58 protein-coding genes (2 of these 58 cut by a window edge) are annotated in these 54177 nt (G+C 63.0%); 24 read left to right on the top strand and 34 right to left on the bottom strand.

Annotated elements, in window-relative coordinates; genetic code table 11:
- The 4 genes in view from ureE to ureG are tightly spaced (at most 18 nt apart) and all read left to right on the top strand, a layout consistent with a single transcriptional unit that may run on beyond the window.
- Positions 1-117: the end of an urease accessory protein UreE gene (ureE, locus tag ACNQP3_RS15370; RefSeq protein WP_012272561.1), read on the top strand. Its footprint begins 381 nt before the window's first position; only the last 117 of its 498 coding nucleotides appear in the window; the start codon falls outside the window, past its left edge; its stop codon occupies positions 115-117.
- Between the two features lie 18 nt (positions 118-135).
- Positions 136-681, top strand: coding sequence for a HupE/UreJ family protein (locus ACNQP3_RS15365; protein ID WP_012272560.1), 546 nt, complete (start codon positions 136-138; stop codon positions 679-681).
- Complete coding sequence (locus ACNQP3_RS15360) at positions 681-1355, top strand: urease accessory protein UreF (protein ID WP_012272559.1); 675 nt, start codon at positions 681-683, stop codon at positions 1353-1355. Before ACNQP3_RS15365 ends, ACNQP3_RS15360 begins: the two co-directional genes overlap by 1 nt.
- A gap of 11 nt (positions 1356-1366) precedes the next feature.
- Positions 1367-1990: an urease accessory protein UreG gene (gene ureG, locus ACNQP3_RS15355; protein WP_264316149.1), complete on the top strand. Its 624-nt coding sequence runs from the start codon at positions 1367-1369 to the stop codon at positions 1988-1990.
- Between the two features lie 18 nt (positions 1991-2008).
- Here the strand turns inward: ureG and ACNQP3_RS15350 are convergent, their stop codons facing one another.
- The 11 genes from ACNQP3_RS15350 to mcpP all read right to left on the bottom strand — a co-directional run bounded on the left by ACNQP3_RS15350 (position 2009) and on the right by mcpP (position 13818).
- Entirely contained in the window at positions 2009-2737 is a 729-nt protein-coding gene (locus ACNQP3_RS15350; RefSeq protein ID WP_012272558.1) for a DUF899 domain-containing protein, read from the bottom strand.
- Positions 2738-2831: 94 nt separating this feature from the next.
- The gene (locus ACNQP3_RS15345; RefSeq protein WP_012272557.1) at positions 2832-5033 is read right to left on the bottom strand and encodes an LTA synthase family protein; all 2202 of its coding nucleotides are present in this window, start codon (positions 5031-5033) and stop codon (positions 2832-2834) included.
- 136 nt (positions 5034-5169) lie between these two features.
- On the bottom strand, positions 5170-6450 hold the full coding sequence (locus tag ACNQP3_RS15340) for a hypothetical protein (protein ID WP_012272556.1): 1281 nt from the start codon (positions 6448-6450) through the stop codon (positions 5170-5172).
- A gap of 46 nt (positions 6451-6496) precedes the next feature.
- Positions 6497-7249 (bottom strand): hypothetical protein, encoded by a 753-nt coding sequence (locus ACNQP3_RS15335; protein WP_012272555.1) that lies wholly within the window; start codon positions 7247-7249, stop codon positions 6497-6499.
- Between the two features lie 45 nt (positions 7250-7294).
- Entirely contained in the window at positions 7295-7975 is a 681-nt protein-coding gene (locus ACNQP3_RS15330) for a C39 family peptidase (RefSeq protein ID WP_012272554.1), read from the bottom strand.
- A gap of 62 nt (positions 7976-8037) precedes the next feature.
- Positions 8038-9489, bottom strand: a complete 1452-nt coding sequence (locus tag ACNQP3_RS15325) for a hypothetical protein (RefSeq protein ID WP_060514103.1) — start codon at positions 9487-9489, stop codon at positions 8038-8040.
- A 49-nt stretch (positions 9490-9538) separates the two neighbouring features.
- On the bottom strand, positions 9539-10117 hold the full coding sequence (locus ACNQP3_RS15320) for a hypothetical protein (RefSeq protein ID WP_012272552.1): 579 nt from the start codon (positions 10115-10117) through the stop codon (positions 9539-9541).
- Between the two features lies 1 nt (position 10118).
- Positions 10119-10559 (bottom strand): hypothetical protein, encoded by a 441-nt coding sequence (locus ACNQP3_RS15315; RefSeq protein ID WP_012272551.1) that lies wholly within the window; start codon positions 10557-10559, stop codon positions 10119-10121.
- Positions 10560-10856: 297 nt separating this feature from the next.
- Positions 10857-11426 carry an AAA family ATPase gene (locus tag ACNQP3_RS15310; RefSeq protein WP_264316148.1) on the bottom strand — a complete coding sequence of 190 codons (570 nt, stop codon included), beginning with the start codon at positions 11424-11426 and terminating at the stop codon, positions 10857-10859.
- Entirely contained in the window at positions 11423-11989 is a 567-nt protein-coding gene (gene pnuC / locus ACNQP3_RS15305) for a nicotinamide riboside transporter PnuC (RefSeq protein ID WP_012272549.1), read from the bottom strand. The genes ACNQP3_RS15310 and pnuC overlap by 4 nt, the downstream gene beginning before the upstream one ends.
- Before the next feature lie 194 nt (positions 11990-12183).
- Positions 12184-13818 (bottom strand): methyl-accepting chemotaxis protein McpP, encoded by a 1635-nt coding sequence (gene mcpP, locus ACNQP3_RS15300; RefSeq protein WP_060493131.1) that lies wholly within the window; start codon positions 13816-13818, stop codon positions 12184-12186.
- A gap of 299 nt (positions 13819-14117) precedes the next feature.
- Between mcpP and ACNQP3_RS15295 the strand changes: the two genes are divergently transcribed.
- Both ACNQP3_RS15295 and ACNQP3_RS15290 read left to right on the top strand, forming a co-directional pair.
- Positions 14118-14948, top strand: a complete 831-nt coding sequence (locus tag ACNQP3_RS15295) for an undecaprenyl-diphosphate phosphatase (protein WP_012272547.1) — start codon at positions 14118-14120, stop codon at positions 14946-14948.
- The gene (locus tag ACNQP3_RS15290) at positions 14941-15354 is read left to right on the top strand and encodes a DUF1294 domain-containing protein (RefSeq protein WP_069942478.1); all 414 of its coding nucleotides are present in this window, start codon (positions 14941-14943) and stop codon (positions 15352-15354) included. The genes ACNQP3_RS15295 and ACNQP3_RS15290 overlap by 8 nt, the downstream gene beginning before the upstream one ends.
- Positions 15355-15392: 38 nt before the next feature.
- Here the strand turns inward: ACNQP3_RS15290 and ACNQP3_RS15285 are convergent, their stop codons facing one another.
- Both ACNQP3_RS15285 and ACNQP3_RS15280 read right to left on the bottom strand, forming a co-directional pair.
- Positions 15393-15752, bottom strand: coding sequence for an MmcQ/YjbR family DNA-binding protein (locus ACNQP3_RS15285; protein WP_012272545.1), 360 nt, complete (start codon positions 15750-15752; stop codon positions 15393-15395).
- Positions 15745-16647 carry a LysR substrate-binding domain-containing protein gene (locus tag ACNQP3_RS15280; RefSeq protein WP_012272544.1) on the bottom strand — a complete coding sequence of 301 codons (903 nt, stop codon included), beginning with the start codon at positions 16645-16647 and terminating at the stop codon, positions 15745-15747. The genes ACNQP3_RS15285 and ACNQP3_RS15280 overlap by 8 nt, the downstream gene beginning before the upstream one ends.
- Positions 16648-16780: 133 nt before the next feature.
- On the opposite strand from ACNQP3_RS15280, the gene ACNQP3_RS15275 reads away from it, so the two are divergent.
- On the top strand, positions 16781-17392 hold the full coding sequence (locus ACNQP3_RS15275; protein WP_012272543.1) for an FMN-dependent NADH-azoreductase: 612 nt from the start codon (positions 16781-16783) through the stop codon (positions 17390-17392).
- A gap of 62 nt (positions 17393-17454) precedes the next feature.
- Here ACNQP3_RS15275 and ACNQP3_RS15270 read toward each other — a convergent pair whose 3' ends face one another.
- From ACNQP3_RS15270 to ACNQP3_RS15260, 3 genes are all read right to left on the bottom strand, one after another.
- Positions 17455-18657, bottom strand: coding sequence for an NAD(P)/FAD-dependent oxidoreductase (locus tag ACNQP3_RS15270; RefSeq protein WP_264316147.1), 1203 nt, complete (start codon positions 18655-18657; stop codon positions 17455-17457).
- A gap of 80 nt (positions 18658-18737) precedes the next feature.
- Positions 18738-19337, bottom strand: coding sequence for a helix-turn-helix domain-containing protein (locus ACNQP3_RS15265; protein WP_012272541.1), 600 nt, complete (start codon positions 19335-19337; stop codon positions 18738-18740).
- Between the two features lie 39 nt (positions 19338-19376).
- Complete coding sequence (locus tag ACNQP3_RS15260) at positions 19377-21329, bottom strand: FAD-dependent oxidoreductase (protein ID WP_264316146.1); 1953 nt, start codon at positions 21327-21329, stop codon at positions 19377-19379.
- 177 nt (positions 21330-21506) lie between these two features.
- Here ACNQP3_RS15260 and ACNQP3_RS15255 point away from each other — a divergent pair, with 177 nt between their 5' ends.
- The 5 genes from ACNQP3_RS15255 to ACNQP3_RS15235 all read left to right on the top strand — a co-directional run bounded on the left by ACNQP3_RS15255 (position 21507) and on the right by ACNQP3_RS15235 (position 24845).
- Positions 21507-22550: an ABC transporter substrate-binding protein gene (locus ACNQP3_RS15255; RefSeq protein WP_012272539.1), complete on the top strand. Its 1044-nt coding sequence runs from the start codon at positions 21507-21509 to the stop codon at positions 22548-22550.
- Between the two features lie 240 nt (positions 22551-22790).
- Positions 22791-23675, top strand: coding sequence for an O-acetylserine/cysteine exporter (locus ACNQP3_RS15250; RefSeq protein WP_012272538.1), 885 nt, complete (start codon positions 22791-22793; stop codon positions 23673-23675).
- 70 nt (positions 23676-23745) lie between these two features.
- Positions 23746-24066 (top strand): YbjQ family protein, encoded by a 321-nt coding sequence (locus tag ACNQP3_RS15245; RefSeq protein WP_012272537.1) that lies wholly within the window; start codon positions 23746-23748, stop codon positions 24064-24066.
- A 138-nt stretch (positions 24067-24204) separates the two neighbouring features.
- A complete protein-coding gene (locus ACNQP3_RS15240) occupies positions 24205-24393 on the top strand; it encodes a hypothetical protein (protein WP_003253897.1) in 189 nt (62 codons plus the stop codon).
- Between the two features lie 140 nt (positions 24394-24533).
- A complete protein-coding gene (locus ACNQP3_RS15235) occupies positions 24534-24845 on the top strand; it encodes a hypothetical protein (protein ID WP_012272536.1) in 312 nt (103 codons plus the stop codon).
- A gap of 46 nt (positions 24846-24891) precedes the next feature.
- Here the strand turns inward: ACNQP3_RS15235 and ACNQP3_RS15230 are convergent, their stop codons facing one another.
- Together ACNQP3_RS15230 and ampC are read right to left on the bottom strand one after the other, a co-directional pair.
- The gene (locus ACNQP3_RS15230) at positions 24892-25224 is read right to left on the bottom strand and encodes a hypothetical protein (RefSeq protein ID WP_012272535.1); all 333 of its coding nucleotides are present in this window, start codon (positions 25222-25224) and stop codon (positions 24892-24894) included.
- Positions 25225-25525: 301 nt separating this feature from the next.
- Complete coding sequence (gene ampC, locus ACNQP3_RS15225) at positions 25526-26668, bottom strand: class C beta-lactamase (protein ID WP_012272534.1); 1143 nt, start codon at positions 26666-26668, stop codon at positions 25526-25528.
- A gap of 118 nt (positions 26669-26786) precedes the next feature.
- On the opposite strand from ampC, the gene ACNQP3_RS15220 reads away from it, so the two are divergent.
- On the top strand, positions 26787-27779 hold the full coding sequence (locus ACNQP3_RS15220) for a bile acid:sodium symporter family protein (protein WP_223296380.1): 993 nt from the start codon (positions 26787-26789) through the stop codon (positions 27777-27779).
- A 46-nt stretch (positions 27780-27825) separates the two neighbouring features.
- Here the strand turns inward: ACNQP3_RS15220 and ACNQP3_RS15215 are convergent, their stop codons facing one another.
- Both ACNQP3_RS15215 and ACNQP3_RS15210 read right to left on the bottom strand, forming a co-directional pair.
- Positions 27826-28419 (bottom strand): DUF4157 domain-containing protein, encoded by a 594-nt coding sequence (locus ACNQP3_RS15215; protein WP_012272532.1) that lies wholly within the window; start codon positions 28417-28419, stop codon positions 27826-27828.
- Positions 28406-28969: a TetR/AcrR family transcriptional regulator gene (locus tag ACNQP3_RS15210; protein ID WP_012272531.1), complete on the bottom strand. Its 564-nt coding sequence runs from the start codon at positions 28967-28969 to the stop codon at positions 28406-28408. The genes ACNQP3_RS15215 and ACNQP3_RS15210 overlap by 14 nt, the downstream gene beginning before the upstream one ends.
- Before the next feature lie 89 nt (positions 28970-29058).
- On the opposite strand from ACNQP3_RS15210, the gene ACNQP3_RS15205 reads away from it, so the two are divergent.
- Both ACNQP3_RS15205 and ACNQP3_RS15200 read left to right on the top strand, forming a co-directional pair.
- Entirely contained in the window at positions 29059-29790 is a 732-nt protein-coding gene (locus ACNQP3_RS15205) for an SDR family oxidoreductase (RefSeq protein WP_264316145.1), read from the top strand.
- Positions 29791-29819: 29 nt separating this feature from the next.
- Complete coding sequence (locus ACNQP3_RS15200) at positions 29820-30434, top strand: 2-hydroxychromene-2-carboxylate isomerase (protein WP_012272529.1); 615 nt, start codon at positions 29820-29822, stop codon at positions 30432-30434.
- On the opposite strand, the gene ACNQP3_RS15195 is transcribed toward ACNQP3_RS15200, so the two are convergent.
- From ACNQP3_RS15195 to ACNQP3_RS15175, 5 genes are all read right to left on the bottom strand, one after another.
- Positions 30407-30706 carry a DUF7693 family protein gene (locus ACNQP3_RS15195; RefSeq protein WP_012272528.1) on the bottom strand — a complete coding sequence of 100 codons (300 nt, stop codon included), beginning with the start codon at positions 30704-30706 and terminating at the stop codon, positions 30407-30409. The two genes, ACNQP3_RS15200 and ACNQP3_RS15195, sit on opposite strands and share 28 nt — an antisense overlap.
- A gap of 2 nt (positions 30707-30708) precedes the next feature.
- Positions 30709-31254, bottom strand: a complete 546-nt coding sequence (locus ACNQP3_RS15190; RefSeq protein WP_003248033.1) for a cupin domain-containing protein — start codon at positions 31252-31254, stop codon at positions 30709-30711.
- Between the two features lie 81 nt (positions 31255-31335).
- The gene (locus ACNQP3_RS15185) at positions 31336-32541 is read right to left on the bottom strand and encodes an MFS transporter (RefSeq protein WP_012272527.1); all 1206 of its coding nucleotides are present in this window, start codon (positions 32539-32541) and stop codon (positions 31336-31338) included.
- Between the two features lie 86 nt (positions 32542-32627).
- A complete protein-coding gene (locus ACNQP3_RS15180; RefSeq protein WP_012272526.1) occupies positions 32628-33161 on the bottom strand; it encodes a cytochrome b in 534 nt (177 codons plus the stop codon).
- Entirely contained in the window at positions 33158-34210 is a 1053-nt protein-coding gene (locus ACNQP3_RS15175) for a catalase family peroxidase (protein ID WP_060493134.1), read from the bottom strand. Before ACNQP3_RS15175 ends, ACNQP3_RS15180 begins: the two co-directional genes overlap by 4 nt.
- 124 nt (positions 34211-34334) lie before the next feature.
- Here ACNQP3_RS15175 and ACNQP3_RS15170 point away from each other — a divergent pair, with 124 nt between their 5' ends.
- Positions 34335-34856 (top strand): sigma-70 family RNA polymerase sigma factor, encoded by a 522-nt coding sequence (locus ACNQP3_RS15170; RefSeq protein ID WP_012272524.1) that lies wholly within the window; start codon positions 34335-34337, stop codon positions 34854-34856.
- Positions 34853-35605, top strand: coding sequence for an anti-sigma factor family protein (locus ACNQP3_RS15165; RefSeq protein WP_060493135.1), 753 nt, complete (start codon positions 34853-34855; stop codon positions 35603-35605). The genes ACNQP3_RS15170 and ACNQP3_RS15165 overlap by 4 nt, the downstream gene beginning before the upstream one ends.
- 39 nt (positions 35606-35644) lie before the next feature.
- Here ACNQP3_RS15165 and xthA read toward each other — a convergent pair whose 3' ends face one another.
- The gene (gene xthA / locus ACNQP3_RS15160) at positions 35645-36457 is read right to left on the bottom strand and encodes an exodeoxyribonuclease III (protein ID WP_012272522.1); all 813 of its coding nucleotides are present in this window, start codon (positions 36455-36457) and stop codon (positions 35645-35647) included.
- Between the two features lie 162 nt (positions 36458-36619).
- On the opposite strand from xthA, the gene ACNQP3_RS15155 reads away from it, so the two are divergent.
- From ACNQP3_RS15155 to ACNQP3_RS15145, 3 genes are read left to right on the top strand one after another with little or no spacing between them, the layout of a single operon-like run.
- Positions 36620-37270, top strand: coding sequence for a GNAT family N-acetyltransferase (locus ACNQP3_RS15155; protein ID WP_012272521.1), 651 nt, complete (start codon positions 36620-36622; stop codon positions 37268-37270).
- Between the two features lie 52 nt (positions 37271-37322).
- The gene (locus ACNQP3_RS15150) at positions 37323-39065 is read left to right on the top strand and encodes an autotransporter assembly complex protein TamA (protein WP_012272520.1); all 1743 of its coding nucleotides are present in this window, start codon (positions 37323-37325) and stop codon (positions 39063-39065) included.
- Positions 39062-42736, top strand: a complete 3675-nt coding sequence (locus ACNQP3_RS15145; protein WP_264316144.1) for a translocation/assembly module TamB domain-containing protein — start codon at positions 39062-39064, stop codon at positions 42734-42736. Before ACNQP3_RS15150 ends, ACNQP3_RS15145 begins: the two co-directional genes overlap by 4 nt.
- A gap of 19 nt (positions 42737-42755) precedes the next feature.
- Here ACNQP3_RS15145 and ACNQP3_RS15140 read toward each other — a convergent pair whose 3' ends face one another.
- The 4 genes from ACNQP3_RS15140 to ACNQP3_RS15125 all read right to left on the bottom strand — a co-directional run bounded on the left by ACNQP3_RS15140 (position 42756) and on the right by ACNQP3_RS15125 (position 45182).
- Positions 42756-43310 carry a DUF2589 domain-containing protein gene (locus tag ACNQP3_RS15140; RefSeq protein ID WP_012272518.1) on the bottom strand — a complete coding sequence of 185 codons (555 nt, stop codon included), beginning with the start codon at positions 43308-43310 and terminating at the stop codon, positions 42756-42758.
- A gap of 74 nt (positions 43311-43384) precedes the next feature.
- Positions 43385-44029 (bottom strand): DUF2589 domain-containing protein, encoded by a 645-nt coding sequence (locus ACNQP3_RS15135; RefSeq protein WP_012272517.1) that lies wholly within the window; start codon positions 44027-44029, stop codon positions 43385-43387.
- 64 nt (positions 44030-44093) lie between these two features.
- Positions 44094-44474: a Mor transcription activator family protein gene (locus tag ACNQP3_RS15130; RefSeq protein WP_264316143.1), complete on the bottom strand. Its 381-nt coding sequence runs from the start codon at positions 44472-44474 to the stop codon at positions 44094-44096.
- Between the two features lie 249 nt (positions 44475-44723).
- On the bottom strand, positions 44724-45182 hold the full coding sequence (locus ACNQP3_RS15125) for a hypothetical protein (protein ID WP_012272515.1): 459 nt from the start codon (positions 45180-45182) through the stop codon (positions 44724-44726).
- Positions 45183-45333: 151 nt separating this feature from the next.
- Between ACNQP3_RS15125 and ACNQP3_RS15120 the strand changes: the two genes are divergently transcribed.
- A complete protein-coding gene (locus ACNQP3_RS15120; protein WP_003248064.1) occupies positions 45334-45522 on the top strand; it encodes a hypothetical protein in 189 nt (62 codons plus the stop codon).
- Positions 45523-45558: 36 nt separating this feature from the next.
- On the opposite strand, the gene ACNQP3_RS15115 is transcribed toward ACNQP3_RS15120, so the two are convergent.
- Positions 45559-45933 (bottom strand): hypothetical protein, encoded by a 375-nt coding sequence (locus ACNQP3_RS15115; RefSeq protein WP_012272514.1) that lies wholly within the window; start codon positions 45931-45933, stop codon positions 45559-45561.
- A 196-nt stretch (positions 45934-46129) separates the two neighbouring features.
- Between ACNQP3_RS15115 and ACNQP3_RS15110 the strand changes: the two genes are divergently transcribed.
- The gene (locus ACNQP3_RS15110) at positions 46130-48439 is read left to right on the top strand and encodes an acylase (RefSeq protein WP_319026124.1); all 2310 of its coding nucleotides are present in this window, start codon (positions 46130-46132) and stop codon (positions 48437-48439) included.
- Between the two features lie 66 nt (positions 48440-48505).
- Here ACNQP3_RS15110 and ACNQP3_RS15105 read toward each other — a convergent pair whose 3' ends face one another.
- Together ACNQP3_RS15105 and ACNQP3_RS15100 are read right to left on the bottom strand one after the other, a co-directional pair.
- Positions 48506-49228 carry a UDP-2,3-diacylglucosamine diphosphatase gene (locus ACNQP3_RS15105; protein ID WP_012272512.1) on the bottom strand — a complete coding sequence of 241 codons (723 nt, stop codon included), beginning with the start codon at positions 49226-49228 and terminating at the stop codon, positions 48506-48508.
- Positions 49225-49725, bottom strand: coding sequence for a peptidylprolyl isomerase (locus ACNQP3_RS15100; protein ID WP_264316142.1), 501 nt, complete (start codon positions 49723-49725; stop codon positions 49225-49227). Before ACNQP3_RS15100 ends, ACNQP3_RS15105 begins: the two co-directional genes overlap by 4 nt.
- A 248-nt stretch (positions 49726-49973) precedes the next feature.
- Between ACNQP3_RS15100 and ACNQP3_RS15095 the strand changes: the two genes are divergently transcribed.
- Together ACNQP3_RS15095 and cysS are read left to right on the top strand one after the other, a co-directional pair.
- Positions 49974-51677: a glutamine--tRNA ligase/YqeY domain fusion protein gene (locus ACNQP3_RS15095; protein ID WP_264316141.1), complete on the top strand. Its 1704-nt coding sequence runs from the start codon at positions 49974-49976 to the stop codon at positions 51675-51677.
- A 9-nt stretch (positions 51678-51686) separates the two neighbouring features.
- Positions 51687-53069: a cysteine--tRNA ligase gene (gene cysS / locus ACNQP3_RS15090; RefSeq protein WP_060514113.1), complete on the top strand. Its 1383-nt coding sequence runs from the start codon at positions 51687-51689 to the stop codon at positions 53067-53069.
- A 33-nt stretch (positions 53070-53102) separates the two neighbouring features.
- On the opposite strand, the gene ACNQP3_RS15085 is transcribed toward cysS, so the two are convergent.
- A protein-coding gene (locus tag ACNQP3_RS15085) for a sensor histidine kinase (RefSeq protein ID WP_012272508.1) crosses the window boundary here: on the bottom strand, positions 53103-54177 show its 3' portion. Its footprint extends 317 nt past the window's final position; only the last 1075 of its 1392 coding nucleotides appear in the window; its start codon lies beyond the right edge, outside the window; the stop codon is at positions 53103-53105.

The raw sequence follows: 54177 nt of genomic DNA, 5'->3' as shown, positions 1-54177 counted from the left end.
GAGGCCGAACAGGCCCCGTTCGAGCCGGAAGCGGGCGCTTACCAAAGTGCACCCCATGGCCACAGCCATGCTCATGGCCACGATCACCCGTTCGTACGCCTGCCTGCCCATTCCTGAACTGCCCTGGAGCAACCGATGAAAAAGACTTTCGCCCTGTTTCTGCTGATGCTGGCGCTGCCAGCCTTTGCCCACCCTGGTCATGACAGCAACCCGCTGCAGGACGGCCTGTTGCACCCGCTTACCGGGCTCGATCACTTGCTGATGCTGCTGGGCACTGGGGTGCTTGCCGCGTTGACTCGGCGCAGCCTGACGTTGCCCCTGGCTACGCTGGCTGCAATGTTCGCAGGCGCTGTGTGCGGGCACCTGTTCGGCGATGTGCTGGGCATGGAAGCCCTGATTGCCGCGTCGCTGCTGGTGGCTGCCGGGGCGGTGCTGCTGCCGAGCCGCCAGTTGCTGCTGGCAATGGCCATGCCGGTGTTTGCCTTGTTCCATGGCTGGGCCCACGGTGTAGAAGCCACGCCAAGCGCGTTCTGGCAGTTCAGTGCTGGCTTCGTCACCGTCAGCGGTCTGCTGCTGGCGGCCGGCTTCGCGGTTGGTTGCCTGCTGCGCCGCCACAGCGGCCTGCAAAAGGCTTTTGGCGGTGGCCTGCTGGCCGGCGCCGCGTTGGTACTGGCCGGTTGATGAACAGCGACCTGGCGTTGCTGCGCCTGCTGCAGCTGGCCAGCCCCGGCTTGCCGGTGGGCGGCTTCACCTACTCGCAAGGCCTGGAGTGGGCGGTCGAGGCCGGCTGGGTGCGTGGCGTGGACGGCTTCGTTGCCTGGCAACGCGAGCAGGTTCATGACACCCTGGCTTGCCTCGACTGGCCGGTTCTGGCGCGCTTGTACCACGCATGCCAGGCCGAAGATGCCGCAGCGTTCGGCCATTGGAGCCGGTTCTTGCTGGCCAACCGTGAAACGGCCGAGCTGCGGCTGGAAGAACAGCAGCGCGGTGCGGCATTGGCGCGGTTGCTCGACGGCTGGCAATTGGGCCAGGCACCGGCCTGGCGCGCCAGCCTTGAGTTAAGCCAGCTGGGCGGCATGGCCTGGCTGGCCGCGCACTGGGCCATCCCGCTGCGCCAATTGGCATTGGGCCATGGTTTTGCCTGGCTGGAGGGCGCGGTCATGGCCGGGGTCAAGCTGGTGCCGTTCGGCCAGCAGGCTGCCCAGACCTTGCTGCGCGACCTCGGCAACGAATTGCCCGCTGCGCTCGACCAGGCACTGGGCCTGGGCGACGACCAGCTCGGCGGTGGCCTGCCACTGCTGGCCATTGCTTCATCGCGTCACGAAACCCAATACACCCGTTTGTTCCGTTCCTGAGGACTGCCTGCATGCAAAGCTATAAACAACCCCTGCGCGTCGGTGTCGGCGGCCCGGTCGGCTCTGGCAAGACCGCGCTGCTGGAAGCGCTGTGCAAGGCCATGCGTGATCACTACCAGATTGCCGTGGTGACCAACGATATCTACACCAAGGAAGACCAGCGCATCCTCACCGAGGCCGGCGCCCTGGAGCCTGAGCGCATCGTTGGCGTGGAAACCGGCGGCTGCCCACATACGGCTATTCGGGAAGACGCTTCGATGAACCTGGCGGCGGTCGAAGCGCTGGCACGCAAGTTCGGTAACCTCGAAGTCATCTTCGTGGAAAGCGGCGGTGACAACCTCAGCGCTACGTTCAGCCCGGAGCTGGCTGACTTGACCATCTACGTGATCGACGTGGCCGAGGGCGAAAAGATCCCCCGCAAGGGCGGGCCGGGCATTACCAAGTCGGACTTCCTGGTGATCAACAAGACCGACTTGGCGCCTTATGTAGGGGCTTCATTGGAAGTGATGGAGCGCGACACCCAGCGCATGCGGCCGCAGCGGCCCTGGACCTTCAGCAACCTGAAGAAGGGCGAAGGGCTGCAGGCGGTGATCGACTTCATCGTCGAGCGCGGGATGCTGGGTGTGCGTGGCTGACATCGTGCGGCCCCTGTATCAGTTGTGACAGCAGTGTGCCTTGTCTGGCTGCCCTTCATAGCGGTCATGGTGCCGCACCCAGTCCATGGTCCCGCCTTCATTGCGTCCCAGTGGCGCAATGTCGAGGAAGTTGTAGGTATTGACCAGGATGTCCAGCCCGCGGGCGTAGGTTGAGTAGGTGTGGTACACGCTGCCGTCCGCTTCGCGGTAGAACGCACTCAAGCCAGGCAGCTCGCTTTCACTGCCGTTATACGGCTCATAGTTGTACTGCCGTTCACCCTCGTTGCCGACACTTACGCCAAAGTCTTCGTTGAAACCGCTGCCGTGTGACGAGTACCACGGGAACTGCCAGCCCATGCGCCGACGGAACGCCTGGAACTCGGCATACGGTGCCCGCGATACCGCAACCAGGGACACGTCGTGGTGTGCAAGGTGCAAGTTGGCACCGTCAAAATGGTCAGCCAGGAACGAGCAACCGGGGCAGCCCTCGCTCCAGCCCTCGGCGAACATGAAATGGTAAAGCAGCAATTGGCTGCGACCCGCGAACAGGTCGGCCAGGCTCAATTCGCCGTCCGGCCCGTTGAAACGATAGTCGTGTTCGACTTTGACCCAAGGTAGGGCGCGACGGGCTGCGGCCAGTGCGTCGCGGTGGTGGGTAAAGGCTTTTTCGTGCAGCCAGAGTTGCCGGCGAGCTGCCAGCCACTGGCTGCGAGAAACCACCGGGTGCCTGCTGTCGCTAGTGCTCATGGTGCTGTCTCCACGCTGGGGATTCACACCTTAGTCGAGCACGCCCAGGTCGAATCGACAGGCACCGGTGGCCGGGCGATGAGCGGTACCTTGCTCAGCCCGAGTGGGCGATATGCCCCTCGGCAAGCTCATCGGCGCCGTCATCCTCGCCAGGCAGGGCGGTGATCACGCTGAAATCGCTGACTTCCACCTTGCCGCCGCCATAGCCCAGCAAATGGAAGGAAAACGCCTTGCGCTCGGTCGGGTTGTCGAAGCTGAACTCCATCTCCAGCGGCTCGTCGGCGGTGACCTTTACCTCTTGTGGCAGGCCCAAGGGTACGTCCTGCTCCAACTGCTTGGCCTTGAGCTGGATATAGGCCGCACGTTTAGGGTCCAGCGAGCGTACCTTGACCCGCACACGGGTGTGCGAGCCTTCCGGCATTTCCAGGTACTGTGCGCCAATCAGGTTGTCGGCCCAGTCATCGTGGATGCGCTTGCGCAACTTGATCGGCGAAGGGCCGCCGAATTGGTAGCGCAGGTTGAGCGGGGTTTGCAGCAGGGATTGGTCGAGCACCCCGGCCAGGGCGCCGATCTGCTGGCCCAGCAGGCTGTCGCCTGGCCCAAGATAGCGGGCCTGGTCGGCGATGAAGCCCTCGCTGGCATAACGCCGGCAGCGCTGCTGGAAGTCACATTCGGTGAACACGCCCTGGCCGTTGTGGTAGCGCAGCATGCCGTTGGTGTAGGAGATCATCTCGCGGCCGGTGTCGTAGTCACGGTACAGCGAGCGACCGCCAAGCGCGACAGGAATGGGCAGTGCGAAGTAGTCGAGCAACGAGGTGGCCAGGTCGATGTGGCCGTAGGTGCCGCGCTTGATGGTCGGTAGCTGGGCCTGCTCCGGCGCCAGGGTAAGGTTGAAGCCCCAGGACGAAGCCAGGCGCACGCCATCGATGCCATGGGACTCGTCGGACGTCAGCACCACCAGCGTGTCCTTGAGTACGCCCTGGCGTTCGAGGTTGTCGAGAAATGCCCCGACGGCGTCGTCCAGGTAGGCGACCGCTGCCTGTTTCGGCGTGTCGTAGCGCTCGAGGTACTCGGCCGGCGCCGAGTAGGGCTGGTGGGTGCCCACGGTGAGCAGGGTCAGCATCCATGGCTTGTCCTGCTTCTGCAACTGGCCGACGTAGCCCAGGGCACCCTCGAAGAAGGCGCGGTCATCCTTGCCCCATGGGAAGTCCAGGTAGTTCTTGTTGCGGAACCACTCCAGGCCATGCACCGAATCGAAACCGATGTGCGGCATGATGCGGTCCTTGGCCATGAAGCGCAGGCCCGCGCCTTGCAGGTAGTGGGTAGTGAAACCGGCCTGGCGCAACTGTGCTGGCAGGCAAGCCTGGTTGCGCTCGTTCTGGGTCAGCAGCTCCACGCCCTTGGGCGTGCCATTGGCCAGTTTGTCGTAGTCGCCGCACAGCATCGCGTACAGGCCGCGGATGGTCTGGTGGGTGTGCAGCACGTAGTCCGGGGTGTTCATGCCGCGCTCGGCCCACTTGCTGAGCTTGGGCATCAGGTCTTCGTCGAAACGACTGTTCAGCGCCTGGCGGTTGGGCCGCAGGTAAGCGCCGGGGATGCCTTCCATGGTGATGACCAGCAGGTTGCGGGCAGTTCCCGGGCCGGTAAACAGCCTTTGCCCATGCAGGTCGGATTGGGTCAAGCCGCTGCTGGCCAGCGGGGTGAAGGGTTGCGTACGGCCAAGCCAGCCTTCGACCTGGCGTTGCAGGTTGCCAGCCCCGGCAGACATCAGCTGGTGGGTGAGGTTGTATTGCCGCCACTGGTCGGCATCGGAAGGCACCAGTTGCTGGCTGCCCCAGTGGGCGCCAAACAGCAGTACGGGGATGGCCCAGGCCTTGCGCGGCAGTGGCTGGCTACGCTGTGCGCGGCTGCGCCAGGCACAGGCCAGCCAGGCCAGCAGAGCACTGCCCAGCACCCAAGGCAGCCAGGCATGGGCCAGGCCGCCACCGGTGGAGTTCTCCATGAACTGCGGGTCGAGCAGGTAGGTCAGGTCGGCGCTGGTGGGCAACCGGCCCACCGCGCTTACGAGTTCGGCCGAGGCTACCCACAGGGCCGCCCAGGCCAGCAGCACGGGCAGTGCCAGCCACCACGGCCGGCGGTGCAGCAACAGCACCAGCAGGCTGCCGAGGGCGAGGTCGGACAGGTAACCGAGCGGGTTGGACCAACCCAGCATGGCGCGCGTACCCAGTGGGATCACCAACACCAAGGCTGCCAAAGCGGCAAGCCGGGTGCGTGGGTGGTCGGACAGGTTCTTCACAAAAACTTCCCTTTTGCCATTAAATCGTCATGCATCTGTGCTTGATGATAACAGGCCGGGGCAGGGAAGGCGGGCGGTTACAAGGCTGGTAACCAAAAGCCGGGCCCGTTCGCACGGGCTCGGCCGATGGCAAGTCTCAGAAGTAGTAAGGGAATTTCAGGCTGAAGGAGAAGTCTGGGGCATCGTCGGTCAGACCAATGGACAGGTTGGGCACGATGGTCAGGTTGTTGGTGGCGGCGAAGGTCAGGCCGATGTTGAAGTTGGCGGCGTTGTAGTCACTGTTGGAGATCGATTGCCAGTCACCGCCATCGGGTTTGATCTTGCTCTTGCGGGCGAACTGGTCGGACACCGAGAACGACATGCTCATCTTCTCGTTCAGGGCAAAGGCGATACCGCCGCCGATCTGCCACGAGTCGCCGAGCTTGACGTCACCCGGCACCTTGCTGTTGACCTGCGGGCTGATGTCGCTGAACGAGTCCTGCATGTTGTAGGTGTAGGACAGGCTGCCGAACAGCACAGCCGGGTCGAAGGTCTTGACCAGCGAGATACCCGGTGTGATCGACCATACGCCGTTGCCGGTGGGCAGGCTTTCCGGCACCGACAGGTTGCTGTTGCCGTCTACCTCGCGCAGCTTGATGCCATACGGGTCCTTGCCGGTCGGCGCCTTGACCCGCAGGGTGGCGACGGCGTCAGGCCAGGTTTCGTCCTCGTCGAGGAACTTGTAGGCCACTCCAACGTTGACATCGCCAATTTCAGGGTCGCGAGTGACGGTTGCATCGGAGGTACTGGCCCCGGCGCCACCGGCGCCGCCAGACGAGTAGGTGGACTCGCGGTACACCACGGGCACGTTGATATCGAACTGCCAACGCTGCGCCAGGTTGTAGCGCGCAGTCATGTCCAGGGTCCAGTTGTCGGCCTTGATCCGGTCAAGGTTGATGCTGCCCAGAAAGATCGAGTCCAGCGCCAGGAAGCCATTGAGCGTAAGCGCCCGGGTATCGTAATGGGTATACGTGACGCCTGTTTCGAAGCTGAACTTGCCGCCGCCAAAGAACCCGCTGGCTTCGTCATAGAGGTTGGAAACGCTTTGCGCCGGTTCGGAATCGGCCGTCAGCGCCTGCCCGTACGAGCTACCAGTGGTGCCAGGCGTGCCAGAAGCGACAGTCTGCGCACCCTTCACCCCCTCGGCGGGGGACTTGACCAGGCGTTTGGGCGGCGCCGCTGCAGGGGCCTCCTCAACCTGGCGCACGCGTTGCTCCAGCACCATCAGTGCCTGTTGCTGTGCCTCGTACCGACGTTTGAGTTCGATCAGTTCCTGTTTCAGCGCTTCGACCTGAGGGTCGGCGGCTGCGTAAAGTGCTGTGGCGGGGGCCAGGGTAGCGAAACACACAAAAGCTCTAAGCGTAAAAGATCGGTACATGGAGTTGCCGTCCCTTCCAACTACTTTTGATGAGACTGAGCGTAGATCAGTATCCGAAGGTGCGAAGACCTTTGAGCTGGTCAAGGCTGCCGTTGAGCGAAGCCGCGGTCGGCACGCTCTCACGCATCACGACATTCAATGATGTGACGTTGCTGACCAGGTTGCCGTTGCCGAGCAGTGTCGAGTTCTGCATCAGGCCGCCTTGGGCCAGCCGCTGCATGCTGCTGCCTTGGTTATTGCTGGCATTGATGTTGAGTTGCACGCCCACACCGCTGGAAGACACACTGAGCGCACCAGCGCCGTTCTCCCCAACCAGGGTCTGGCCGGCGGCCAGTACCTGCCCTTGCTGTTGTACGGCGGGAGCCTGGTTGGCCTTGGTCACGTTGATGTCGACGTTGTTGTAGGCGGCATTGTTGTCGCCGGCCGCGCGTACCACCTGGGTCACACCCTCGGTGGTGGCAAGGCCGTTGCCACCTGTGACCACGCCAGTCCCGGCGGCGGAGGCACCGCTCGGTGCCGTGCCGGTGCCTTTTTCATCAATCATCGAGACATAGAACTGAGGCTTGATGGTCGACTGCTGAACCTGCAGCGTTGACGTTGCCCCGATCACATCGCCCTTGGCATTTTGCCAGGTGCTGGACATGACGATGCCGAAGCTCACGATTCGTCCGGGCATCACGTAACGGCCGCGTAGGTTCGCCAGCTCCTGGTCCTTCAGTTCGATGGGTTTGAACGCCTCTGCGTGGCTGGGCAAGCTGGCTGCCAGGCAGGCCATGGCCAGCCACAATGAAGTCTTCATGAAATGCTCCCTGGAGCATCATGCTCCTTGTCATTAGAACAGTCGTTAGAAGAAGTCGCTTTTGATGAAGCCGAAGTCCAGTAGCTCGGTGTCCTTCACTGGGGTGAAGTTGTTCACCCGGCCCTTGGCGGTCAGTGGCAGGGGCGGGTCGAGCAGGACGTTGTTCTTGTCGTAACCTTGGCCGATCACGGCGAAGATGATGCCGTTCCAGCCTTTGAGGAAATCGTCGATCTTGTAGCGCCTGTGGCCCAGCACCGGGTCACCGACGTACACCCAGCCTTTGTCGACCTTCTGCATGACCACGAAGTGCTTGTAGCCGCGCACATCCATCAGCACCACGACCGGAATGCGCACGCTGTGCAGGGTGTCGGGGGCCACCCGGTAACCGCGGGCACGCATCCCCAGGCTCTCGACGTAGCGTTTCATGTCGAGCATCGAGAAGCCTTGTGTGCGCACCAGGTCCTGGTCGGCGTGGGCCAGCATGCCTTCGATGATCTGGTGTTCGTCCACATCCAGCCAGTAGGCCTGGCGCAGGATGGTCGCCAGCGCGGCGGCGCCGCAGCTGAAGTCGGTCTTTTGTTGCACCAGGTCGGCGAACTTGCGCTCGCGAACGCTCTGGATTGGTTTGAACACCACAGCACCGCCCGGCAGGACGGACAGTGGCATTTGTGCAGCTTCGCTCACGCTGGCCAGGCACAGCAGAAACGCCAGGGCGATAATGCGCATGATCGGATGCCTTCCGGTTCTGTTGAAGAAAGGCCCCCCGAAGGGGGCCTCAAGCACAACGGTCAGAACGAGGTGTTGGAGATGGCCAGCGAGTTGCTCTGCTGGTTGCCCACACCGGCTGCCACGTTCACGCCCAGGTTGCCGCTGCCACCGTTCACCGAACCGCTAAGGGTTGCAGTGTTGGTAACAGGGTTGGCCCAGCCGGTCGGGGTCAGCACTTGGAAGGACACGGTATTGCTCAAGTCGTAAGCACTGCTTTCGCTGTAGCTCTTCGACACGTCGTTCGAGGATTGTTTCGATTTTTCGCCAGACTTCGAGAAGTCAGACGCCGAAGCATTCTCGTACGAAGAATCGTGAGACTTGGTGTACGAAGAATCCTTGGACTTCTCGTACGACGATTGATGCGACTTGTCGTAGTTGGAGTCGAAGGCCTTCTCGAACGACGAGTCGTAGGCACTTTCGTGCGACTTGTCGACCGAGACATCCAGCGATGCATTCAACGAACCGTCGAAGGTGCTGGAGCGGGTGCGCTCGCGACGGCCATCATCGGTGGTGAGGGTGCGGGTAGCGTTGGCTGCTGCATCCAGCGATGCGTTGAGGTTGGCGCTGCTCGACGAGCTGTTGCTGCCGCTGGCTGAGCCGTTCAGGCCCCAGCTGTTGGAGCCACTGGCGCTGGAGTTGTTGGAGCCGCTGGCGTTCGAGCTGCTCGAACCGCTGGAATTCCAGCCACTGGAGCCGCTGGAGCTGGCGCTTTGCGCGCCGGCCACGCTGAAGCTCGACGACGAGCTGCGGTCGTCGGTCGAGTTGAACGTGCCATCACGCGAGCTCGAGCCGCTGGCCGAGGTGGTGATGGTGATCGTATCCACACGGTAGGTGCGGTCGGCGCCGTTGTTTACCGTCAGGCCTGGCCCGTCCTGATTGGCCGAAGCGGTGGCGGTGGCGTTACCCAGTGGGGCGCCGGTGTTGGCGATGGCCATGGTGTTTTTCTGCTGGTTGAGGTCGCCGCCGGCGATGTTGATGCCGATGTTGCCCTCAGCCCCGCTGGCCGAGCCGCTCATCACAGCCGAAGACTGGGTCGAGTAATTGTCGACCCGGTTGTTTCTGCTGGTTTGCTCGACGTCGGCGGTGGCGTTGGCCATGCCGAACACGAAGCTGTTGTCCAGGCTCGACTCGGAGCCGGCGTTGGCAATGGCCGCGGCGTTATCCTGCTGGTTACCGTTACCAGCCGCCACGTTGATGCCGACGTTGCCGCTGGAGCCTGTGCCAGAGTCACTCATCTCGGCTTCGTTGATGGTGCCTTGGTTGGTGATGCGGTTATCGGTGCTGGATTGGGTATCCCAGGCATTGGCCGTTGCATACACAGGGATTTTGGTGGGTGGAGGCGTGTGCTGACCATTGTTATGGTGGCCGTTATGGTGGTCATTACGCCGATCGTTTTGCCCAGCTTGTACAGCAACAGCCATGACCGCAGCAATTGCGAAAACCAGAGGCTTGATTGCCATCGAGGGTTTCATGGTGATTCTCCGTACTCTATTAGGTTAAGTGTCGTTCTTAACTGAAGGGTCAATCCGCGACCCGGATGCTCAAGGTGTTGGCCATGCGGTTTCCCACCCCGGCACTCTGGTTCAACTGGATCACGCCACGGCTACCGGTGAAGGCCTGATCACTGGTGGTGACCTGGCGATAGCCGGCTGGAATGTCAGTTGCTCCGGAGTTGTTGATCAGCGCCACGTTCTGTTGCATGAGGACGCTGTCGTCGATGCTTTGCGGCTGCGCACCAATACTGATGCTCAGTGCGTTGGCTTGCTGGGTGTTGGCGCCGGCGCTCTGGTTGACCCCCAGGGCGCCACTGCCGTTGCTGAAGGCGTTGCCCTGGATGGTCGAGCGGGCATCCATCGCGGGGTCGGCGGGGGTGTTCAGGCGTTGGCGGATCTGCGTGCTGGCGTTTGCTTCAGGGCCGACGGCGATGGCGCGCGCATTGACCTGTTGCTGCTTGTCGCCAGCGGCCTGGTTGACCGACAGGTTGCCCTGATAGCGGCTACCGGAGCTGTCGATGTCGGCGTTGTTGATGACTGGAACCAAGGATTGCGCGAAGGCCGGTGCGCTGCACAGAGCGGCCAGAATCAGCAGCATGTGCTTCATCTCACTTGCCCCCGCCGGTCAGGATCTGCAGCGGCGCGAGGCCACGCTGCACACTTGAGTTGACCATGTTGGCGATGCCGTTACCTGAGCCACCGGTGCCGCGCCCGCCCGACAGATTGGGTAATTGGTTCTGGTTACCGAGGTTACCGCCCAGGTTGTTGGTCTGCTGGGTGATCATGTTGCTGATGCCTGCGCCGCTGCTGATGCTGGCGAAGTCGCCATCACTCAGTTCGTTGGTTTGCTTGAGCACGTAGGCAGAAGGGTTGGCGTTGACCGTGGTAGGGCTTGGGTCTGGGATCAGGGGAGGGATCGTCGCGTTGCGTACCTGCACGTCGCGCTTGATGATGATGATCCCGTTGTCCGCTTGGGCCGTCAGGCTCAATGACCCCAATACGCAACCTACCAACAGCAGGTGATGGAGGCGTTTGTCTCTTTTCCTCACGACGGCAACTCCTTCTTTGAGCGCTGGCCCTGTTCAGCGATGCGAACAACAGAGCAGAAGGTGTGCCGTTTTTGAGAAGCGTTTGCAGATCAAGCGGTTAGCCTGGATGGCTAACAAACTGCGGCGTATTCTGTCTCAGTGATGAAACAGCTGGCCGCAAGCGTTGCTAGGCAAGCCAGCAGTGGCCTTGATTGGAAGGGTTTTTGCAAGGGTGTTTCATGAGCTTGACACTGTGCCCGAAGCGGGGGAAAGCCCCGCAATTTCGGGGGCTTTGCCCCAACGGAGTGTGTCAGGGGCTTAACACTCGGTCGGGCAGGCTGGCGTATCGCTATCAAGCAGCGTAGCAACTGCTTGCAAGGCCAGCAATTGGCGCTGTGGCCAATTGCCCTCAAGTATCTGGTGCGGCTGATTGTTCCGCTTCAGCCAGGCCAGGCTGTCGTCGAAAAAGCGTTGGCGGTCGCCAAGGTCGGGCTGGCAACGCTGGCCATCGCCAACCCAATCCACCCCTTGCGGGCTAAGCAACAGGTGCAGGTCGTAACGCCGCGCCAGCAGTGCCTGTTCAAGCCAGGTCGGGCAGTCATCGAACAGCGCTTGGCTCCAGAGCATATTGCTGAGCAGGTGGGTGTCCAGAATCAGCAGCGGCGGTGCCTGCTCGCGTGCCCGGTCTTCCCAGGCCAGTTGCCCGCGGGCGATGGCGGGAATGTCGGCGTAGCAGGTATCGCGGCGTTCCTGGTCGATGAAATGGCGCACGTACTCGGCCACTACCACGCCACCGAAATGCGCCTGGATCACCCCGCCAAGCCAGCTTTTGCCGCTGGACTCGGGGCCGCATAGCACCAGTACCTTCATGGCCTGCTCTGCGTTCATGGCTGCACCAATGCCGGGTCACGGCGCCATTCCAGCCAGCCGCGCAGGGCAATCAGGGTGAGTACGGCGAAGAAGCCTGCGGTGAAATACAGCTGCTGGTGCAGGTATTGGCCTACATAGATGATGTCGACCACCACCCACAATGGCCAGCACTGCAGGCGTTTCTGTGCCATCCACAGTTGCGCCACCAGGCTGAAGCCGGTCAGGGTGGCGTCCAGCCAGGGCAGGGCAGCATCGGTCCAATTGGCCATGGCCGCGCCCAGGGCGGCGCTCAGCAGCACCCCGGCGGCCAGGCCGGTGAACAGCGCCGGGCGTTGCAGGCGGGAGACCTGGCGGGCTTCTTCTGCGTGCTCGGGGCGCTTCCACTGCCACCAGCCGTACAGTTGCAGGATGGCGTAGGCCACTTGCAGCAGCATGCCCGAGTACAGCTTTACCTCGTAGAACAGCCAGCCGTAGATCAGCACCATGACCAGACCGATCGGCCAGCACCAGGCGTTCTGCTTGACCGTGAGCCAGACAGCGGTGACGCCGAGGACGGCGGCGATGAGTTCAAGGCCGGACATCGGCGATCCTTGGAGAGACTATCGGGGAAGGGGCGCGATTGTAACGGGTCGGCCGGGGAAGGTGTAGGGCCGTGAGGGAGCGGCCTTGCGTCGCGAAAGGGCCGCAAAGCGGCCCCAGGATTACGGCGTCAGCGCATAGATTGCCGGCCTTTCGCGGCACAAGGCTCCCACAAGGGCTGCGCTGCGTTCTATCGCTATACCCGAAACTGCCGCAGTAACTGCTCCAATTCCTCGCTCAACTGCCCCAACGCCATCCCGGCATCGCTGGACTGCCGCGCCGCATCAGCGGTCTGCTGGGACAGCCCTGCGGTGTCCAGCACGTTGCGGTTGATTTCTTCGACCACATGCGCCTGCTGCAAGGTGGCACTGGCGATGGATGCATTCAATGCAGTGAGGTTGTTCAGTGCCTGGTTGATGGCGTCCAGGCTTGCTCCGGCCTCGCGGGCTTGCTCGACGGTCTGGCGTGACGCCTCGCTGCTGGTGTCGATGGCCTTGACCGCAGCGTCCGACTGGCTTTGCAGGTGCTCGATCATGGTGTGGATTTCGGCCGTTGACTGCGCCGTGCGCTGGGCCAGCAGGCGCACCTCGTCGGCGACCACGGCAAAACCGCGGCCTTGCTCGCCGGCCCGTGCCGCCTCGATGGCCGCGTTCAGCGCCAGCAGGTTGGTCTGCTCGGCAATGGAGCGAATCACCTCCAGCACGCCGCCAATGCGTGTACTGTGCCCGGCCAGGTCGCGGATTACCTGCACGGCCTGCTCGATGGTCAGCGACAGCCGATCGATTTGCGCCAGGCTGCCGTGAATGGCCTGCTGGCCGTGCGTCACCTGCTGCTGTGCGGTGCGCATTTCCCCGGCGGCTTGTTCGGCAGTCTTGGCCACGTCCTGCACGGCGTAGGTCACCTCATTCACCGCCGTGGCCACCTGGTCCATCTGCAGCGATTGCTGGGCGCTGTGTTGTTGTGCGGCGCCCGCATTGTCGCCGACGTGCCCAGCGGACTGGGCCAGCGCATGGGCCGCCCCCTGCAGCTGGCCGACCACGCCTTGCAGCTTGCCGTTGAAGCGGTTGAAGTGCTCGCCCAGGTGGGTGATTTCATCGCGGCCATGGGTGTCCAGCCGTCGAGTAAGGTCGCTTTCGCCGCTGGCGATGTTGCCCATCGCCTGCACCGCTTCTTGCAACGGGCGGGCGATGCTGCGGGCAATCAGCATGACCAACAGCGCCATCAACAGGGCAATGCCCACGCCGACCAGCGAGGCGTCGCGTAGCTGGCGAGCGAACTCGGCCTGTACGTCATCGACGTACACGCCCGAACCGATGATCCAGCCCCACGGTTTGAACAGCTGTATATAGGAGGTTTTAGCGACCGGCTCGCTGGCGCCGGGCTTGGGCCAGCGATAGTTGACCGGGCCGGCGCCCTGCTGGCGGGCCAGGGCGACCATTTCGTTGAACACGGCAAAGCCATCGGGGTCGCGGATGGCGGAAAGGTCCTGGCCGTCGAGCTTGGGGTTGGCCGGATGCATGATCATCGTCGGCCCCAGGTCGTTGATCCAGAAATAGTCGTCGTGGTCGTAGCGCAGCGCTCGCACCACTTGCAGTGCTTGCTGCTGGGCGGCTTCGCGGCTGAGCGTGCCGGCCGCCTCCAGGCCTTGGTAATAGGCCAGCACACCGGCGGCGGTCTGCACCACATGGCGGGTCTTTTCTGCCTTGGCCTGGTACAGGTCACCGTGGATCTGGCGCAGCATCAGCAGGCCCAGCACCACCAGCATGGCCACCGCCACTACAAGGATCAGCCACAGGCGACGACTGATCGACATCGATCTCAGAGTGTTCATCCACCAGCTCCCGCATTGTTCTTTTTATTGAGGTGCATCGAAGCATGCTTTGCAGCAAGTCCCCACCCGACTAATGGCTAAGTGCTATCTTCGTAATAGTCTGCAGCAGGTCGCGTAAAGCGATTGCAAAGGCGCTCTGCTAGGATTTCGGCCGCGCAAGATGAAACCTTTAACAAGCGTGAACTTTTCTACTGGCGTTGCGCCCAACAGTCGCTGTAAAACAGCCGGGCCGCGTGCGGCAATCACAAGCAAATCAAGAACAAGGGGCCTGCAACGAGCAGCGCTCCATCGGGGGAATGATGGATTTTTGGACTGCCTTCCAGGCAATCATCTTGGGCGTGGTCGAGGGGTTGACGGAGTTTCTGCCGATCTCCAGTACCGGCCACCAGATCATCGTCGCCGACCTGATCGGTTTTGGCGGCGAACGGGCCATGGCTTTCAACATCATCATCCAGCTGGCGGCGATCCTGGCGGTGGTGTGGGAGTTTCGCGGCAAGATTCTCGAAGTGGTCTTCGGCCTGACCAGCCAGCCCAAGGCGCGCCGCTTCACGGGCAACCTGCTGTTGGCGTTCATGCCGGCGGTGGTCCTGGGCGTGCTGTTCGCCGACCTGATTCACGAGTACCTGTTCAACCCGATCACCGTGGCAACGGCACTGGTGGTCGGCGGCGTCATCATGCTCTGGGCCGAGCGCCGCGAGCATCGTGTGCAGGTGGACCATGTGGACGACATGCGCTGGAGCCATGCGTTGAAAATCGGCTTTGTCCAGTGCCTGGCGATGATCCCGGGCACGTCACGCTCCGGCTCGACCATTATCGGTGGCCTGCTGTTTGGCCTGTCGCGCAAGGCAGCGACCGAGTTCTCGTTCTTCCTGGCAATGCCAACCATGGTCGGTGCAGCGGTGTATTCGGGCTACAAGTACCGCGACCTGTTCCAGCCCGCTGACCTGCCGGTGTTTGCGATTGGCTTCGTGACTTCGTTCATCTTCGCCATGATCGCCGTACGGGCGTTGCTCAAATTCATTGCCAACCATAGCTACGCGGCATTCGCCTGGTACCGTATCGTGTTCGGCCTGCTGATTCTGGCGACCTGGCAGTTTGGCTGGGTTGACTGGTCGACCGCACATGGCTGAGGCACTGCGCGGGCAACGAGCCGAAGGCGTGCGCAATGTGCGCCTGAAGCTGTTGCTGTTAGGCCTGCTGTGCCTGTTGCCAGGCCTGGGTGCGGCGCGCATGGCCTGGAACGACCAGGCCTGGTGGCCGCTGGCGCTGTACCCGGCGATGAGCCTGATCAGCCTGTTGCTGTACTGGCAGGATAAACGGCAGGCGCGTACCCAGGCCTGGCGCACACCGGAAAAAGTGCTGCATGCCAGTGAATTGCTGGGCGGCTGGCCGGGGGCGCTGTTGGCGCAGCAGCTGTTCCGACACAAGACCCGCAAGGTCTCGTACCAGTTGGTGTGCTGGGGGATTGTGCTGGTGCACCAAGTGTTCTGGGCCGACTGGCTGTTTTTTGAAGGGCGCTATCTGCCCTTTGCTTGAGGTTTACCTGTACCGGCCTTTACGCGGGTACAGGTCGATCACATGACCAGCCCCACCTGCAACCGCTTGGGCAGGCGTCGCACCACCAATTGATGCGAGCGCTGCAATAAGTCACACAGCTCATCACGCCCCATTGGGTAGGGCAGTGCCATGCTGACCCACTTCGCCCGCGCCAGGTATGGCGCCGGCCGAACCCCAGGGCGGTCGCAATAGCCGAGAAACAGCTCGTCGGCCACCTTGAACGACAAGCCTGCGCCGGCCAGGTCGAGTACCGCGAACATCTTGTTGCCCGCCACCGAGAACACCCGGATGCCGCCCCATTTGTAGTCTTCCCGCGCACCCGGCAGGCTCAGGCAAAACGCCGCCACCTGGGCTTGGCTCATCTTTCGCTCAGACATACCGCTCTCCACAGGCTTCGAATGATGCCGCCAGGTGATCGATCCACACCCGCACTGCAGGCAGCAAACCACGCCGATGGGGATACACCGCCTGCAGATAGCCACCCGGTAGCGACCAGTCTGGCAGCAGGCGCACCAGTTCGCCGCGCTCCAGTTCTTCTTCACAAAACATGCTGGGCAACGCAGTGAAACCCAGGCCGGCTCGTACAGCAGCATTACGTACTACGAAATCATCGATCGCCAAGCGTGGCTCTAGGGCGATTTCCTGCTGCTTGCCATCGGGGCCGAGCAGGCGGAAGTGCACCAGCCGGTCTGCCTCGGCGGCGCCCAGCACCGGTAATGACGCCAACTCGCCTGGTTCTCGAATGTGGTCAGCGAAACCGGGCGCGGCCACCAGTTGCATTTGCGCCTGGCGCAGGCGGCGGGTAACCAGGGCCGGGTCTTCGTCGCCCAGGTCGCGTACGCGCAACGCCACATCGATACCTTCGGAAATCAGGTCTACCCGGCGGTTGATCAGCACCATGTCCAATTGCACCAGCGGGTACTGCTCAAGAAAGCGGCTGATCACATCCGGCAGGAACGCATGCGCCAGAGCTACCGGGCATGACACGCGCAAACGCCCGCGTGGTTCGCTGCTCATGCTGGCCACGGTTTCATCGGCAGCTTCGGCCTCCAACAGCATGGCCTGGCAATGATGCAGGTAGCGCTCACCTACCGCGGTGAGCTTGAGTTGCCGGGTGGTGCGTTGCAGCAGGCGTGTGCCCAGGCGCTCTTCAAGTTCGGCGATACGCCGTGACAGGCGCGACTTGGGGATGCCTAGCTGGCGCCCGGCGGCGGCGAACCCGCCGGCTTCGACCACGCGTGCGAAGTAAAAGAGGTCGTTGAGGTCTTGCATGGGAATGTCTCACTGTTCCACCTGTGGGACAAACTAACGCATTTTTGCCAGCTTATCAGCCATTGCTCACCTCGGTAGGATTCTCCCCATCGTGATCGCCCACTGATGCGGTCTTCATTAACAGGAGAGTCCCATGAAACTGTTGCACATCGATTCGAGCATCCTGGGCGACAATTCCGCCTCCCGCCAGCTGAGCCGCGAAGTGGTCGAGGCCTGGAAGGCTGCAGACCCAAGCGTCGAGGTGGTTTACCGCGACCTGGCGGCCGATGCCATCGCCCACTTCTCTGCCGCTACCCTGGTAGCTGCGGGCACCCCTGAAGACGTGCGTGACGCCGCCCAGGCTTTCGAAGCCAAGCTGAGCGCCGAGACCCTGGAAGAATTCCTGGCTGCCGACGCTGTTGTGATTGGCGCGCCGATGTACAACTTCACCGTGCCGACCCAGCTCAAGGCCTGGATCGACCGCGTCGCTGTCGCCGGCAAGACCTTCCGCTACACCGAAGCTGGCCCCGAAGGCCTGTGCGGTGACAAGAAAGTGGTGCTGGTTTCCACCGCCGGTGGCCTGCACGCTGGCCAGCCGACTGGCGCCGGGCATGAAGATTTCCTGAAAGTGTTCCTGGGCTTTATCGGTGTCACCGACCTGGAAATTGTTCGCGCCCATGGCCTGGCCTATGGCCCGGAGCAGCGCAGCCAGGCGATTGATGCTGCACAGGCGCAGATTGCCAATGAGCTGTTTGCTGTGGCCTGATTCAACGGCCCTGCTCGGAACATGAAGGTTTTCGCGCCCCCACAGCGGGGGGCGCGACAGCCTTACGCTACCGGGATCGCCGGATCAGCCGCAGCCAGTGCTGCTGTGCGATCGGCTGCTGGCGGGTAAATCCACACGGTATTGATTTGCGATTTCAGTACTTTGGCCTCGGCCTTGTCCTGCGGTGGTGACACCGTACGTTCCCATCCCTCGGTATACACCGCACCCCAGGCACCCAGGTCAAGGCAAGTCACGTACTTGGGCTGGCTATAGGTCTTCGGCACCACGCCAACCAGTTCGGCGGCCGCATTGTTGCCCGCATGACGCCCCAGCGCAATCGCGTGCTGGCAAGACATCACCGCATGGTTGCCAAGTTCGTCACAGGCGGCGTAAGCCACGTCTCCAGCGGCATACACCGAATCACTACCCTTGACCTTGAGGTTGCCATCGACGTGCAGGCGCCCCTGATGGTCGCGCTCGCCACTGATCTGCTCGGTGAGCGGGTTGGCCTTGAAGCCCACAGTCCAGATCACCGTACCCGCGTCGATGCGTTGGCCGTTGTCCAGCAGCACGCCGGCAGGCTCTACCGAAGCCACCGTAGCGCCACAGATCCATTCAACGCCCAACGCCTCGCTTGCCTGCTCGATGCTCGGGCGGATGCCGTCACCCAGGGCCGCGCCAATTCTTGCGCCTCGGTCGACTATCACCACACGCAACGCAGCGTCTTCACCCAGTATCGCGCGCAAGCGGGCCGGTAGTTCGGTGGCGGTCTCTATGCCGGTAAAGCCGCCCCCGGCCACCACCACGGTATTGCGTGCCGGTGTGTCGGGCAGCCTTGCCAGCGACTTGAGATGGGTTTCCAGGCGTGCGGCACTCTCGAGTTTGTCGACATCGAAGGCATGTTCGATACCGACCCTGTCAGGCCGGTTCAGCTCGCTGCCACAGGCCACGATCAGGCGGTCGTAGGGCAGGGCGCACGACGTGCCGCTGGGGGTGCGATAGCTGACTCGGCGCGCCCCTTCATCAATATGGCAGGCGGTGCCTTGCACGAAGCGGACATTGACGGCATCGAACAGCGTGTGCAGCGGCGCGGCCATGGTGTGTACGTCGGGCTCGTAGAAACGCGGACGCACATGCAGCTCGGCCTGAGGCGCAAGCAGGGTGACCTCGACATCCTTGCTGCCGTTGAGGTCAAGCTGACGGATGGCGCTGAGCGCGCTCCACAGGCCGGCAAAACCCGCGCCAATGATCAGGATCTGCTTCATGGTTGTGCTCCTTTGAAGTTCGGATGACAAGGTAGACCCAATTGGGGGTCAACGGTGTTACCAGCGTCTGCAGGAGTGCTTCAGAATGTTGGCGGCGTGATTACCCAGATCACCACGGCATCCACTTCACCGGGGTTGCCATAACGGTGTGGTTCCTGGCTCGAGAAGCTGAAGCTGTCGCCTTCGCTCAGTTGGAAATGGCGCTCGCCTACCCATAGCTCGAAGGTGCCGCTCAGCAGGTAGCCGGCTTCTTCGCCGTCATGGCTGTAGCTTTGCTGGCTGTAGGTGCCCGGGGGGAAGCGTGAGTGCAGGATCTCCAGCTGGCGGTTGGGCTGCGGGGTGAGCAGTTGATCGACGATGCCGTCTTCATAGTGCACGCTCAGGCGGCTGTTGCGCCGCACCACATAGCCCTGGTCCTCGGGCGCGGTGGTGGCTTCGCTGGCGAAGAACCACTGGATGGTCACGCCCAGGCTGCGGGCGATGTTGAACAGCGCCGGGATAGACGGGTAGGAGAGGTTGCGTTCCAGCTGGCTGATGTAGCCCGCAGTCAATTCACTGTGTGCGGCCAGCTCCGCCAGGGTCATGCCGCGGCGCTTGCGCAGGCCGCGGATGCGTGTGCCGAGAAACTGCGGTGCGGCGCCCCCGGTTTCGCTGGCGGGGGGCTGGGGGAGTTGGCTCATGCACGTCGGTCCATCGCAAAAGCCGCAGTATGTACAGCCTCAGAGCGCCCAGGCAACTGTCAGGCCATCGTGAATGGCCTCTTCGGCCGTGCGCGGCGCCAGGCAGTCGCCAATCCGTCGTACCTCCACCAGGCCTGCCAGTTCAGTGGCAAGGCGGTCTTCCGGTTGATGGCCCAGGCACAGCACCAGGGTGTCGATGCCTTCGAAGATCATTGGTTCGCCGCTGGCGGTGTGCTGCAGGTACACCGTATTGTCGTCGCTGCCATACAGGCGGGCATAAGGGGTGATGGGGATGCCCAGGCGATGCAGCTCGCCGGCCAGTTGATCGCGTACATAAAGCGGCAGGCTTTCGCCGCAATGGGTGCCGTTTACCGCCAATTGCACCTGATGGCCCTCGCGTACCAGGCGTTCGGCGATACCGGGGCCGATCCAGTCGCAGCGCCAGTCGACCACCAGCACCGAACGCCCCAGCTTCACTTCATTGCGCAGGACTTGCCAGGCGTCCACCACCTGCAGCTCCCCGGTACGCTCGAACGCCGGCCAGTATGGGGTGGCACCGGTTGCCGCGATGACCAGGTCCGGGCGCTCGCGTTCGACCAGGGCGCGGTCGACCCGGGTATTGCGCACTACCTCTACACCGGCCAGGGCCATTTCCCGCTGCAGGTTGGTGCTGGCACCGCCGAACTCGCTACGCCTTGGCAGCAGCTGGGCCAGCAACACCTGCCCACCCAGCTGCGGGCCGGCCTCGTACAGGGTGACCTGGTGCCCGCGCGCGGCGGCCACGGCGGCGGCCTTCATACCGGCAGGCCCGCCACCTGCGACCATGATGCGCTTGGGCGAAATGGCGGGCGTAAGTTGCCCGTATTGCAGCTCACGACCGGTTTCTGGACGCTGAATGCAGGAAATGGCCAAACCACGGTGGAAATGGCCGATACAGGCCTGGTTACACGCGATGCAGGCACGTACGTCCTCGACCTGGCCGCGTTCGGTCTTGCTCGGCATCAACGGGTCGCAAATCAACGCTCGGGTCATGCCGCACACATCGGCCTGGCCGCGCGCCAGGATCAGCTCGGCTTCCTGGGGCTGGTTGATGCGCCCGGTGACGAACAGCGGTATATCGAGCTGTTGCTTGAAGGTGCCGGCCTCGCGGGCCAAGTAAGCCGCCTCGATCGCCATCGGCGGCACGATATGCACGGCGCCGCCCAGCGATGCCGAGGTGCCGGCGACGATATGCAGGTAATCGAGCTGGCCCTGCAAGGCCACGGCGGCCGCCAGTGACTCGTCTTCGCTCAGGCCCTGGGTGTCGCGCTCGTCAGCGCTGATGCGCAGGCCGATGATGAAATGTTCGTCGGTGGCGGCGCGCACAGCGGCCAGCACTTCGCGCAAGAACCTCAAGCGCTGCGCCAGTTCGCCGTTGTAGCCATCGCTGCGCAGGTTCACCCGCGGGTTGAGGAACTGCGCGGGCAGGTAGCCATGGCTGGCGACCACCTCGACGCCATCCAGCCCGGCCTGGTGCAGACGGCGGGCGGCGCTGGCGTAGCCCTGGACGATTTCGTCGATCATCGCCTGGTCCAACGCGCGCGGCATTACCCGGAAGCGCTCATTGGGCACTGATGAGGCCGAGTAGGCCACCGCCAGCAGGCCGTCCGCCGACTCCATGATCTCCCGCCCGGGGTGGAACAGCTGCGACAGCACCACGGTGCCGTGCGCATGGCAAGCCTCGGCGAGCTGGCGGTAGCCATCAATGCACGCATCGTCGGTGGCCATCAGTACGTGTGAGGTGTAGCGGGCACTGTCGTGCACCCCGGCGACCTGCAGCACGATCAGGCCGACGCCACCGGCAGCACGGTCCCGCTGGTAGGCGATCAGCTTGTCGTTGACCAGGTTGTCGGTGGGCAGGCAGGTGTCGTGCCCGGTTGACATGATGCGGTTCTTCAAGCGTTTGCCGCGGATCTGCAAGGCTTCGAACAGGTGAGGGAAGGCGGTTTGCATTCTGGCGGCTCCGGTGCGGTGTTGTTCTTGTTTTTATTATGAAAGTGTAGCAACAGTAAAAAATCAACTTGTTTTTTTAATGGTGCACGACTAGGTTTTCGTCACCCTCTCAGCGAGGGTGTGACCTCACAACAACAAGAAAACGGGCCCGTAGGGCACCAGCAGAGGGAAACTACGATGCAGCTATTTCCACGTGTGACCAGCCTTTGTGCAGCCTTGCTGGCCCTTGGTCTGGGCAATGCGCATGCCGCGCCGCAGATGGTCGTGGTCGGTTACGGCGGCGCAGGCCAGAAAGCCCAGGATGAGGCGATCTTCAAGCCCTTCAGCGCCCAGGATGGCAGCAAGCTGATCCAGAGTGAGTACAACGGCGAGATGGCGCGCATTCAGGTAATGGCCGACACCGGTAATGTCGACTGGGACGTAGTGCAGATCGAGGGGCCGGACTTGATGCGCGGCTGCGATGAGGGCGTCTACGAGCACTTGGACTGGCAGCGCCTGGGCCATGCCGCCGAGCTGGTCCCTGACGCGGCGCAGGACTGTGGTTCGGCTGCGCTGGTGTGGAGCGTGGCCATCGCCTATGACCGTAGCAAACTAGCCCAGGCGCCGGCTTCGTGGGCCGATTTCTGGGACGTGAACAAGTACCCGGGCAAGCGGGGCCTGCGCAAGCGCGCGGTGTACAACCTGGAGTTCGCTCTGTTGGCTGACGGGGTCAAGGTCGAGGACGTTTACCAGGTTCTGTCCACGCCGGCGGGTGTCGAGCGGGCGTTCGCCAAGCTCAGTGAACTCAAACCCTACATCCAGTGGTGGGACGCCGGCGCCCAGCCAGCGCAATGGCTGGCGGCGGGGGATGTGGTGATGACGTCGACCTACAGCGGGCGTATCGCTGTGGCCGCGCAGCAGGGCAGCCCGCTGGCCGTGGTCTGGCCTGGCAGCCTGTACGGCATGGACTATTGGGCAATCATCAAAGGCTCGCGGCATGTCGACCAGGCGAAACGGCTGATCGCCTACGCCAACCAGCCAGATACGCAGGTGCGGTATGTGCAACAGATCCCCTATGGGCCGACCAACACCCAGGCAGCCGCCAAGCTTGACCCGGCCTTGGCCAGCTGGGTGCCTACGTCGCCGCAAAACCTGCAGGGGGCGCTGGCGATGAATGTGGAATTCTGGGTCGATCATGGCGAAGAACTGGAGCAGCGCTTCAATGCCTGGGCCAGTAAATAGCGCTCAGCACAGGCACAACCATGATGACTGCAACAAAAAAGCCAGCGGCAGGCGCTGGCGGCCTGGCTACGGATGCTGAGCAAGGTCTCGCCCGATTATCAAGCATGAACGTGCCGATACTGGTGAGTAGGAACAGTCACTGTTGCGCAACCCTTGGCCACAACTGTGCTGGTCCCAACTCAAGGAATAGCCTTATGCTGTAACGAAATATGTCTAGAAAGATTGCAGAAGGAAGTCGCAATGCCGCTCAAGGACCTGCTCATCGCCCTGGTGGTGATTGTCGCCTGGGGAGTCAACTTCGTGGTCATCAAAGTTGGCCTCGATGGCTTGCCGCCGATGTTGCTGGGGGCATTGCGCTTCTTGTTGGTGGCGTTCCCGGCGGTATTGCTGGTCAGGCGGCCGAAACTGCCGTGGCGCTGGTTGATCGCCTACGGCGCGACCATTTCGCTGGGCCAGTTCGCGTTCCTGTTCCAGGCCATGTACAGCGGCATGCCGCCAGGGTTGGCTTCGTTGATCCTGCAGTCGCAAGCCTTCTTTACCCTTGGTTTCGCTGCGCTGTTCCTCGGTGAGCGGCTGCGCCTGGCCAGCGTGCTTGGGCTGTTGGTGGCGGCCAGCGGCCTGGCGTTGATCGGCAGCGAGGACGGCGGCCACGTGCCAATGCTGGCGCTGGTGCTGACCCTGTGTGGCGGTGCCATGTGGGGGCTGGGCAATATCATTACCCGGCGTTTTGGCTCGGTTGACCTGGTGGCATTGGTGATCTGGGGTGGGTTGATCCCGCCGCTGCCATTCCTGGCGCTGTCCTGGTGGCTGGAAGGCCCTGAACGCATCGGCCATGCCCTGGCCAACATCAGCTGGAGTTCGGTACTGGCCCTGGCGTACCTGGCGTTTGTCGCCACCATGCTTGGCTACAGCCTGTGGAGCACACTGCTGTCGCGTCACCCGGCAGGCAAGGTGGCACCGTTCTCGTTACTGGTACCGGTGATCGGCTTGAGCTCGTCGGCGTTGCTGCTGGGCGAACGCCTGACCACTACCCAGGGCTGGGGCGCATTGCTGGTGATGGCTGGTTTGCTGGTAAACGTGTTTGGTGCGCGGATCGGCCAGCGTTTGCGGGCTGCCATGGCATAAAGGGCTTAAATTCATTGAGCTGCGCTCTGTTAGAATCGGTCTCTTTTGGCCAGACCTGCGGAGCGCATTCATGATCATTTCCACCACCAGCCAACTCGAAGGCCGCCCGATTGCCGAGTACCTGGGCGTGGTCAGCTCCGAATCGGTGCAAGGCATCAACTTCGTGCGCGATTTCTTTACACGCTTTCGCGATTTCTTCGGCGGCCGTTCGCAAACCCTGGAAAGCGCGCTGCGCGAGGCCCGCGAACAGGCCACCGAAGAACTCATGGCGCGGGCACGCCAGTTGCAAGCCGATGCGATAGTGGGGGTGGATTTCGAGATCAGCATGCCGTCGGTACAGGGCGGCATGGTCGTGGTATTTGCAACCGGTACGGCAGTGCGCCTGAAGTAGAGCCGTCTGCCACTGGTCGGCGGCAAGGTGCTTGTCCGAGCGGTCTGCAAATGACCAGCTAGTCTCACTTTCACAGGCCGCGTTTCCTGGGCAACTTTTCTGGTTGCCGGCGCGACCGCCACTGGAGGGAGACAGGGCATGAGCGAATCCTTTTTCGAAGACCTGAACGATGCGTTCCCGATCAACAGCCAGGTGCGTTGCGGCCAGGCGGCATTCCGCCTGGGGTTCGCCCACATGACGCTGGATGATTCCGAACAGCTCCAGCCTGCACATCTGCAGCGCAGCAAAAAAGGCCGCTTCATGCCGCGGGTACCACTGAAGAAGTAAGCCCGCTCCAGCAAAGCCCCGCCCAATGGCGGGGTTTTTTTTGCCATTCGTTGATACGCCTCATGGTATTGCCGGGTAACGCTCGCCGGATGGCCAAGGCTGTGGTTTTCTGATGCGGCATTCCAGTAACGGAGGATTGAATGCTCATGCGAGTCAGGGAACAGACCTATTGGCAGTGGGCCGACGCCCAGCTGCACAGCCGCTGCCACGACGAAGCACTCAGCGACGGCACCACACTGGACGTACAGGTGCGCTTGTCGCGCCTTGGGGCGACGCAGCTGTTTCTGGGTTTGTACGCCGGGGATGGGCGGGCGTTGCTGGAAGAGTATTACCCCGCCCGGCCAGGCGAGACCATGACCCGCGCGCTGGTATGGGGTGTCGACCGCGCCCGAGCGATGGCAACGGGCGCCTTGCCCTTGCCGGAAACCCGCCTGCAGCGGCGCCAGGCATGAAAAAGCCCGGCCTATGCTGGCCGGGCTCTGGTAAGGGTGCGAACCCTCAGTTAAGCGGTTCGATCACCTTGACTGCCTGCTGCTCACGGGCAGCGGGCCATTCTTGTTGCAGGGTCTGCAGCACGCGGCCAACGAACTCGGTGTCGGCGGCGGCCTTCTTGCCGACGTAGCCTTGGCCACGGCGGTAGACCTTGAAGCGGGCACGCATGCTGGGCAGGTGCTCTTCAAATTCATCTTCGACGGTGTTCGGTGGCAGGCGGTCGAGGCGCACTTCACCGGTTTGGCTAACCCACAGCAGGTGGTCGTCGAGGCTGTCCTTGCGGATGGCGAACAGCTGAGCCAATTGGTCGATAGTCGGATTGTTGTTCAAGTTCATCATAAAGCCCCCATTACCCATTCGTAGGTGATTTTCACAGTTGGCGCTACCACGGTGTAGCGCACTACCAAGGCTGCTACAGCAGCATCGCAACAGGGGCTTTCTCACGCTGCCTTTTGGACAGTTTCCCTCTCCACGGACGGCCTGCGTTACCGCGCAGGCCGTCTGGAACACCCTTGCCACCGCTCCCGATCGGGGAGACGGCTTCATCATGCACAAGCGCGATGAACGGCGTCAACTATTTTGTAGTGAATATTTTCGAGCACTACATTTCTGTCGTTTTGTTCGACAATCGCGGCTTCGGCTACAGCCCGGACAGTATTTCGAAGGCCGCGCGAACCCGCGCTTCGTTCGGATAATTCCGGTTGGCCAGCAGCACTACTGCCAGCTGTTCGGAGGGGACAAACGCGGCATAGGCGCCGAAGCCATTGGTTGAACCTGTCTTGTTGTACCAGGCTGCCGACAGCGCGGGCAGGGCCGGTTGCAAGCGTGTGGTTGCCTGCGGTTCACGGATCAGCCGTGGGCTGTTGCCATCGACCAGGGTGCTTAACGTAACCGGGTAGGGGTAGCGTTCCCAGCCCAGGCCTTGGGTCATGGCGCCGACCTGGAAGTAGCCCTGCTGGGTAATGGCCGTGGCTTTCACCAGCGCCGCTGGCAGGCCCTGTGGCTGCATCTGCAGGCGCACATAGCGTAGCAAGTCGCTGGCGCTGGTCTTGATACCGTAGGCCTCGTCGGCATAAGGGCCGGGGCCGACGCGCACTGGCTTGTCGGTGGCGTCGTAGCCTTGGGCATAAAGGCCGTGGGCACTGGCTGGAACCTGCAAGTAGGTGTTCTCCAGGCCCATTTTCGCCAACAGGCCTTCGCGCATCAGCGTGGCGAACGGTTGGTGCTGTGCGCGGGCGGCCAGGTCACCGAACAAGCCCAGGCTGGGGTTGGAATAGCAGCGTTGGGTGCCGGGTTTGGCGCGAGGTTGCCAGTGGCGGAAGAAATCGACCACCTGCTGTGGTGTTTGCACCGTATCCGGGAACTGCAGCGGCAGGCAGTCGGCGCTGTAGGCGCCCAGTTCCAGCACGGTCGCGTCGCCAATGGGTACGCCGGCCAGTGCCGGATGATAGCGCTTTGCCGGGGCATCGAGGTCCAACTTGCCTTCGGCACTGGCCAGTGCGGCGAGGGTGGCGGTGTAGGTCTTGCTCAGCGAGCCGATCTCGAACAGCGTGTCGCGGCTTACCGGCACGTTGTCGGCCTTGCTGGCCACGCCGTAGCTGAAGTAGTGCGCATGGTCGCGGGCATAGATGGCCACGGCCATGCCGCTGATGCCTTGTTCCTGCATCAGCGGGCGGATGATCTGGTCGACCTTGGCCTGCAACTGGTCGTCGGCCTGTGCGCAGGCGTGACCCAAAGTGAGGGTGATGGCGGCTGCAAGTGCAGCCAGGCGAGGGCGGGGCATGGCGGGTCCTTTTATGGCGCGTGTCCGTTGAGCGATACCGCTGGGGGTTCCGGCGTTAGCAGCGAAAAGCCGCAGACCTTATCGTCTGCCCTTGCACAATGACAAGATGGACACAGTGATGAAGTATCTACGCATGTTATTCGACAATTTCACCCTGGCCTTGCTCGGGGTGGTGCTTATCGCCACCGTGCTGCCTTGCTCGGGCGATGGCGCGGTGTATTTCGGCTGGCTGACCAACCTGGCCATCGGCCTGCTGTTCTTCCTGCATGGCGCCAAGCTGTCGCGTGAAGCGATCATTGCCGGTGCCGGGCACTGGCGCCTGCACCTGCTGGTGTTCGCCTGTACGTTCGTGCTGTTCCCGCTGCTGGGCCTGGCATTCAAGCCGCTGTTCGTGCCACTGGTGGGTAACGAGCTTTACCTGGGCGTGCTCTACCTGTGCGCCTTGCCGGCTACCGTGCAGTCGGCCATCGCCTTCACCTCGTTGGCCCGTGGCAATGTGCCGGCGGCGATCTGCAGCGCGGCGGCTTCCAGCCTGCTGGGTATCTTCCTGACGCCGTTGCTGGTGATGATGTTGTTGGGCGCCAGTGGTGATACGGGCTCTGGGCTGGATGCGGTGTTGAAGATCACCCTGCAACTGCTGGTGCCGTTCGTTGCTGGCCAGATTGCGCGGCGCTGGATTGGCGCCTGGGTCAAGCGCAATGCGCGGTGGCTCAAGGTGGTGGACCAGGGGTCGATCTTGCTGGTGGTGTACACGGCCTTCAGCGAGGCTGTGGTGACCGGCCTGTGGCACACCGTATCGCCGCAGCACCTGGCCGGCTTGTTCGTGGTGTGCGGTATTTTGCTGGCGGTGGTGCTGTTTGGTACTCGCCTGCTTGGCAAGGCATTGGGCTTCGACCTCGAGGACCGCATCACCATCCTGTTCGCCGGTTCCAAGAAAAGCCTGGCTACCGGCGTACCCATGGCCCAGGTGTTGTTCGTGGGCAGTGGTATTGGCGCGATGATCTTGCCGCTGATGCTGTTCCACCAGATTCAGCTGATGGTGTGTGCTGTGCTGGCGCAGCGTTACGCCAGCCGTGAGCAGGTGGCGCAAGAGGCTTCGGCGGCGCCCTGACTGTCACGTAGCAGCAGATGCCGCACCCGCGCAGCGGCAACTGCTGCTATCTGGCCTGCCCGGAAGTACGCTCGCGCAGCGCCTTGCTCACCTCGGCCTCGATCTTGTAAGCGGGGCCTTCCAGGTCGTCATAGTTGCGCGTATAGCGTCGGGCAAACTCCTCCACGCCCAGTTCCTGGTACTGCTGCACATGCTTGAGTTCGTGCGCCCACAAGGCCACGTTGTCCTCGGCATCGTTGGCACGGCGGAAGATGATCGTGTCGATCAGTGTCACGGCGTTCACATCGGGGTTCTGCAATAGCGCATTGGCTGCGCTCATCTGTTGCTCATCCCCCACCCGAAAGCGCGCCGCATCGAGCACGGCAAAGTCGTACCAAGGTTCAAGTTGCGCCCGAATATGCAACGGAATCGGCTGCACTCCGCTGGCCGTGGCCTCGTCGCGAGCCTGGCGCAAGGCGTAGGTCAGACTGGACGAGGCCATCACCTCAACATCCTTGAGGATCTGCCCGGCCTGGCCAGGGTCGATCGGGGCGCAGAAGCAGCCCATCAGGCACACCTGGTACTGGCCTGGCGGGCAGGCCTGTTCGGCGAACGCTGGCAGGGCCAGCAGCAACCCCAGCAGGGCACTAATCCGCCTCATGCAAGGCCTGTTCGACAAATTGGCGGCTGGCGTCCAGTACCTGCGCTTGTACGCTTTCACTGGCCAACATGCGCCCGACCAGCAGTGCGCCGACGCACTGGCTGATCAGCACCCAGGCCAATTGTTCATCCTCCAGGGTTGTGCTCCAGGCACGGTGCAGTTCCAGCAGCCAGTGCTCAGCCACTTCACGCACCGGTGCTTCGGCGCGGGCAATTTCCACTCCCAGTGGCGGCAGTGGGCAGCCACCCTCGGCATTGTGCAGATGGGCCAGGCTCAGGTACTGCTGCAGGCAGCGGCCCAGGCGCTCGCGGTTGGCACCTTGGCTGGTCAGGCGTGTCAGCGGGCTGTTGCACAGCTCCTGGCGTACTACCTCGGTGAACAGGTCGTCCTTTGACGGGAAGTGGTTGTAGAAGGCACCGCCGGTCAGGCCAATCGCCTTCATCAGCCCTGCCACGCCGGTACTGGCGAACCCCCCGCGTTTGGCCAGCGCGCCGCTGCTGGCCAGCAACCGGTCGCGGGTTTGCTGTTTGTGTTCGTTGGAGTAGCGCATTCACATGCCTCTGCAAGCGGGCTTGACGAAGACCGCGATCATAACATAGCGTTCGTTTACTAAACGATCATTCACCAATGGAGGCGGGCATGACAGAACAACAAAAAGTGGTGCTGGTGATCGGGGCAGGGGACGCCACCGGGGGCGAGATTGCCAAGCGCTTTGCCCGTGAGGGCTACATCGCCTGCGTAACTCGGCGCCAGGCTGAGAAATTGCAGCCGCTGCTGGAGGAGATACGCGCCACTGGCGGCCAGGCCCACGGGTTTGGCTCTGATGCGCGAAAAGAAGATGAGGTAGCTGCACTGGTCGAGACCATCGAGCGCGATATTGGCCCAATCGAAGCTTTTGTCTTCAATATCGGCGCCAATGTGCCGTGCAGCATTTTGGAAGAAACCCCACGCAAGTACTTCAAGATCTGGGAAATGGCCTGCTTTGCCGGCTTTCTGACGGCCCAGGCGGTGGCCAGGCGCATGGTCCAGCGTGAGCGCGGCACGATTCTGTTCACCGGTGCCACTGCCGGTACCCGCGGCGCGGCTGGTTTTGCTGCCTTCGCCGGGGCCAAGCATGGCCTGCGTGCCCTGGCGCAGAGCATGGCGCGCGAGTTGGGGCCACGCAACATCCATGTCGCCCATGTGGTGGTGGACGGTGCCATCGACACGGCCTTCATCCGCGACAGCTTTCCCGAGCGCTATGCCCTCAAGGACCAGGATGGCATCCTTGATCCGGCGCACATTGCCGACAGCTACTGGTTCCTGCACGCCCAGCCTCGCGATGCGTGGACGTTCGAGCTGGACCTGCGCCCCTGGATGGAACGCTGGTAAGCCCCTATCACCCCGCAAGGACCCTAAGCATGAACAAGACTGTCGATTTCTATTTTGACCTGGGCAGCCCGGCCAGCTATCTGGCCTGGACCCAACTGCCGAGCCTGTGTGCCCGCCAAGGTGCCACACTGCGCTACCAGCCAATTCTGCTTGGAGGGGTGTTCCAGGCCACCGGCAACGCCTCGCCGGCGACGATCCCGGCCAAGGGGCGCTACATGTTTACCGACCTGGCACGCTTTGCCGCACGCTACGAGGTACCGTTCGGGATGCCATCAGGGTTCCCGATCAATACCCTGGCCTTGATGCGCGGCGTGCTGGGTACCCAGTTGCGTTCACCGGAGCGGTTCGAGGCCCTGTTGTCGGCGCTGTTCAATGGGCTATGGGCACAACGCCGCAACCTGGGCGATAACGCAGTTCTGGATGAGACGCTGACCCAGGCAGGCTTCGACCCGCAGGTATTTCACGGGTTGACGGCTGACGGTGAGGTAAAAGCTGCGCTGAAGCAGGCAACCGAGGCGGCTGTGGCGCGCGGGGTGTTTGGTGCGCCCACCTGCTTTGTGGGCGATGCGATGTTCTTTGGCCAGGACCGCCTGGACTTTGTCGAAGAAGCGCTGCGTCAGGGCGCCAGCAGCTTCTCCAGCTGAGTGCGCTCCCACAGGCTGAGCAGGTCGGTGGGGTTGGTGCCGTAGCGCTGCCAGTCCTCAAGCCCGGCCTGTTCACCGTCGGGGGCCTGGCAATGAATGCAATGTGCCAAGCCTTCGGCATCCAGGGCCAGCGTCAATCGCCAGCCCTGGATGTCGACATCGACCAGACCGCCATCGTGGCGTGCACTCACCTCCAGGTGCTGCACACCAAGGGCCGCGTTGCGCAGGCGCTGGTAAATATCCCGAGTGTTCAGTGCACCGCTGCGCGCCAAGATCAGAAATTGGCCGGCGTGTTGGCGCTGATGATCTCGGCCTCGTCCGGGCCGATGTTCTTGAAACTGTGCGGCAGGGTAGTGGGGATGTAGTAGCCGTCGCCCGAGTTGAGCACGCTGACCTGCCCATCGACCCACAGCTCTACGGTGCCGCGGGTGACCAGGCCACATTCTTCGCCCTCGGCATGCACGATCGGCTCGCCCGAATCGGCGCCGGGTGCATACAGCTCGCGCAGCATGCGCATCTGCCGGCCTTCGACGCTGGCGCCGACCAGCAGCATGCGCAGGCCGTTGCGGCCCAGATCCGGTTGTTCGCCACCCCGGAACACGTAGCGCTCTTCACGCACCGGCTCGTCGAAGCTGAAAAACTCCGCCAGGCTCATGGGTATGCCTTCGAGCAGCTTTTTCAGGGAGCTGACCGAAGGGCTGACGCGATTCTGCTCGATCTGCGAGATCGTCGAATTGGTCAACCCGCTGCGGCGGGCCAGTTCCCGTTGGGAGAGGTTGTTGCGTTCACGCACCAGTTTGAGTCGCGTCCCCGTGTCCATAGCCGCCTTGTAATCAGAGGTGTCAATAATAATGAGCGATGCGCATTAAAACACACTCTGCGCGCTTGCGCGCTGTGCTTGTCAAACCCGCTGTTCACGTGGCATCGGCCACAGTCCGACGAGCAGCAACAGCACGGCTACGGCCAAGAATGGCAGGCGCGGATCAAGGGCATATACCAAGGTGCCGGCCAGCGGCCCGATCACCGCACCCATGCCCTGGGCAGCTCCCACGGAGCCGGCTGTGGCGCCCTGCTCGGAGGCGTGCATGGCATTGGCTGCCAGTGCCGAAAACGCTGGGAACACAAAGCCCATGCCGGCTGCCGCAACAAAGTAGCAAGCCCATAGCCAAGGGGCCGTGGTGGCCAGCGACCCGCAGGCAAAGCCCAGTGCCGATACCGTGGCACCTACCCGGATCATCTTCAGCGGTGGCCACTCTAGCTGGCGCAGCAATACCTGCGCCAGCATCAGCGCTACGCCCACCGTGGTCAGCGCGATGCCGGCAGCCTGGGCCGCTTCGGCGGGGCCCAGATGCAAGCGGTCGAGGGCAAAGAAACCGACGATGATCTGCGACACGGTCACGCTGAGCATGGCGCTGAATGCCACCAGCAACGGCCTGCGCAGGCGCGGGTCGTTCAGCCGCACCGGGCTGGGGGCGTGGGCGTGCGGCAGCGCCTGTGGTTTTAGGGTAAAGAGCAGCACGAGGAAGGCCGTGGCCGGTAGCAGCGACATGATGTGGAACGGCAGGCTCAGGCTGTGCCGTGCCAGTAGCGCCGCCAGCGCTGGCCCGACCACCAGGCCGACGGCGTTGGCCGCGCCCAGCGAGGCCATGGCCCGGGCCCGGCGTTGCGGCTCGACATGGTCGGCTATCAGCGCATTGCAGCCCACTGGGATGGCGGCGTAGAAGGCGCCGATGCAGCCGCGGGCGACGATCAGGCCGATGAACGCCAGGGTCGCGCCCGGCAACCAGCGCAGCGCGCCTTCAACGAACAGGCATAGCAGCCAGTAAGCCAGGGTGAAGCCGGCGCTGCCCAGCAGCAGGATGCGCCGGCGGCCGAGGCGATCCGATAATCGCCCCCAAGGCCGGGCCAGCAGCACCCAAACCACGCCAGCCACGGTTACGGCGGCGCCAGCTTGCCAGGTGGCCATGCCGAGTTGGCGGGCAATCGGGCCGATCAAGGCGACGAAGGCCATCATCGACATGGTACAGGCCATGTTGGCCAGCAGCAGCGGGCGCAAGTCCAGGGTGCTGGCAGGTAGCAGGGTTGCAGGATCCTTTGCGACGTTCATAGGGCAGTCCAGGGCAGTACGGCAAATAGAAAGCCGATCTTATTAAGAATGATTATTGATTGTCGAACGCCCCGGCATGCAGCAGGTCATTCGCTGCGGCGCAAGGGGCCAGGCCACATGCTACGCAACACACCGTCGCGGCGCACCCATGCATGCATCAAGGCTGCACCCACGTGCACCAGCACCGTGGCGAACAGCAGGTAGCCGGCCCAGCCATGGGCCTGACGCAGCACGGCATACAGCTGCAGGTTGTGCGGGGCGATGGCGGGTAAACCGAGCGGGCGCGGGTAGTCGCCCGCCGATAGCATGGCCCATCCCAGCAGCGGCATGGCCAGCATCAGCCCATAGAGCAGCAGGTGCGAGGCCCCGGCGGCCCAGCGCTGCAGCACTGGCAGGTCGTGTGGCAGCGGTGGGTGCGGCACGCTCAGGCGCACGGCGATGCGCAACAGCACCAGCACCAGCAGGGCCAGGCCGGTGGCCTTGTGCAGGCTGATCAGCAGCGGGTGGCGTGGCGACAGGTCGGCGACCATGCTCACGCCGATGAACAGCATGGCCAGGATCAGCACGGCCATCAGCCAGTGCAACAGACGGGCGAAGGGGTGGAAGGCTTCGGGTTTCATGGACGGGCTCCAGTGCTGAGCGATTCACGGCTGCGGCGGTTGAAGGATTCCGAATAGGCGGCGGACCGGGCGGCGAGGATCGGGTCGCCGGACGCTTCGATACCCCGTGGCAGAATCAGCGGGTCGAAGTTCAGGTCGCGGCAGGCCCCTTGCTCTGGAGCGTCGACGTGCTCCAGCACCAAGGTGCCGGCGTCCACGCTACGACGCTCGGCGGGCCAGAGGCGGGCAGGGTCATCCACGGCATCGCCCGGTTCGGCCAGCACCAAACGCAACGTCCAGCGCAACGGGGCCTGGGCCAGGCGTTGCTGCAGGTCGTGTTGCAGGAACTGTTTGTCATCAACCTGGCCAGGTAGTGCGGCAAACGCGGTTTGTGGCTCGAGCTGCCAACGCACCGGGTGGGCCGTGCCAGCTGAGTCGATCAGGCGGAAGGCATTGATGCTGTGATACTGCGTGCTGGCGAAGCTGTCACTTGGCTTGTAGCTCGCCGCCCACTGGCGAAATGCCGCGCTTTCGGGGTGGGCGGCGAAGAACGCTTGCATCTTGGCCGGGTTAGGTTTGCCGGTGGCCGGGTCGGGCGCGCCCGCGAGCACTTGCTCATAGAACCCTTGCGGGGTACTGACCGCCAGCACCGGCGGGTTGTTCATGCCGGTACGCCAGACCTGGCCGTCGTCGGTGCTGAGTTGAACTGCCAGGCTGCGCACCGGGATGCCTGTATCCGGGGCGAACGGGTTGGCACCGCCGATGGCGAAACGGCCGATAACCGGCACCCGTTGCTGGCTGAAGGCGCGTGCAATGGACAGGTTGGCGGCCTGCCCGCTGGGCTGGAAGTAGCCGCTCACGCACAGGCCCTTGGCGTGGTTCTTGCGGTAGCCCGGGTAGTGACCGGCCTGGGCCTCGAAGGTGTCGATGATGCGCTGTGGCGTCAGCCGGGGTTCGCCGAGCCAGCCGGCGGCATAGGCAAAGCCGGCACCTGCGGCCAGCATCACGGCGCCAATGGCTGCCAGGCGCAGCGCTTTGGCCGGGCCGTGCAAGGGTGAGTTCATGGTCATCGTCCGGTTCAGGGAAGGTGCCAGTACGACGGAGCAGGGAAAAACTTATTCCATCGCCGGGAATAGAATTTGTTCACAGGCGTCTGCCCTTTACACTGACAATCCCAAAGGCCGGTACCTAGCGATGCATGACCTGGACGACCACCAGTGGCGCGAACTGCTTGCCCGTCTGCGACGCTTTGCCGTGTGGCTGACCCGCGAACCGGGCAGCGCCGACGACCTGGTGCAGGCAACGGTCGAGCGGGCCCTGAGCCGGCGCGACCAGCAACGTGACGCCGATGCCCTGCGCGCTTGGTTGTTCACCATTCTTTATCGACAGTTTCTCGACGGTAAACGCCGCGAGCGTCTGCATGCGCGTTGGTTGTCCTGGTTTGGCGGCAGCGGGCACGACGAGGAGCCTGTCGGTGACAACCTCGAAGCCATCGTCCTGGCCCAGGCCGACCTGCAGGCGTTTGCCCGGCTGACGGCGGAGCAGCGTGCCTTGTTGCTGCTGGTCAGCATCGAAGGCCTGAGTTACAAGGAGGCCGCCCAGGCTTTGGGCATCCCAATCGGCACTGTGATGTCGCGCCTGTCGCGCGCGCGCAATGCCTTGCGCGAATTGACCGAGGGCAACCCCCAGCCACCGGCCTTGCGGAGACTGAAATGACCCGTCTGATCCCCAGCGAAGACGAACTGCATGCTTATGTCGATGAGCGCCTGGAGCCTGTGCGCCGGGCCCAGGTGCAGGCCTGGCTGGAGGCCAACCCGCAGGCGGCGGCACGGGTGGAAGGTTGGCGTGCCGATGCCCGCCGGCTACGCGTGGCGTTGGCCGGGTTTGATGACCTGCCTGGTGCCGCGCAGCTGGAATTGGGCCCGTTGCGTCGGCAATTGCGCCAGCGCCGGCAGCGGCGTTGGGCCGCTGCGGCGGTGGTGATGTTAGCGCTGGGTGTGGGTGGTTTAGGCGGTTGGCAAGTGCGCGATGCAAGCTTGGCGCGCGTTGACTTGCCCATGGCCGACGCTGTGCAGGCGCATCGCTTGTTTGCTGGCAGTGAAGCCTTGGATATCCAGGCCAGTGACCCAGGGCAGTTGCGCGACTGGCTTGGGCGCCATTTCAGCCGCGTGGGCCAGCTGCCGGACCTGGCGGGCTATGGCTTCAAACCGGTGGGTGCGCGCTTGCTCAGCAACGAGCAAGGGCCGGCGGCGTTGCTGGTGTTTGAAGATGGCAAGGGCCAGCGCATCAGCCTGTTCCTGCGCTCACCCGGCGAGCAATATCGGCGCATGCCGGACGGTCAGCGGGTCGACGGTCAGCTGGAGGCGCGGTATTGGTCGCATGGGGCGTACAACTTTGCTTTGGTCAGCGCGGCGGACGATGTGCGCGGAGCGGGGGTGGGGGAGGCGTTGCGGTTGGGGTTGTGAGTGAGGCCAAGGCATGCACCTTGGCGCCCACCCTCCGACTCAGCTCAATTCCAGCCAGATCGGCGCATGGTCCGACGGCTTTTCCATTGCGCGCAGTTCATAGTCCACACCTGCTGCCTTGATGCGTGGCACCAGATGCTGCGAGGCCATGATCAGGTCGATGCGCAGCCCGCGCTTGGGGTCGTCCTCGAAGCCGCGGCTGCGGTAGTCGAACCAGCTGAAGCGGTCCGTCACCTCCGGGTACAGGTGACGGAAACTATCGACAAGGCCCCAGCCTTTCAAGCGTTCCATCCACTCGCGCTCTTCCGGCAGGAAGCTGCACTTGCCGGTCTTCAGCCAGCGCTTGGCGTTGTCCGCACCGATGCCGATATCGCAGTCCTGCGGCGAGATGTTCATGTCGCCCATCACCAGCAGTGGCTGGTCGTTGCGGAACTGGCCTTCGAGCAGGGCCTGCAGGTCGCTGTAGAAGCGCTGCTTGGCCGGGAACTTGGTGGGGTGGTCGCGGCTTTCACCCTGGGGGAAATAGCCGTTCATGATGGTGATCGGGTTGCCGTCGGCATCAGGGAAGGTGCCCCAGATAAAGCGGCGCTGGGCGTCGTCTTCATCGGTGGCAAAGCCTTTGTGCAGGCTCAGCGGCGCCTGGCGCGACAGCAGCGCCACGCCGTAGTGGCCTTTCTGGCCATGGTAGTGCACGTGGTAGCCCAGTGCCTGCACGTCGGCCAGCGGGAACTGATCGTCGCTGACCTTGGTTTCCTGCAGGCCGATCACGTCCGGCTGGTGCTTTTCGATCAGCGCCGCCAGCTGGTGCGGGCGGGCCCGCAGGCCGTTGATGTTGAAACAGACGATCTTCATGGAAAGACAATCCCGGTAAAAGCCGCGATGCTAGCCGACATCGTCCATCATCACCAGCATGGCGGCATGGTCATCCTGCTGCTAACGTGCTCCAGGGGGTGAACGAAGCGCGCAGGGGCACCTCCAAGGCACTGTACGCCCATTCCAGGAGGTCTGCCCGCAATGCCCGAAACCACAGCCGCTCCGGCCCGTGTCTGCTTGCTCGATGATGGTTACAGCCGCGAAGCGCGTTCATTGCTGTACAACGCTTACCGCCATGAGCCTACCTTCGCCTACATCTTCGAGGCCCAGCGCCCCGGTTATGAGCGGCGCTTGCGGGTGATGGTGCGCGAATGGGTGCGCCAGCACTTCTATCTGCAACTACCCGCCATCGGCTTGCTGGTAGAGGATCGCCTGATTGCCCTGGCCCTGATCGTGCCGCCACTGCGCCGCCTGGGCGTGGCCGACAGCTGGGCCTGGCGCCTGCGCATGATGCTGGGTACAGGCCTGCGCTGCACGCGGCGCTACATGGACTACCAGGCCGCGCTGGCCACCTGCCTGCCCACTGACCGGGTGCATGTGCTGCCATTGCTGGGGGTGCACCCGCAATTCCAGGGCAAACACTACGGCGAGCAATTGTTACAAGCTGTGCACGACTGGTGCGCGGAGGACCCAGGCACCCAAGGGGTCGTGCTGGATACCGGTAACGAGCACTACCTGGCTTTTTATCAGCGCCAGGGTTATGAAGAGATAGGCGAGGTAGCTGTAGGACCAATCCGAGAAAGGGTGTTCTTTCATCCTAATCCAATCTCTTCAAATTCCGCTTTTGCCTGAACAGGCCGCCAGGCGGCTCCCTTGAGCGCCTGGCTCTGGTAGCATTCGCCGCATGACGTATTCAGGAAGATTCACCTGGGGCCTGGTTTTCTGGGCCGCCAGTTTCGCAGCGTGGGGCCAGAGCGAGTTGCTGGTGAAGGTAAAACCGGCCAACAAGGCGCTCAAGGCCAATGTCGAAGGCTATATCGGCACCTTGGGTGACCGCGATGAAGAAGCACTTTTACGCTTCAGTCGCGGGGCCGAGGAGCAGGCGCGCAAAGCGGCGCAGGCACTTGGCTACTATCAGGCACAGATCGATACCGAGGTAAAACCCGCCAGCGACGCTGACCATTCCCCGCAACTGATCATCAGCATCAACCCTGGCGAGCCCATTCGCCTGCGCAACGTGACTGTGCGCATCGAGGGCCCGGCCAGCGAAATGAAGGCCTTCCGCGTGCCTGACAGCAAGGCGCTGCGCGCGGGTGAGCAACTCAATCACGGCCTTTATGAGGATGCCAAACGGCTGATCCAGAACCAGGCGTCGCGCTACGGTTTCTTCAGTGGACGTTTCAGCAGCCAGCGCCTGGCTGTGGACCCGCAGGCCGGCGTGGCCGATATCGAACTGGTCTACCAGAGTGGCCCGCGCTATCGCCTGGGCGCTGTCACCTTCGGGGGCGACACGCCGTTGGATGACGATCTCTTGCAGCGTATGGTTTCATTCAAACCGGGCACCCCCTACGACTCGGAACTGGTCGCCGAGCTGAACAATGACCTGCAATCGAGCGGCTATTTCGAAGGTGTGCGCGTAGACGCGGCACCTACTGCCGCCGTAGGTGAAGAAGTCCCGGTGGATGTCCGTCTGGAAACCCGTAAACCACGCACCCTGGGCCTGGGCCTGGGTTTCTCGACTGACGTCGGGCCGCGCGGCAAGGCCAACTGGACCCGCCACTGGGTCAACCCGCAGGGCCACAGCTACGGTTGGGAAACCGAGCTGTCCGCACCACGGCAGAACGTCGGCCTGTGGTACGACATTCCCCTCGACCCGCCGCTGACCGACAAGCTGCGCTTTGCCGGTGGCTACCAGAATGAAGAGCTTGCCGGTACCGACACGCTCAGCAAGCTGTTGACGGTCGGCCCCGAGTGGCACAGCAAGCTGCCCAGTGGCTGGCAGCGGGTGATATCGCTCAAGTACCAGCGCGAGGAGTATCGCCTGGGCGACGACTCCGGGCTGAGCAACTTGCTGATGCCTGGCGTGAGCTATTCCTTCCTGCGCAGCGACAACCGCATCGACCCACACAACGGCTATCGCCTGCAATTCGATGTGCAGGGCGCCAAGGAAGGGCTGGTTTCCGATACCAACCTTCTGCACGGCAACGTATTGCTCAAAGGCCTGACCACGCTGGGCCAAAACCACCGCTTTCTCGGTCGCGTGCAGTTTGGCGGCAGCGCGACCAATGGCTTCAAGAACAGCATTCCGCCTTCGCTGCGCTTCTTCGCCGGTGGCGACCAGAGCGTGCGCGGCTACGACTACCAGACCCTGTCGCCGAAGAACAGCGACGGCGACCGCATTGGCGGGCGCTACCTGGTGGCTGGCAGCGTCGAGTACCAATATTCGCTGACCGAAAAGTGGCGGGTTGCGACGTTCGTCGACCAAGGCAACTCGTTCAACAACCTGGAGCTGCCCAGCCTCAAGACCGGTGTTGGCTTTGGTGTGCGCTGGGTGTCGCCGGTGGGGCCGTTGCGCCTGGACCTGGCCAAAGCGCTGGATGACGAAGGGGGCATTCGCCTGCACTTTTCCATGGGGCCCGAGCTGTGAAACGCGTGATCAAATACATTCTGCTGGGCCTGCTTGGGGTAGTCGCGAGCTTGGGCCTGGCACTGGGCCTGCTGCTGGGGACCGAGGCTGGCAGCCGCTGGGCACTGGGCAAGGTGCCCGGGCTCGAAGTGGCCGATTTCCAAGGGCGCCTTGCGGGCAGTTGGCAAGCTAGCCAGCTGATCTGGGCCGACGCCGGCAGCAAGGTAGAGGTACAGGCGCCGATGCTGGCTTGGTCGCCTGTTTGCTTGCTACGCGCCAGGTTGTGCATCGACCGGTTGCAGGCCGAACGCATCGACATGGCCTTTGCGCCAAGCCCCGAACCCACCGACAACGCACCGCTGCAATTGCCGACCCTGCGCTTGCCACTGGCTATCGAGCTGGGCGAGGTCAAGGTTGGTCAGCTGCGCCTGGATGGCAGCGAACTGCTTGGCGACTTGCAGCTCGCGGCGCACTGGACCAACAGCGGGATGCGCATCGACAGCCTGCGGCTGCAGCGCGACGACCTGAATTTGAACCTGCAAGGCGACCTGCAGCCCGAAGGTGACTGGCCGCTGCAACTGCAGGCGCAACTGCAGTTGCCTGCGGTAGAGGGCAAGCCTTGGCAGCTGGCACTGACTGCCAGCGGTGAATTGCAAAAAAACCTGAAACTGGCTGGCACCAGCAGTGGTTACCTCGATGCCACGCTGAGCGGCCAATTGCAGGCATTGGCCGAACACCTGCCAGCTACCTTGCAGATCCGCTCCGAGGCATTCAAGCCGGCTGGCACGTTGCCCGACACTTTGCAGCTGAACCAGCTGAAGCTCGACGCCCAGGGTGATTTGCTCAAGGGCTATCACCTGTCGGGCACGGCCAGCCTGCCCGCCGAACAATCGCCGATCGCCCTGGCCTTGTCCGGGTTGGTGGACAGTAAAGGCGCCAGGCTCGATGCCTTGGACCTGACCGCCAACGACAACCAACGGGTCAAGTTGCAAGCGACGGCTGACTGGCAGCAAGGCCTGAGCGCCGATGCGAAGCTGGACTGGCAGGATTTCCCGTGGTTGCGCCTGTACCCCTTGGAGACTCCGCCTGAGGTCACCCTCAAGCGCTTCAATACCCAGGTGCATTATCGCGATGGCAATTACCAGGGCACCTTCAAGGGTGAGCTGGACGGCCCGGCGGGGGCGTTCAGCCTGGCCAGCCCGTTCGAAGGCGACCTGAGCCAGGTGAAACTGCCACAGTTGGCGCTGACTGCCGGCCAGGGCAAGGCCGCCGGCAGTGTCGCCGTGCGTTTTGCCAACACGCTGGCCTGGGATGTCGACTTGCAGCTTTCCGCGCTCGATCCGGCCTATTGGCTGGCCGAGCTACCGGGCACCCTGGCGGGGCCACTGCGCAGCAAAGGCGAGCTTAAAGGCGAGGCGCTTACCCTCGATGCCCAGCTCGACCTTAAAGGCCGCCTGCGTGGCCAGCCAGCCGTACTCAAGGCCGAAGCCCAGGGGGCAGGGCAAAACTGGACCCTGGGCGCACTGGCTATCCAGCTGGGTGACAATCGCATCAACGGCAGTGGCAGCCTGCAACAACGGCTGGCCGGGCGAATCGACCTCGACTTGCCGCGCCTGGGCCAGTTGTGGCCGAGGCTGCAAGGGCAGGTCAAGGGGCGGCTGGATGTCGCCGGGACGCTGCAGGCTCCGCAAGGTACCCTGACCTTGCAAGGTCAGCGCTTGGCCCAGGCCGAAAACCGCCTGCAGCAGCTGGACCTGGAGGCGCGCCTGGACAACGCTCAACGCGGCGTTGTCGAGCTCAAGGCCACAGGTATTCACCTGGGTGACACGGCCTTGGGCACGCTGCAGGCCAACGGCAAAGGCGACATTCGCCAACAGGCCGTGACTCTGGCGTTGGACGGCCCGCAACTCAAGCTCGACCTTGGCCTGGATGGCCAGTTGAACAAGGGTGACTGGCGTGGTCGTCTGGCCAGCGGGCGGATTCAGGCCGGCGGCCAGGATTGGCAGTTGCAGGCCCCGGCACGCCTGCAGCGGCTGGCCAGCGGTCAGCTGGACTTCGGGGCCCACTGCTGGCGCTCCGGGCAGGCCAGCCTGTGTGGCGAGGACCAGCGCCTGGCCCCCGAGCCCCGCCTGCGCTACCACCTCAAGCAGTTCCCACTGGACAGCCTGGCCCAGTGGCTGCCGAAGGACTTTGCCTGGCAAGGCCTGCTCAATGCCGATATCAACCTGGACATCCCGGCCAGCGGCCCCAAGGGTACTGTCGTTGTCGATGCCAGTGGCGGCACCCTGCGGGTACGCGACAAGGGCCGCTGGATCGACTTCCCGTATCAGGCCCTGCGCCTGGACAGCACGCTGGCACCGCGACGCATCGATACGCGCCTGGCGTTTCGCGGTGAGCGTCTGGGGGAACTGAGCGTCAACGCCCGGCTCGATCCGCTAGGCAAGAACAAGCCATTGTCGGGTGATTTCCGCCTGGCCGGGCTAGACCTGTCGGTGGCCCGTCCGTTTGTGCCGATGGTCGAACGCCTGGCCGGGCAGCTCAATGGCAGTGGCCGGCTTTCAGGTACTTTGCTGGCGCCGCAGGTCAACGGTAACCTGATGCTCAGCGGTGGTGAAGTCAGTGGTGCAGAGCTGCCGGCCAGCCTGCAGGACCTGTCACTGCAGGCACTGATCAGCGGTGAGCAGGTGCAGCTCAACGGCAATTGGCGCAGTGGTGAGGCTGGGCGTGGGCAGTTGAGCGGCAACCTCACCTGGGGCCAGGCGCTGGGCATGGACGTGCGTTTGCAAGGCCAGCAACTGCCGGTCACGGTCGAGCCCTATGCCGCACTGGAGGTGGCCCCAGACCTTACCTTGCGCCTGATCGACGACAAGCTGGCGGTGACCGGCAAGGTACAGGTGCCCAAGGGCAAGATCACCGTTCGCGAGCTGCCGCCGTCCACCGTCAAGGTGTCGGATGACACGGTAATCGTCGGTCACCAGACCGAAGAGGGCAAACCGCCCATGGCGATGGCCATGGACATCGACGTCGAAGTGGGCCAGGACAAGCTGTCGTTCAGCGGCTTTGGCCTTACCGCCAACCTGCTTGGCCATGTGCACATTGGTGATAACCTCGACACCCGTGGCGAGCTGAGCCTGGCAGACGGCCGCTACCGTGCCTACGGTCAACGCTTGACCATCCGCCGAGCGCGGCTGCTGTTCGCCGGCCCAATCGACCAGCCGTACCTGGACATCGAAGCAATCCGCAAGGTTGACGATGTGATTGCTGGTATCCGCCTGAGCGGCAGCGCCGAACAGCCCACCACGAAGGTGTTCTCGGAGCCGGCCATGAGCCAGGAGCAGGCGCTGTCGTACCTGGTACTGGGGCGGCCATTGGGCACCTCCGGCGAAGACAACAACATGCTCGCCGAGGCGGCCTTGGGCTTGGGGCTGGCCGGCAGTGCCGGCATTACCGGCAGCCTGGCGTCGAGCCTGGGCATCGACGACTTCCAGTTGGATACCGAAGGGTCGGGCAACAGCACCAGCGTGGTCGCCAGCGGCAACCTGACTGAAAAGCTGAGCCTGCGTTACGGGGTAGGGGTGTTCGAACCCGCCAACACCATCGCCTTGCGTTACAAGTTGAGCAAGAAGGTCTACCTTGAAGCCGCCAGCGGGCTGGCGAGTTCACTGGATATCTTCTACAAACGCGACTTCTAAGCCTGCGCCGGGGCGGTCGTCAACGGACGATGGCCGCCTCGATGAACTCATTGGTGTCGGTTGGGGGCGGCGATTGGGTAGCGCGTACCGGGACGATCAGGCTGGTGTATTCCTCGATCAACCGGTTCAGCGCCTCCGGCGGCTCACTCGCCTGGAACTGCATGCGGATCTGCACTTCGTCTGGGTCCCGGCTTTCACCCTGACGGCCCTGGCCGCCGATGGTCACCTTGAAGCTGGCGGCCTTGCTCTCGGCTGCCGTCAGCAGCGCCTGTTGCGCTTCAGTACCTTTGACCCTTACAGACAAATCGACCTGCATGCGCTCCAGGGCCAGGCCCTTGGGTGATACCAGGGCGAACAATGGAACGCGCATGATGTGCTGGCCGTCCATCGCCACCTCGACCATCTTGGCCTTCATAGGGGCGCCCAACGCCTCGGTGTCGCATTCGAAGAACTGGTCGAAGAGGTTGATGTACTGCTGGGCGATCAAACTGTTGGTGGCGCTGGCGGCCTCTTGCAGGCCACGGGTGATCTCGCGCAGGTCGATGGAGGTCATGGGGGCAGGGGGCTTTTGCAACGATCCGACTCCTCAAGCCAGGTTATGCCCCTCTCATTGCGGGAAGAGGGGCTCGAGGGTGAAGTGCAAGGGTCTTAAGGGGTCGGTAGTTTTTCAGGCTCAGGCCCTTTCAAGGTATCGGCCTGGGAAATTTCGTCCGGGCTTTCCAGCGCGGCCGTTCTGACAACGGTTGGCTTGGTCGCGGCGTCAGTCAGAAACTCGATTACCCTCATCATCGCTTCGGGCGGTTCCTGGCGTTTCAAGGTCGTGTTGAAGGCATAGCGGGCGCGGGTATCTGTCTTGCGGGTTTGCGTGGACTTGTGGCTCACGCTGCCTTTCACGTTCAGCTTGAACGGCCCCCAGCCCAGGGAGGCGGTCGTTTCTGCATTCATGTCCTTGCTGGATACATCTTCGGACATCTGGCTGATGACCAGCTCGAACTCGACATTACCCTCTTCAATGGAAATGTTCGGGTGGGTAATGGCCGCCAGCAGCGGCACTTTCATGGTCTTGCTGACTACACCCTTGTATTCGCCTTGTTCGTCGACGATGGTTTCGTCGTAGTCGAACTGGATGGCGACGGCCTTGCCATCCTGGACGCACACCTGCATCAGGAAGTCGGCGTACGATTTACTGGCAGTCACCTGCGCCTGGACCATGGCCTGCAAGGGGCCAGCAATCAGGCGGTCCATCGGCAGGGCGTTGATGACGGAGCCAATCAGGCTGTTATCTATCGACATATAAGGAAACTCATCTTCTGGTGGGTTGAGGCAACCGCATAAGGGCTGCTACGGTGCTTGGGTATCAGCGAGTGCAAGGCTCCTGGCGCCGGATGTTGCCGATCTGGCGCAGGCTCAGGCCGTACTTGTTCGCCAGCAGGCTGCGTGACAAGCCGTTGGCGCTTTCCTTCTGGATCTGCTGGTTGCGCAGTTGGCGCAGAAAGTGGTCAGCCTTGGGAATTTCCAGTGCGACCCCGGCAAAGCGCTTGATCAGTGCGTCTAACGCTTCGGCTGGCTGCACGTCGGCGAGCTTGGTGCGCTCGCGGTGCTTGGGAATGTATTTGGGCCTGCCGCCGTAGGCGCAGGTGAGCTGGTAGGCGTTTTCGATACCGATACACTCGATCAAGGCCTGCAACGAGTGGGGCAGTTGGCTGATATCGATCTGGCTCAAATCTGGCAGTTGCATATGGCGCTCCTTCGGGATGGGTGGATGTGCGACCCGATCACCCACGGCGTTATGTCGAAGGTGTGAGCAAATTCTGTGCGACAGCCAAGGCGCGTCGCTAGGCGACATAGGGGCTGGGGGTTGTAGCTTCGGTGAGTAGGTTTTGCAGGCAACGATATCTGGCGGTGTAGGAAATCGCGTTGACTTCCGGCTGTACCGTAAGGCGACCCATCTGGTTACTCCCATTGATGCGAATGGGTCAGGCAACCATCAGTCGCACGGATAGCTGCTCAGCAAGCTGGCGCTAGCCAGGTAGGCGTGAGGGGTGGCGCGCATGCCTTGGGGCAATGTGCGCCAATCGACCAACAGGCAAAGCGCATGCAACGGCTGCCCGTTGCGCTGGCCAATGGCCGGGCCGGCAAAGCTGCGGCGGTACAGTGCCTGTGTCTGGCGCAGTGCCTGTACCTGGTCGGCCTGGGCCAGGGTTTGCCGAGCCAGGTCGGGTAACCGGGCCGCAGGCACGCTGAAATGTACCGGCGCAGCACCAGCCTGCAGGTAGCCGGCCTGGCGGACACGTTGCCACAATTGTTGCCATTGGCTGGCACCGGCATGGGTAGCCAACTGGTGGCCCAGTTCGAGCAGGTGTTCGTCAGGCGTCTGCTGGGTGTCCAGCGCATGAAGGGAGAGGGGGGACAGAAACAGCGATGCGAACAGCAACGTTTTGTACATGGTGCCTCCGGCATGGGTGCTTGGAACTCCCATGCTTTCAGGCCCGCGCTGCCCCACCCAGCAGGAAATACAGCGCTGTGGGCAGTGACCGTTGTATCATTGCCGCCGCTCGTTGCGAGCCATTTGCCCCTGATGTTGCAAGGAACCTTCGATGACACACGTGCAGCGCCTCAAATATTCACTTTTGATCATCCTGGTGGTATTGGGCCTGATGCTGGGCCTGTCCCATCTGCAGAAGCAGGGCACAATCAGTGAACAGACCTTCCAGATGCTGGCCATCGCCATTGCCGTGGTGGTCGTGGTGATCAACGGCATTCTGCGGCGCAAGGTCAAGCCCTGATCTGCGCGGGCCGGCCAGGCATGGCCGGCCATGCGCTCAGCGCGAGAGTGTTTGCTCCAGTACGGCACGCGCCTGGGGGTTGAGGCTGTAACATTTGTCGCTACCCAGCTGGATGACGCCTTCGGTGCACAGGCGCTTGAGTACTTCGCGCACACTGAGGAACGACAACGGGATATCCAGTTGTTCCAGTTGTGCATGCACACCGCGCACGCCAATACTGCGGCCATTGCGGTCGGCGGCGTGCAAAGCGTCGATCACCTTGAGGCGGATCAGGCTGGTGCGCAGGCCGAAGGTGCGCAGCAGCTCGCGGATCTGTTCATTGCCGATGCGTTCTTCAGAAAAAGCGTCCTGTCCATTGGGCGCTTTGCCTGGGACGCGCCCGGCCTGGATCGAGGGTTGCGGGTTGTACATGTGAATGCTCCTTTTCGTGGACGAACCCGAAATGTGGTTGCCTCACTTACTAGGACGAATGAGAACGCAAAAACTGCAACTCACTCGTAAAAAAAATGCCTGCTCCTCATCAAGACGTTCCATCGCCTTGTAATACGTAAAATTTTCATCTGGCCATTCGTCTGATCGGGATGACCCCCGAATCCGAGGAGTGCCCGTGTTTCCACTTTCCCGTCCCATGACGTGCGCCGGCCTGGCCGCTGCCCTGGTGGCCTTCAGTATCGGCGTACAGGCGCAGCCCGCCGTAGCCGATACCAGTGCCCAGATCCGTCGCACCAGTTTTGGCGTGCCGCATATCGTGGCCAAGGATGAGCGCGGCCTGGGCTATGGCGTTGGCTATGTCTATGCCCAGGACAACCTGTGCCTGCTGGCCAATGAAGTGCTGACCGTGAGCGGTGAGCGATCGCGCTTTTTCGGCGCCAAGGGCAAGACCCTGGAGCAGCGTGACAACCTGGCCAGCGACCTGTTTTTCACCTGGCTCAACAGCCCGGCGGCGGTCGATGCGTTCCTGCAGGCACAGCCAGCGCCGGTACAGGCACTGCTGGCGGGTTATGCCAGCGGCTACAACCGGGCATTGGCCGAGCGCCGTGGCCAAGGGCTGCCCGCCGAATGCGGCGAGGGTGAGTGGGTGCGGCCTATCAGCAGCCAGGACCTGGTCAAACTGACCCGCCGGTTGCTGGCCGAGGGCGGTGTCGGGCAGTTCGTCGAGGCGCTGGCGGGGGCACACCCTCCAGCACTGACCCGCCAGGCATCCTCAGCGGGTTTTGCCGCTGCGCTGGCCCGGCAGGAGCGGTTCGCCTCGGAGCGTGGCAGCAATGCTGTGGCAGTAGGTGCGCAGCGTTCGGCCAATGGCCGCGGCCTGTTGCTGGCCAACCCCCACTTCCCGTGGATGGGCGGCATGCGCTTTTACCAGATGCAACTGACCATTCCAGGCCAGCTCGACGTGATGGGCGCAGCATTACCGGGCCTGCCGATGATCAACATCGGTTTCAACCAGCACCTGGCGTGGACGCACACCGTCGACACCTCTAAGCACTTCACCCTCTACCGCCTGCAGCTCGACCCCAAGGACCCGACGTGCTACTTGCTCGATGGCAGGTCGCTACCGCTGGCCCGGCAAACCATCCGTGTGGCGGTCAAGGCCGAGGATGGCAGCCTGAGCCAGGTAGAGCGGCAGGTCTACAGCTCGCAGTTCGGCCCGGTGGTGCAATGGCCAGGTCGCCTGGACTGGGATGTGCATGCGGCCTACAGCTTGCGTGACGCCAACCTTGAGAACACACGTGTACTGCAGCAGTGGTACCAGATCAACCGTGCCGACAGCCTCGCGGCATTGAAGGGTTCGGTCGAGCAGTTGCAAGGCATCCCTTGGGTCAACACGCTGGCCGTGGACCAGGGTGGGCGGGCTTTGTACCTGAACCAGTCGGTCGTGCCCTATGTCGACCAGCAACTGCTGGATACCTGCAGCAACCCGCAGGCGCAAGGGCGCGTGGTGGTGCTGGATGGTTCGCGTAGCGCCTGCCAGTGGAAGGTGGACGCGCAGGCGGCGCAACCGGGCATTTTCCCGGCCCGCTTGCTGCCGAGCCTCGAGCGTGAAGACTTCGTGCAAAACTCCAACGACCCGGCCTGGATGGCGAACCCTGCACAGCCGCTGACCGGCTACTCACCCTTGGTCAGCCGCAATGACCAGCCGCTGGGCATGCGTGGCCGTTTTGCCCTGCAGCGTTTGCAAGGCACCGCCCGGTTGGGTGTGGATGAGCTGCAGCGCATTGTCACCGATGACGAGGTCTACCTGGCCAGCCTGGTGCTGCCGGACCTGCTGCAATGGTGCAAGGGTGCCAGCGCGGATGTGCAGGCCGTGTGCAGCAGCCTGGCTGCCTGGAACGGCAAGGCCGACCTGGACAGTGGCATTGGCCTGGTGCATTTCCAGAATCTGTTCACTGCCTTGGCCGAGCACCCGGAAAGCTGGCGGGTGGCGTTCGACCCGGCCGACCCGCAGCACACCCCGCGCGGCCTTGCGGTCGAGCAAGCCGCGGTGCGTAATCTGGTACACGATGCAGCACTGGCGTCGATCAAGCAGGTAAGTGAGAGTGGCGTGGCCGGGGAGGCGCGTTGGGGGCAGGTGCAGCAGGCGCTTGATGGCACGCCGGTACCGGGTGGCCCGCAGGCGCTGGGGGTGTACAACGCGATTTACAGCGTGCCGCACGGGCACGGCAAGCGGCTGGTGGTCAGTGGTACCAGCTACCTGCAACTGGTCAGCTTCACCGACAAAGGGCCAGAGGCGCGTGGGCTGCTGGCGTTCTCGCAGTCCAGCGAGGCCGCTTCGGCGCACGCCAGTGACCAGACCAAGGCCTTCGCGGCCAAGCAACTGGCGCTGATACCGTTTACCGAGGCACAGATCAAGGCGGACCCTGAGTACCGGGAGTCGGTGATCAGTGAGCGGGACAAGGGGGCAATGGCGCAGCAGTAAGGCATGCTGGCCACTTCGCGGGTCACCCCCGAAGTGGCCAGTGCTGGCAACCCGCTGGTGTCGGGGTCAGGAAAACTCGAACGGCGCCAGCTGGAACCCTTGCTCGTCAACCTGCAGGGCCCAACCCCGGCGGTCCCAGTCGCCCAGCACGATGCGCCGTGCTGGCTGCCCATCGACCATCAGCTTGTGGATCGCCGGGCGGTGGGTATGGCCATGCACCAGCGTGCGCACGCCATGCGCCGCCATCACCTTCGGTACTTCCTCCGGCGTGACGTCGACAATTTCGGTGGATTTCATCCGCGTTTGCGTGCGGCTTTCGCTGCGCAGCTTGCGCGCCAGCTTGTAGCGGGACGACAACGGCAGGTGGCGCAAAATCCACAAGCTCAGCGGGTTGCGCAGCAAACGGCGCATTTTCATGTAACCCAGGTCGCGGGTGCACAAAGTGTCGCCATGCATCAGCAGCACCTGTTCACCGCCCAGCTCGATCACGCTGGGGTCGCTCAGTAGCGTGCAGCCTGCGGCGTCGCAGAAGGCCTGGCCAATCAGGAAATCACGGTTGCCGTGCATCAGGTAGATGGCCGTGCCGCTGTCGCTCAGCCGGCGCATGGCCTGGCAGATCGACTGCTGGAAGGGCGTCATGGCATCGTCACCGATCCACGCTTCGAAAAAGTCGCCAAGAATGTACAGCGCCTTGGCGTGGCGGGCACGGCCATCGAGCAGATCAAGAAACGCCCGGGAAATATCCGGGCGTTCTTCTTGCAGATGCAGATCGGAGATCAGCAGTATCACTCAATGATCTCGGCTTTCTCGATGATCACGTCGTCTTTCGGTACGTCCTGGTGACCCGCTTTGGAGCCGGTGGCGACTTTTTCGATAGCGTCGACAATTTCACGGCCTTCGATCACTTCGCCGAACACGGCGTAGCCCCAGCCCTGCACGTTCTTGCCGCTGTGGTTGAGGAAGTCGTTGTCGGAGGCGTTGATGAAGAACTGCGCCGAGGCGGAGTGCGGCTCCATGGTGCGGGCCATGGCGATGCTGTACTTCGTGTTCTTCAGGCCGTTGTCGGCTTCGTTCTGGATGCTGGCGCGGGTTTTCTTCTGGCTCATGCCGGCCTCGAAGCCGCCGCCCTGGATCATGAAGCCCTTGATGACACGGTGGAATACGGTGCCATCGTAGTGGCCGTCCTTGACGTACTGAACGAAGTTTTCGGTAGTCAGAGGCGCTTTCTCGGCGTCCAGGTGCAGGACGATGTCGCCGTGGTTGGTGCTCAGTTTGACTTTGGACATGCTGAAACTCGCTCTTTCAAGGCAATCAGAAATTAGGGTGCGCAGTGCGCGGGTTATCACCTGACGCAGGATCAAGCGAACTCGACACATGGCGCGCACTGGCCATTTTGCCAGGCTGCGGCAAAAAGCCGTGATAAATCACATCAGTTTGTTTGGGCCCGACTGTCAGCAGCTTGACTGCTTCGGCTATGATAGGCCCTTTGATTCAATCGGCCTACCCAGGCTGGACACACGCATTCAAGGATCCTATGAGCAAGCCCACTGCCGACAACGCGCCCAACGCCGCTGCCAAAGGCGCCCCCGCTGTCCCTGCGAACTTCCTGCGGCCGATCATCCAGGCCGACCTGGACTCGGGCAAGCACAGCAGCATCGTCACCCGTTTCCCGCCGGAGCCCAATGGTTATCTGCACATCGGCCACGCCAAGTCGATCTGCGTCAACTTTGGCCTGGCAAAGGAATTCGGCGGCGTCTGCCACCTGCGTTTCGACGATACCAACCCGGCCAAGGAAGACCAGGAGTACATCGACGCCATCCAGAATGATGTCAAGTGGCTGGGTTTCGACTGGGCCGGCGACGTGCGTTATGCCTCCGACTACTTCGACCAGTTGCACGACTGGGCGGTCGAGCTGATCAAGCAGGGCAAGGCCTACGTCTGCGACCTGACCCCTGAGCAAGCCAAGGAATACCGCGGCACCCTCAAGGAGCCGGGCAAGAACAGCCCGTTCCGCGAGCGCAGCGTGGAAGAAAACCTCGACCTGTTCGCCCGCATGAAGGCCGGCGAGTTCAAGGACGGCGAGCGCGTGCTGCGGGCCAAGATCGACATGGCCTCGCCGAACATGAACCTGCGTGACCCGATCCTGTACCGCATCCGCCATGCCCACCATCACCAGACCGGTGACAAATGGTGCATCTACCCCAACTACGACTTTACCCACGGCCAGTCGGACGCCATCGAGGGCATTACCCACTCGATCTGCACCCTGGAATTCGAAGGGCATCGTCCGCTGTACGACTGGTTCCTCGACAACCTGCCGGTGCCGGCACATCCGCGCCAGTACGAGTTCAGCCGCCTGAACCTGAACTACACCATCACCTCCAAGCGCAAGCTCAAGCAGTTGGTGGACGAGAAACACGTCGACGCCTGGGACGACCCACGCATGTCGACCCTGTCGGGCTTCCGTCGCCGTGGCTACACCCCGGCCTCGATCCGCAACTTCTGCGAAATGATCGGCACCAACCGTTCCGACGGCGTGGTCGACATGTCGATGCTGGAGTTCAGCATCCGTGACGACCTGGACCGCACCGCACCGCGCGCCATGTGCGTGCTGCGCCCGCTGAAAGTGGTCATCACCAACTACCCCGAAGGCCAGGTCGAGCAGCTTGAGCTGCCACGTCACCCGAAGGAAGACATGGGTGTGCGCGTGCTGCCGTTCTCCCGCGAGCTGTACATTGACCGCGACGACTTCATGGAAGAGCCGCCGAAGGGCTACAAGCGCCTGGAACCGGCTGGTGAAGTGCGCCTGCGTGGCAGCTACGTGATCCGCGCCGACGAAGCCATCAAGGATGCCGACGGCAACATCGTCGAGCTGCGTTGCTCGTACGACCCGGACACCCTGGGCAAGAACCCTGAAGGCCGCAAGGTCAAAGGCGTGATCCACTGGGTGCCGGCCGAGGGCAGCGTCGAGTGCGAAGTGCGCCTGTACGACCGCCTGTTCCGCTCGCCGAACCCGGAAAAGACCGAGGAGGGCGGCAGCTTCCTGGACAACATCAACCCTGGTTCGCTGCAAGTGCTCAGCGGTTGCCGTGCCGAGCCGTCGCTGGCGCAGGCGCAGCCCGAGGACCGCTTCCAGTTCGAGCGCGAAGGCTACTTCTGCGCCGACCTGAAAGACAGCCAGCCGGGCCGCCCGGTGTTCAACCGCACTGTCACCCTGCGTGACTCCTGGGGCAGCTGAGGAACCACCGTGCTTACCATTTACAACACCCTGAGCAAAGCGAAGGAAACCTTCAAGCCGCTGGATGGCAACAAGGTGCGCATGTACGTGTGCGGCATGACCGTGTACGACTACTGCCACCTGGGCCATGGTCGCAGCATGGTGGCCTTCGACCTGGTCACCCGCTGGCTGCGCAAGAGCGGCTATGACCTGACCTACGTGCGCAACATCACCGACATCGATGACAAGATCATCAATCGGGCCAACGAGAACGGCGAAACCTTCGACGCGCTCACCGCCCGCATGATCGACGCGATGCACGAAGACGAGCGTCGCCTGAACATCCTGCCGCCGGACCAGGAGCCGCGTGCCACCGACCATATCGCCGGCATGCACGCGATGATCCAGACCCTGATCGACAAGGGTTACGCCTACGCCCCGGGCAATGGCGACGTGTACTACCGCGTCGGCAAGTTCGTCGGCTATGGCAAGCTGTCGCGCAAGAAAATCGAAGACCTGCGCATCGGCGCACGCATCGAGGTCGACGAAGCCAAGCAGGACCCGCTGGACTTCGTGCTGTGGAAAGGCGTCAAGCCGGGCGAGCCGAGCTGGGAGTCGCCATGGGGCCCAGGTCGTCCGGGCTGGCACATCGAGTGCTCGGTGATGTCCACCTGCTGCCTGGGTGAGAGCTTCGACATTCACGGTGGCGGCAGCGACTTGGAGTTCCCGCACCACGAGAACGAGATTGCCCAGAGCGAGGCGGCCACTGGCAAGCAGTACGCCAACGCCTGGATGCACTGCGGCATGATCCGTATCAATGGCGAGAAGATGTCCAAGTCGTTGAACAACTTCTTCACCATCCGTGACGTGCTCGAAAAGTATCACCCGGAAGTGGTGCGCTACCTGCTGGTGGCCAGCCACTACCGCAGCGCGATCAACTACTCGGAAGACAGCTTGCGTGATGCCAAGGGCGCGCTGGAGCGCTTCTACCACGCCCTGCGCGGCCTGCCACGGGTGGCGGCCAAGGGTGGCGAAGCGTTCGTCGAGCGCTTCAGCGTGGCGATGAACGACGACTTCGGCACCCCTGAAGCCTGCGCTGTGCTGTTCGACCTGGTGCGCGAGATCAACCGCCTGCGCGACAGCGACCTGGAAGCGGCTGCCGGCCTGGCTGGTCGCCTGCGCGAGCTGGGTGATGTGCTGGGTGTGCTGCAGCTGGAAGCCGATGACTTCCTGCGTGCGGGTGCCGAAGGCAAGGTCGATGCTGCCGAGGTGGAAGGCCTGATCCAGGCGCGTCTGCAGGCGCGTACGGACAAGAACTGGGCAGAGTCGGACCGTATTCGCGACCAGCTCACCGCCATGGGCGTAGTGCTGGAAGACAGCAAGGGCGCGACTACCTGGCGTCTGGCTGACTGATCGGCGTATAGGGGCCGCAAAGCGGCCCCGCTTTTACTTGGCCAGCCCCGCGAGCGGGCAGTGCAGCACTAACCTGGCCCCACCCAGCTCGCTCTCTCCAATCTCCAGCCCAAACCCATGCAGGTCGACGATCGCCGCAACGATCGACAACCCCAGCCCGAACCCGGCATGGCGGTGGCCTTCATCACTGCGGTAGAACCGCTTCAGCACCGCAGTACGCTCTTCTTCGGGAATGCCCGGCCCGCTGTCCTCGATGGCCAGGTGCACGCCGGTATCGTCCTGTGTCGCGAAAATCCGCACCTGCCCACCCTCGGGTGTAAACTTGATCGCATTGCCTACCAGATTGGCCAGCGCCTCGAACAGCAGTTCGCGGTCACCGTGCAGAGCCGGCAGCTGTGCGGGCTGGTGCAATTCCAGATGAATGCCGCCATCCTCGGCCAATGGCAGGTAAAAGTCGTGCAGTTCGACCAGCAGTTCATGAGGGTCCAGCTGGACGAAACCAGCCCGGCGCTGGCGGTCTTCCAGCTCGCTGATGCGCAGTAACCCACGAAAGCGCGCCATCAAGGTGTCGGTTTCGCCAATGGCCTGGTCCAGCGCCTCGGCTTGCGCGGAATCCACGTCGCTTTGCTGGCGAATGCGGTAAAGCTGGGCGCGCAGGCGGGTCAGCGGGGTGCGCAGGTCATGGGCAATGTTGTCGCACACGCCTTTGACCTCGTGCATCAACCGCTCGATGCGGTCGAGCATGGCATTGACGATGGCGGCCAGCATGTCCAGTTCGTCGCGCCTGGCCGACAAGGGCAGGCGGTGAGTCAGGTCACCCGCGACGATAAGCTCGGCCTGGGCCTGGATCGCACGGATACGCTTGAGCGGGCGGCGGCGCAACAAATACCAGCCGGCAAAGCCTGGGATCAGCGTCAAGGAGATACCCCAGAGCAGGGCATCGAGAATGATCCGGGTAACCACGAACAGTGAGCCGTTGTCGCGGAACAGTACCAACCAGCGGCCATCCTGTACCTTGATCGCTACCGCGTCGCAGCTGTCGCGGGGCAGGTGTGGGTCGTCGGCATCCAGGCAGCGTTTCAATTCATGGATCTTGCCGTCCAGCCTG

The organism is Pseudomonas sp. LFS074 (assembly GCF_047978165.1).
GTDB lineage: Bacteria > Pseudomonadota > Gammaproteobacteria > Pseudomonadales > Pseudomonadaceae > Aquipseudomonas > Aquipseudomonas putida_P.
The sequence above is the reverse complement of the archived record's forward strand: the minus strand, read 5'-3'. Positions and strand labels throughout refer to the sequence as shown.

Excerpts from the sequence above, each read along its gene's own strand:
- ACNQP3_RS15365 (WP_012272560.1), top strand. The coding sequence starts at position 136 with ATGAAAAAGACTTTCGCCCTGTTTCTGCTGATGCTGGCGCTGCCAGCC.
- ACNQP3_RS15360 (WP_012272559.1), top strand. The coding sequence starts at position 681 with ATGAACAGCGACCTGGCGTTGCTGCGCCTGCTGCAGCTGGCCAGCCCC.
- ureG (WP_264316149.1), top strand. The coding sequence starts at position 1,367 with ATGCAAAGCTATAAACAACCCCTGCGCGTCGGTGTCGGCGGCCCGGTC.
- ACNQP3_RS15350 (WP_012272558.1), bottom strand. The coding sequence starts at position 2,737 with ATGAGCACTAGCGACAGCAGGCACCCGGTGGTTTCTCGCAGCCAGTGG.
- ACNQP3_RS15340 (WP_012272556.1), bottom strand. The coding sequence starts at position 6,450 with ATGTACCGATCTTTTACGCTTAGAGCTTTTGTGTGTTTCGCTACCCTG.
- ACNQP3_RS15335 (WP_012272555.1), bottom strand. The coding sequence starts at position 7,249 with ATGAAGACTTCATTGTGGCTGGCCATGGCCTGCCTGGCAGCCAGCTTG.
- ACNQP3_RS15330 (WP_012272554.1), bottom strand. The coding sequence starts at position 7,975 with ATGCGCATTATCGCCCTGGCGTTTCTGCTGTGCCTGGCCAGCGTGAGC.
- ACNQP3_RS15325 (WP_060514103.1), bottom strand. The coding sequence starts at position 9,489 with ATGAAACCCTCGATGGCAATCAAGCCTCTGGTTTTCGCAATTGCTGCG.
- ACNQP3_RS15320 (WP_012272552.1), bottom strand. The coding sequence starts at position 10,117 with ATGAAGCACATGCTGCTGATTCTGGCCGCTCTGTGCAGCGCACCGGCC.
- ACNQP3_RS15310 (WP_264316148.1), bottom strand. The coding sequence starts at position 11,426 with ATGAACGCAGAGCAGGCCATGAAGGTACTGGTGCTATGCGGCCCCGAG.
- pnuC (WP_012272549.1), bottom strand. The coding sequence starts at position 11,989 with ATGTCCGGCCTTGAACTCATCGCCGCCGTCCTCGGCGTCACCGCTGTC.
- mcpP (WP_060493131.1), bottom strand. The coding sequence starts at position 13,818 with ATGAACACTCTGAGATCGATGTCGATCAGTCGTCGCCTGTGGCTGATC.
- ACNQP3_RS15295 (WP_012272547.1), top strand. The coding sequence starts at position 14,118 with ATGGATTTTTGGACTGCCTTCCAGGCAATCATCTTGGGCGTGGTCGAG.
- ACNQP3_RS15290 (WP_069942478.1), top strand. The coding sequence starts at position 14,941 with ATGGCTGAGGCACTGCGCGGGCAACGAGCCGAAGGCGTGCGCAATGTG.
- ACNQP3_RS15285 (WP_012272545.1), bottom strand. The coding sequence starts at position 15,752 with ATGTCTGAGCGAAAGATGAGCCAAGCCCAGGTGGCGGCGTTTTGCCTG.
- ACNQP3_RS15280 (WP_012272544.1), bottom strand. The coding sequence starts at position 16,647 with ATGCAAGACCTCAACGACCTCTTTTACTTCGCACGCGTGGTCGAAGCC.
- ACNQP3_RS15275 (WP_012272543.1), top strand. The coding sequence starts at position 16,781 with ATGAAACTGTTGCACATCGATTCGAGCATCCTGGGCGACAATTCCGCC.
- ACNQP3_RS15270 (WP_264316147.1), bottom strand. The coding sequence starts at position 18,657 with ATGAAGCAGATCCTGATCATTGGCGCGGGTTTTGCCGGCCTGTGGAGC.
- ACNQP3_RS15265 (WP_012272541.1), bottom strand. The coding sequence starts at position 19,337 with ATGAGCCAACTCCCCCAGCCCCCCGCCAGCGAAACCGGGGGCGCCGCA.
- ACNQP3_RS15260 (WP_264316146.1), bottom strand. The coding sequence starts at position 21,329 with ATGCAAACCGCCTTCCCTCACCTGTTCGAAGCCTTGCAGATCCGCGGC.
- ACNQP3_RS15255 (WP_012272539.1), top strand. The coding sequence starts at position 21,507 with ATGCAGCTATTTCCACGTGTGACCAGCCTTTGTGCAGCCTTGCTGGCC.
- ACNQP3_RS15250 (WP_012272538.1), top strand. The coding sequence starts at position 22,791 with ATGCCGCTCAAGGACCTGCTCATCGCCCTGGTGGTGATTGTCGCCTGG.
- ACNQP3_RS15245 (WP_012272537.1), top strand. The coding sequence starts at position 23,746 with ATGATCATTTCCACCACCAGCCAACTCGAAGGCCGCCCGATTGCCGAG.
- ACNQP3_RS15240 (WP_003253897.1), top strand. The coding sequence starts at position 24,205 with ATGAGCGAATCCTTTTTCGAAGACCTGAACGATGCGTTCCCGATCAAC.
- ACNQP3_RS15235 (WP_012272536.1), top strand. The coding sequence starts at position 24,534 with ATGCTCATGCGAGTCAGGGAACAGACCTATTGGCAGTGGGCCGACGCC.
- ACNQP3_RS15230 (WP_012272535.1), bottom strand. The coding sequence starts at position 25,224 with ATGATGAACTTGAACAACAATCCGACTATCGACCAATTGGCTCAGCTG.
- ampC (WP_012272534.1), bottom strand. The coding sequence starts at position 26,668 with ATGCCCCGCCCTCGCCTGGCTGCACTTGCAGCCGCCATCACCCTCACT.
- ACNQP3_RS15220 (WP_223296380.1), top strand. The coding sequence starts at position 26,787 with ATGAAGTATCTACGCATGTTATTCGACAATTTCACCCTGGCCTTGCTC.
- ACNQP3_RS15215 (WP_012272532.1), bottom strand. The coding sequence starts at position 28,419 with ATGAGGCGGATTAGTGCCCTGCTGGGGTTGCTGCTGGCCCTGCCAGCG.
- ACNQP3_RS15210 (WP_012272531.1), bottom strand. The coding sequence starts at position 28,969 with ATGCGCTACTCCAACGAACACAAACAGCAAACCCGCGACCGGTTGCTG.
- ACNQP3_RS15205 (WP_264316145.1), top strand. The coding sequence starts at position 29,059 with ATGACAGAACAACAAAAAGTGGTGCTGGTGATCGGGGCAGGGGACGCC.
- ACNQP3_RS15200 (WP_012272529.1), top strand. The coding sequence starts at position 29,820 with ATGAACAAGACTGTCGATTTCTATTTTGACCTGGGCAGCCCGGCCAGC.
- ACNQP3_RS15190 (WP_003248033.1), bottom strand. The coding sequence starts at position 31,254 with ATGGACACGGGGACGCGACTCAAACTGGTGCGTGAACGCAACAACCTC.
- ACNQP3_RS15185 (WP_012272527.1), bottom strand. The coding sequence starts at position 32,541 with ATGAACGTCGCAAAGGATCCTGCAACCCTGCTACCTGCCAGCACCCTG.
- ACNQP3_RS15180 (WP_012272526.1), bottom strand. The coding sequence starts at position 33,161 with ATGAAACCCGAAGCCTTCCACCCCTTCGCCCGTCTGTTGCACTGGCTG.
- ACNQP3_RS15175 (WP_060493134.1), bottom strand. The coding sequence starts at position 34,210 with ATGACCATGAACTCACCCTTGCACGGCCCGGCCAAAGCGCTGCGCCTG.
- ACNQP3_RS15170 (WP_012272524.1), top strand. The coding sequence starts at position 34,335 with ATGCATGACCTGGACGACCACCAGTGGCGCGAACTGCTTGCCCGTCTG.
- ACNQP3_RS15165 (WP_060493135.1), top strand. The coding sequence starts at position 34,853 with ATGACCCGTCTGATCCCCAGCGAAGACGAACTGCATGCTTATGTCGAT.
- xthA (WP_012272522.1), bottom strand. The coding sequence starts at position 36,457 with ATGAAGATCGTCTGTTTCAACATCAACGGCCTGCGGGCCCGCCCGCAC.
- ACNQP3_RS15155 (WP_012272521.1), top strand. The coding sequence starts at position 36,620 with ATGCCCGAAACCACAGCCGCTCCGGCCCGTGTCTGCTTGCTCGATGAT.
- ACNQP3_RS15150 (WP_012272520.1), top strand. The coding sequence starts at position 37,323 with ATGACGTATTCAGGAAGATTCACCTGGGGCCTGGTTTTCTGGGCCGCC.
- ACNQP3_RS15135 (WP_012272517.1), bottom strand. The coding sequence starts at position 44,029 with ATGTCGATAGATAACAGCCTGATTGGCTCCGTCATCAACGCCCTGCCG.
- ACNQP3_RS15130 (WP_264316143.1), bottom strand. The coding sequence starts at position 44,474 with ATGCAACTGCCAGATTTGAGCCAGATCGATATCAGCCAACTGCCCCAC.
- ACNQP3_RS15125 (WP_012272515.1), bottom strand. The coding sequence starts at position 45,182 with ATGTACAAAACGTTGCTGTTCGCATCGCTGTTTCTGTCCCCCCTCTCC.
- ACNQP3_RS15120 (WP_003248064.1), top strand. The coding sequence starts at position 45,334 with ATGACACACGTGCAGCGCCTCAAATATTCACTTTTGATCATCCTGGTG.
- ACNQP3_RS15115 (WP_012272514.1), bottom strand. The coding sequence starts at position 45,933 with ATGTACAACCCGCAACCCTCGATCCAGGCCGGGCGCGTCCCAGGCAAA.
- ACNQP3_RS15100 (WP_264316142.1), bottom strand. The coding sequence starts at position 49,725 with ATGTCCAAAGTCAAACTGAGCACCAACCACGGCGACATCGTCCTGCAC.
- ACNQP3_RS15095 (WP_264316141.1), top strand. The coding sequence starts at position 49,974 with ATGAGCAAGCCCACTGCCGACAACGCGCCCAACGCCGCTGCCAAAGGC.